Origin of the sequence: Bacillus sp. FSL H8-0516 (assembly GCF_038635285.1) — a bacterium.
GTDB classification, from domain to species: Bacteria; Bacillota; Bacilli; order Bacillales; family Bacillaceae; genus Bacillus; species Bacillus safensis.
Map to the genome: position 1 here is coordinate 3565205 of NZ_CP152051.1, position 57671 is coordinate 3622875.

Annotated in this window: 50 protein-coding genes, 1 pseudogene and 1 riboswitch (2 of these 52 running past the window's edge); of the genes and pseudogenes, 24 read left to right on the forward strand and 27 right to left on the reverse strand. The window is 40.9% G+C overall.

The window, feature by feature from the left end; translation table 11 throughout:
- From gntK to MHB67_RS18135, 4 genes are all read right to left on the reverse strand, one after another.
- A protein-coding gene (gntK, locus tag MHB67_RS18120) for a gluconokinase (protein WP_133744366.1) crosses the window boundary here: on the reverse strand, window positions 1-873 show its 5' portion. The gene continues 672 nt to the left of window position 1, outside the view; the window shows 873 of its 1545 coding nt (coding positions 1-873); it begins with the start codon at window positions 871-873; the stop codon falls past the left edge of the window.
- A 185-nt stretch (window positions 874-1058) separates the two neighbouring features.
- Window positions 1059-1916: a MurR/RpiR family transcriptional regulator gene (locus tag MHB67_RS18125; protein WP_024423955.1), complete on the reverse strand. Its 858-nt coding sequence runs from the start codon at window positions 1914-1916 to the stop codon at window positions 1059-1061.
- A 94-nt stretch (window positions 1917-2010) separates the two neighbouring features.
- Window positions 2011-2946, reverse strand: coding sequence for a nucleoside hydrolase (locus MHB67_RS18130; RefSeq protein ID WP_342492693.1), 936 nt, complete (start codon window positions 2944-2946; stop codon window positions 2011-2013).
- Window positions 2947-3042: 96 nt separating this feature from the next.
- Complete coding sequence (locus MHB67_RS18135) at window positions 3043-3549, reverse strand: hypothetical protein (protein WP_025093750.1); 507 nt, start codon at window positions 3547-3549, stop codon at window positions 3043-3045.
- A 134-nt stretch (window positions 3550-3683) separates the two neighbouring features.
- Between MHB67_RS18135 and MHB67_RS18140 the strand changes: the two genes are divergently transcribed.
- The 3 genes from MHB67_RS18140 to MHB67_RS18150 all read left to right on the forward strand — a co-directional run bounded on the left by MHB67_RS18140 (window position 3684) and on the right by MHB67_RS18150 (window position 7350).
- On the forward strand, window positions 3684-5168 hold the full coding sequence (locus MHB67_RS18140) for a lipase (RefSeq protein ID WP_308280959.1): 1485 nt from the start codon (window positions 3684-3686) through the stop codon (window positions 5166-5168).
- A gap of 12 nt (window positions 5169-5180) precedes the next feature.
- On the forward strand, window positions 5181-5591 hold the full coding sequence (locus tag MHB67_RS18145; RefSeq protein WP_025093748.1) for a hypothetical protein: 411 nt from the start codon (window positions 5181-5183) through the stop codon (window positions 5589-5591).
- A gap of 82 nt (window positions 5592-5673) precedes the next feature.
- The gene (locus tag MHB67_RS18150) at window positions 5674-7350 is read left to right on the forward strand and encodes a hypothetical protein (protein WP_206534200.1); all 1677 of its coding nucleotides are present in this window, start codon (window positions 5674-5676) and stop codon (window positions 7348-7350) included.
- Window positions 7351-7365: 15 nt separating this feature from the next.
- Here MHB67_RS18150 and MHB67_RS18155 read toward each other — a convergent pair whose 3' ends face one another.
- Window positions 7366-8265: a LysR family transcriptional regulator gene (locus MHB67_RS18155; protein WP_024427566.1), complete on the reverse strand. Its 900-nt coding sequence runs from the start codon at window positions 8263-8265 to the stop codon at window positions 7366-7368.
- A gap of 172 nt (window positions 8266-8437) precedes the next feature.
- Between MHB67_RS18155 and MHB67_RS18160 the strand changes: the two genes are divergently transcribed.
- From MHB67_RS18160 to MHB67_RS18190, 7 genes are all read left to right on the forward strand, one after another.
- Window positions 8438-9433 carry a LacI family DNA-binding transcriptional regulator gene (locus MHB67_RS18160; RefSeq protein WP_024423959.1) on the forward strand — a complete coding sequence of 332 codons (996 nt, stop codon included), beginning with the start codon at window positions 8438-8440 and terminating at the stop codon, window positions 9431-9433.
- 172 nt (window positions 9434-9605) lie between these two features.
- The gene (locus MHB67_RS18165) at window positions 9606-10871 is read left to right on the forward strand and encodes an extracellular solute-binding protein (protein ID WP_103131816.1); all 1266 of its coding nucleotides are present in this window, start codon (window positions 9606-9608) and stop codon (window positions 10869-10871) included.
- Between the two features lie 167 nt (window positions 10872-11038).
- A complete protein-coding gene (locus tag MHB67_RS18170; protein WP_282102253.1) occupies window positions 11039-12256 on the forward strand; it encodes a sugar ABC transporter permease in 1218 nt (405 codons plus the stop codon).
- A gap of 1 nt (window position 12257) precedes the next feature.
- Window positions 12258-13100 (forward strand): sugar ABC transporter permease, encoded by an 843-nt coding sequence (locus tag MHB67_RS18175; protein ID WP_024423962.1) that lies wholly within the window; start codon window positions 12258-12260, stop codon window positions 13098-13100.
- Between the two features lie 11 nt (window positions 13101-13111).
- Window positions 13112-14320 carry a glycosyl hydrolase 53 family protein gene (locus tag MHB67_RS18180; RefSeq protein WP_044334884.1) on the forward strand — a complete coding sequence of 403 codons (1209 nt, stop codon included), beginning with the start codon at window positions 13112-13114 and terminating at the stop codon, window positions 14318-14320.
- A 23-nt stretch (window positions 14321-14343) separates the two neighbouring features.
- Window positions 14344-16413: a beta-galactosidase gene (locus MHB67_RS18185; RefSeq protein ID WP_342492694.1), complete on the forward strand. Its 2070-nt coding sequence runs from the start codon at window positions 14344-14346 to the stop codon at window positions 16411-16413.
- Between the two features lie 279 nt (window positions 16414-16692).
- Window positions 16693-18021 carry a citrate:proton symporter gene (locus tag MHB67_RS18190; RefSeq protein ID WP_044334880.1) on the forward strand — a complete coding sequence of 443 codons (1329 nt, stop codon included), beginning with the start codon at window positions 16693-16695 and terminating at the stop codon, window positions 18019-18021.
- A gap of 40 nt (window positions 18022-18061) precedes the next feature.
- Here the strand turns inward: MHB67_RS18190 and MHB67_RS18195 are convergent, their stop codons facing one another.
- The 8 genes from MHB67_RS18195 to MHB67_RS18230 all read right to left on the reverse strand — a co-directional run bounded on the left by MHB67_RS18195 (window position 18062) and on the right by MHB67_RS18230 (window position 25517).
- Entirely contained in the window at window positions 18062-18490 is a 429-nt protein-coding gene (locus MHB67_RS18195; RefSeq protein ID WP_024423966.1) for a DUF4064 domain-containing protein, read from the reverse strand.
- Window positions 18491-18514: 24 nt separating this feature from the next.
- Complete coding sequence (locus tag MHB67_RS18200; protein ID WP_103131820.1) at window positions 18515-19465, reverse strand: ABC transporter permease; 951 nt, start codon at window positions 19463-19465, stop codon at window positions 18515-18517.
- Window positions 19462-20391 carry an ABC transporter ATP-binding protein gene (locus tag MHB67_RS18205; protein ID WP_151039587.1) on the reverse strand — a complete coding sequence of 310 codons (930 nt, stop codon included), beginning with the start codon at window positions 20389-20391 and terminating at the stop codon, window positions 19462-19464. The genes MHB67_RS18200 and MHB67_RS18205 overlap by 4 nt, the downstream gene beginning before the upstream one ends.
- 238 nt (window positions 20392-20629) lie before the next feature.
- Window positions 20630-21151, reverse strand: coding sequence for a hypothetical protein (locus MHB67_RS18210; protein WP_151039585.1), 522 nt, complete (start codon window positions 21149-21151; stop codon window positions 20630-20632).
- Window positions 21152-21413: 262 nt separating this feature from the next.
- The gene (locus MHB67_RS18215; protein WP_024423969.1) at window positions 21414-21752 is read right to left on the reverse strand and encodes a zinc ribbon domain-containing protein YjdM; all 339 of its coding nucleotides are present in this window, start codon (window positions 21750-21752) and stop codon (window positions 21414-21416) included.
- Window positions 21753-21845: 93 nt separating this feature from the next.
- Entirely contained in the window at window positions 21846-22985 is a 1140-nt protein-coding gene (locus MHB67_RS18220; RefSeq protein WP_133744358.1) for a glycerate kinase, read from the reverse strand.
- 29 nt (window positions 22986-23014) lie between these two features.
- Window positions 23015-24286: a GntP family permease gene (locus tag MHB67_RS18225; protein ID WP_133744357.1), complete on the reverse strand. Its 1272-nt coding sequence runs from the start codon at window positions 24284-24286 to the stop codon at window positions 23015-23017.
- A gap of 118 nt (window positions 24287-24404) precedes the next feature.
- Complete coding sequence (locus tag MHB67_RS18230; protein ID WP_151039583.1) at window positions 24405-25517, reverse strand: sugar diacid recognition domain-containing protein; 1113 nt, start codon at window positions 25515-25517, stop codon at window positions 24405-24407.
- A 161-nt stretch (window positions 25518-25678) separates the two neighbouring features.
- Between MHB67_RS18230 and MHB67_RS18235 the strand changes: the two genes are divergently transcribed.
- The 5 genes from MHB67_RS18235 to MHB67_RS18255 all read left to right on the forward strand — a co-directional run bounded on the left by MHB67_RS18235 (window position 25679) and on the right by MHB67_RS18255 (window position 32585).
- The gene (locus tag MHB67_RS18235; protein ID WP_024423973.1) at window positions 25679-26329 is read left to right on the forward strand and encodes a TetR/AcrR family transcriptional regulator; all 651 of its coding nucleotides are present in this window, start codon (window positions 25679-25681) and stop codon (window positions 26327-26329) included.
- A gap of 69 nt (window positions 26330-26398) precedes the next feature.
- Window positions 26399-27652 (forward strand): MFS transporter, encoded by a 1254-nt coding sequence (locus MHB67_RS18240; protein WP_151039581.1) that lies wholly within the window; start codon window positions 26399-26401, stop codon window positions 27650-27652.
- Entirely contained in the window at window positions 27649-29976 is a 2328-nt protein-coding gene (locus MHB67_RS18245) for an ABC transporter permease (RefSeq protein ID WP_151039579.1), read from the forward strand. The genes MHB67_RS18240 and MHB67_RS18245 overlap by 4 nt, the downstream gene beginning before the upstream one ends.
- A gap of 13 nt (window positions 29977-29989) precedes the next feature.
- Window positions 29990-30751: an ABC transporter ATP-binding protein gene (locus MHB67_RS18250; protein WP_133744354.1), complete on the forward strand. Its 762-nt coding sequence runs from the start codon at window positions 29990-29992 to the stop codon at window positions 30749-30751.
- 655 nt (window positions 30752-31406) lie between these two features.
- Window positions 31407-32585, forward strand: a complete 1179-nt coding sequence (locus MHB67_RS18255) for a Rap family tetratricopeptide repeat protein (protein ID WP_151039575.1) — start codon at window positions 31407-31409, stop codon at window positions 32583-32585.
- Window positions 32586-32682: 97 nt separating this feature from the next.
- Here the strand turns inward: MHB67_RS18255 and MHB67_RS18260 are convergent, their stop codons facing one another.
- From MHB67_RS18260 to MHB67_RS18275, 4 genes are all read right to left on the reverse strand, one after another.
- Entirely contained in the window at window positions 32683-33531 is an 849-nt protein-coding gene (locus MHB67_RS18260) for a PRD domain-containing protein (RefSeq protein ID WP_151039573.1), read from the reverse strand.
- Window positions 33532-33561: 30 nt separating this feature from the next.
- Window positions 33562-35028 (reverse strand): glycoside hydrolase family 1 protein, encoded by a 1467-nt coding sequence (locus MHB67_RS18265; protein ID WP_151039571.1) that lies wholly within the window; start codon window positions 35026-35028, stop codon window positions 33562-33564.
- A 4-nt stretch (window positions 35029-35032) separates the two neighbouring features.
- Window positions 35033-36892: a beta-glucoside-specific PTS transporter subunit IIABC gene (locus MHB67_RS18270; protein ID WP_103131829.1), complete on the reverse strand. Its 1860-nt coding sequence runs from the start codon at window positions 36890-36892 to the stop codon at window positions 35033-35035.
- A gap of 351 nt (window positions 36893-37243) precedes the next feature.
- Entirely contained in the window at window positions 37244-38137 is an 894-nt protein-coding gene (locus MHB67_RS18275) for a hypothetical protein (RefSeq protein WP_151039569.1), read from the reverse strand.
- Window positions 38138-38317: 180 nt separating this feature from the next.
- Between MHB67_RS18275 and MHB67_RS18280 the strand changes: the two genes are divergently transcribed.
- Together MHB67_RS18280 and MHB67_RS18285 are read left to right on the forward strand one after the other, a co-directional pair.
- Window positions 38318-38869 carry a PadR family transcriptional regulator gene (locus MHB67_RS18280; protein WP_212047952.1) on the forward strand — a complete coding sequence of 184 codons (552 nt, stop codon included), beginning with the start codon at window positions 38318-38320 and terminating at the stop codon, window positions 38867-38869.
- A gap of 4 nt (window positions 38870-38873) precedes the next feature.
- Window positions 38874-39357 (forward strand): annotated as a pseudogene (locus MHB67_RS18285) (DUF4188 domain-containing protein).
- A gap of 11 nt (window positions 39358-39368) precedes the next feature.
- Here MHB67_RS18285 and MHB67_RS18290 read toward each other — a convergent pair.
- A complete protein-coding gene (locus tag MHB67_RS18290) occupies window positions 39369-39992 on the reverse strand; it encodes a CoA pyrophosphatase (RefSeq protein ID WP_073208080.1) in 624 nt (207 codons plus the stop codon).
- A 170-nt stretch (window positions 39993-40162) separates the two neighbouring features.
- On the opposite strand from MHB67_RS18290, the gene MHB67_RS18295 reads away from it, so the two are divergent.
- Window positions 40163-40369 carry a helix-turn-helix transcriptional regulator gene (locus tag MHB67_RS18295; protein ID WP_003215336.1) on the forward strand — a complete coding sequence of 69 codons (207 nt, stop codon included), beginning with the start codon at window positions 40163-40165 and terminating at the stop codon, window positions 40367-40369.
- Window positions 40366-41046 (forward strand): DUF3169 family protein, encoded by a 681-nt coding sequence (locus MHB67_RS18300; RefSeq protein WP_044334845.1) that lies wholly within the window; start codon window positions 40366-40368, stop codon window positions 41044-41046. The genes MHB67_RS18295 and MHB67_RS18300 overlap by 4 nt, the downstream gene beginning before the upstream one ends.
- 47 nt (window positions 41047-41093) lie before the next feature.
- Here MHB67_RS18300 and MHB67_RS18305 read toward each other — a convergent pair whose 3' ends face one another.
- A complete protein-coding gene (locus MHB67_RS18305) occupies window positions 41094-42440 on the reverse strand; it encodes an amino acid permease (protein WP_151039563.1) in 1347 nt (448 codons plus the stop codon).
- A 164-nt stretch (window positions 42441-42604) separates the two neighbouring features.
- A riboswitch (glycine riboswitch) is annotated at window positions 42605-42684 on the reverse strand.
- Between the two features lie 264 nt (window positions 42685-42948).
- On the opposite strand from MHB67_RS18305, the gene MHB67_RS18310 reads away from it, so the two are divergent.
- The 3 genes from MHB67_RS18310 to MHB67_RS18320 all read left to right on the forward strand — a co-directional run bounded on the left by MHB67_RS18310 (window position 42949) and on the right by MHB67_RS18320 (window position 46516).
- Window positions 42949-43968, forward strand: a complete 1020-nt coding sequence (locus MHB67_RS18310; protein WP_024423987.1) for a LacI family DNA-binding transcriptional regulator — start codon at window positions 42949-42951, stop codon at window positions 43966-43968.
- Between the two features lie 445 nt (window positions 43969-44413).
- Window positions 44414-45595: an MFS transporter gene (locus MHB67_RS18315; RefSeq protein ID WP_024423989.1), complete on the forward strand. Its 1182-nt coding sequence runs from the start codon at window positions 44414-44416 to the stop codon at window positions 45593-45595.
- A gap of 18 nt (window positions 45596-45613) precedes the next feature.
- Entirely contained in the window at window positions 45614-46516 is a 903-nt protein-coding gene (locus MHB67_RS18320) for a quinate/shikimate dehydrogenase (RefSeq protein WP_151039561.1), read from the forward strand.
- A gap of 150 nt (window positions 46517-46666) precedes the next feature.
- Here MHB67_RS18320 and MHB67_RS18325 read toward each other — a convergent pair whose 3' ends face one another.
- The 6 genes from MHB67_RS18325 to MHB67_RS18350 form a co-directional block, all read right to left on the reverse strand.
- A complete protein-coding gene (locus MHB67_RS18325; protein WP_122632020.1) occupies window positions 46667-47860 on the reverse strand; it encodes an MFS transporter in 1194 nt (397 codons plus the stop codon).
- A gap of 756 nt (window positions 47861-48616) precedes the next feature.
- Window positions 48617-49282, reverse strand: a complete 666-nt coding sequence (locus MHB67_RS18330) for a hypothetical protein (RefSeq protein ID WP_151039559.1) — start codon at window positions 49280-49282, stop codon at window positions 48617-48619.
- A 21-nt stretch (window positions 49283-49303) separates the two neighbouring features.
- Window positions 49304-49843: a DUF2247 family protein gene (locus tag MHB67_RS18335; protein ID WP_342492695.1), complete on the reverse strand. Its 540-nt coding sequence runs from the start codon at window positions 49841-49843 to the stop codon at window positions 49304-49306.
- A gap of 334 nt (window positions 49844-50177) precedes the next feature.
- The gene (locus MHB67_RS18340) at window positions 50178-50507 is read right to left on the reverse strand and encodes a hypothetical protein (protein WP_034624055.1); all 330 of its coding nucleotides are present in this window, start codon (window positions 50505-50507) and stop codon (window positions 50178-50180) included.
- Between the two features lie 10 nt (window positions 50508-50517).
- On the reverse strand, window positions 50518-52236 hold the full coding sequence (locus tag MHB67_RS18345) for a T7SS effector LXG polymorphic toxin (RefSeq protein ID WP_342492936.1): 1719 nt from the start codon (window positions 52234-52236) through the stop codon (window positions 50518-50520).
- Between the two features lie 164 nt (window positions 52237-52400).
- On the reverse strand, window positions 52401-53636 hold the full coding sequence (locus MHB67_RS18350; protein ID WP_024423994.1) for a TerD family protein: 1236 nt from the start codon (window positions 53634-53636) through the stop codon (window positions 52401-52403).
- Window positions 53637-53796: 160 nt separating this feature from the next.
- Here MHB67_RS18350 and MHB67_RS18355 point away from each other — a divergent pair, with 160 nt between their 5' ends.
- The gene (locus MHB67_RS18355) at window positions 53797-53958 is read left to right on the forward strand and encodes a hypothetical protein (protein WP_024423995.1); all 162 of its coding nucleotides are present in this window, start codon (window positions 53797-53799) and stop codon (window positions 53956-53958) included.
- A gap of 51 nt (window positions 53959-54009) precedes the next feature.
- Here the strand turns inward: MHB67_RS18355 and bglA are convergent, their stop codons facing one another.
- Both bglA and MHB67_RS18365 read right to left on the reverse strand, forming a co-directional pair.
- Window positions 54010-55449 (reverse strand): 6-phospho-beta-glucosidase BglA, encoded by a 1440-nt coding sequence (gene bglA / locus MHB67_RS18360; protein ID WP_024423996.1) that lies wholly within the window; start codon window positions 55447-55449, stop codon window positions 54010-54012.
- 9 nt (window positions 55450-55458) lie between these two features.
- Window positions 55459-57357: a beta-glucoside-specific PTS transporter subunit IIABC gene (locus MHB67_RS18365; protein WP_342492696.1), complete on the reverse strand. Its 1899-nt coding sequence runs from the start codon at window positions 57355-57357 to the stop codon at window positions 55459-55461.
- Between the two features lie 155 nt (window positions 57358-57512).
- Here MHB67_RS18365 and MHB67_RS18370 point away from each other — a divergent pair, with 155 nt between their 5' ends.
- Window positions 57513-57671 carry the start of a GntR family transcriptional regulator gene (locus MHB67_RS18370; protein ID WP_024423998.1) on the forward strand. It continues 552 nt past the right edge of the window, so only the first 159 of its 711 coding nucleotides appear in the window; the start codon lies at window positions 57513-57515; its stop codon lies beyond the right edge, outside the window.

Below are 57671 nucleotides of genomic sequence, written 5' to 3' on the forward strand. Positions count from 1 at the left end.
ATCAGTTAACGCATAGCAGAACGTTCTTGACTGTTCATCTGTTATTGGTTTGTCCACGACCGTACGGACTGCACCGCTTGTCCCAATCGTGACAGCCACCTCACCTTTTCCAATCGCTCCCACACCTAAGTTCGCTAGAACCCCATCATTCGCACCAACAACAAATGGTGTATCTTCCGCAATGCCCATTCGCAGGGCGATCTCTGGCTGAAGCCCTCTCAGCTGATACGTCGTGGGAACAAGTTCAGACAATTGATCAGCCTCAATTCCAGCAATACGCAGCGCCTGCTCATCCCATTGAAGCGTTTCCAAACGGAACAGTCCCGTTGCTGAAGCGATTGAATAATCGACGACATACTGACCGAAGAAATGATAAAGAATATATTCTTTGATGGAAATGAATTTCGCTGCCTTCTTGAAGACATCAGGTGCCATTTCCTTGATCCACCGTATTTTTGAAAGCGGTGACATTGGATGGATCGGTGTACCGGTTCTTTTATACACTTGGAAGCCGTCCATGTCTGAAGTGATTCGCTTCGCTTGTTCTGCACTTCTGTTATCTGCCCAAATGATACTGTTCGTTAACGCCTTGCCATGCTTATCCATCACAATCAAGGAATGCATCGCTGTACTAATCCCGACGCCTATGAGATGTTTTGCATCAAATGCTGCTTTCGTCAACGCACCTCTTACACTTGCAATGACGGCTTCTAATATATGTTCAGGGTCCTGTTCAACCCATGCTGGCTGGGGCTGAATGAGATCATAAGGAACTGAATGCTTTGCTATCACTTTCCCCTGTGGTCCAAACAGAACCGCCTTTGTACTTGTTGTTCCAATATCCAAACCAATTACCGCCTGGTTTCCCTTCATCTGTATCACGCCCAATCATTGATTTGAAATCATATTTTATTGTTTTGATATACCTGTTAAATCCCATTATAGGAATAATTTTTTCGACATTCAACGACTAAAAAGAAAATTATTTTCACTTAAAAGCTCAAAATCGTTACCACAACGGCATTTTTCACTAATAGAAAAATTTATTTTTGAAACCATTACACCCTTTTTTGTGAAATGGTTTCTCTCATTTGTTTTAAATTTGTTAAAGTTTCCTGCTGTCTTAAGTGAGCAAGTGCAAAGTATAGTACGTCAATGACAGTGAGCTGAGCAAGTCTTGCAGACATCGCTTCTGTTCGAAAAGCTGTTTCTTGCGTCGATGTATACAACGTGACATCAGCAAGCTGGCTCAATGGAGAGCGCTGATAACTTGTAATACCGATGGTTTTCGCTCCTTTTTCCTTTGCTGTTTTCATTGCATCGAGTAAATCTTTATTACGGCCAGAATGAGATATACCAATCACTGTACTGTGCTGGTCGAGAAGACCGGCAGACATCGCTTGAAAATGGGAATCGGTGTGAACAATACAGTTGATGCCTGTCCTCATAAATTTATGAAAAGCGTCTGTTGCAATAAGTCCGGACCCGCCACTCCCATAAAACTCTAAACGCTTTGCTTCATGAATGATTTGAATGGCTTTTTCTACATCCTCTGGATTCAGTAATTGAAAGCTATCCTTTAATGCAGATATATTCGCCTGAAAAACCTTTTGCATAAAAACGGCCGTATCATCATCAAGACTCATTTCTTCATCTACATAATCAGGCTTTGTTTGATCTATTTCCTGGGCAATTGCAATCTTCAAATCTTGAAAACCCTCAAATCCAAGCCTTTTACAAAGACGAAAAATCGTTGCCTCTGAACTCGCTGTCTTTTTGGCAAGCTCGACAATAGACAAATGAATAATGTCGCCAGGTTCACTCGTAATATGTTCTGCAATTCCTTTCAGCTTTGGCGGCAATCCTCTGCTTGCTGCTCGTATTTTTTCAATACTACTTAAACTGACAGAAGCCAATTGACTTCACTCCTTCCTTATTCATGTGAGCGCATACATTTCCTCATGTTCCCATCTTATAAAAAAGAAGCCTGTTTGCACAGACTTCTTTTTTTTATGAATTCATCGTTTTGATCAATAAATCGAAAAAAGCTTCAGCATCTACATCTGTACACACTTGGACATTGCGCTCTTTCTCCCATTGGTGCTGAAAATCACAGATCATTTGACCGTCACAAAACTCACTCTTCGTCTCCACTTCTACATGAAAAGCCTGTGTGCTTACAAGCTCCTTGTTAATGGCGAGACTTACAGCAAGCGGATCATGCATGGCACACGCCCACACACCATTGCGCTCAAAATAGCGCTGTCGGTAAATGCTTGTACTCTCTCTGATATAAGCTGCCAACGTTTCATTTTGAATGGCATCGATTCTCTCATCCGTTAACAAGACCTGTCTCGTGACATCTAACCCCACTTGAGTCAATGAAGGGAATCCAGCATCCAGCACCAATTTCGCTGCTTCTGGGTCTGCATATGTATTGAATTCCGCAACTGGTGTGACGTTCCCCTGCCCCTTCACGACACCACCCATAAAAATGACCTCTTTCACATGATGAATCAGCTCAGGGCATTTTTTTACCGCAAGGGCTAAATTCGTTAAAGGCCCTGTCAACACAAGCGTGACCTGCTTCGAATACTGCAGCACTTGTTCAATGATAAAATCAGGCGCAAAACCAGCATCTGCTGTTTTCTTTGGCCAGACATCCTTTAAAGCACCGCCAATTCCATCCTCTCCGTGTACCCGATGTTCATAATGAGGCGCTCTTAAAAGAGGGGTTGCTGAACCTTTGATGACAGGAATGTTATCTGCCTCAACCAGCTCAAGCACTTTACACGTATTCAATGTAGCCGCATCGACAGACACATTCCCGCAAACCGTCGTAATCCCCAAAATATCAAACTGCTTACTTTTCACTGCCAGCAAAATCCCAATCGCATCATCGATTCCAGTATCTACATCTAAGATCAATTTCTTTGTATTTGCCATGGGTGAAATCTCTCCCTTTTAATAGTGTTGTTAGGTGAATGATAGCATATGCCTGTTTCAACTATTTGGGGTTAATCGGAAATTACTTGTTTATTATTACTCTTTTTCTCCAATGTCTTTAAGATATTGTTCGCGTTCTTTTTTGGGGAGGCTTTTTAGGAAATTCTCTTTTAATTCCGGTTCATCTTTATATTTTTCCCAATCCCTGAATCGAATTGATAACTCGTATGAATAACTCATTGAACTAATTTCTTTAGTTCTATACTTTAAAGATGCAGAAAAATTGAACTTCTCAGGTTCATCGTTAACGTATCCTTTAACAATAATATAGCCCATAGGACTAATGGTAACTCCCTTTTTAAAAGTTATATCTTTTATAAATTGATGGATGTCCATTTCATGAAGATCTTTTTCTATTTTCGGTTTCATTTTTTCGGCTAATTCTTCTGCCTTTTGTTGATCACTTTTCTCTTTTTCTTGCACAGTATTCTTTCCTCCTGAATCGCTAGTTTTATTTTGCTTATCATGTTGGATTAAAAGCACTGCCAACGATATGATTATTATTACAATTAGAGCAAATAAAACCTTTAATGTATTTTTCATTAGCAACTATATCCACCTTTTAAAAATTTAAAATATATTTTTAAACTTTATACTCTTTCAATCCCAGATCATAATAGATATTTTATAAACTATATAATATAATTATTATGATAAATATTACAGGAGTGACAGTTTTGTCTAAAAAGATATCAATAATTATGCTTAGCGACGAAGACTACAATAAAATTTCGGACGAATCCTATAAAATAGAAAATTATAGTGATTCAAACATGATAAAAATAAGTAATGGTAACAACATGTACGTCATTGATTATAAAGAGACGGAAAAAGGGCTCAATGCCTTAACTCTTGTTTCTGAAGAGGATTTCACTCGATCTAATGGAGGAAAAGACCTCACCAAAATCAAAAACGCCGTCATCGCATACCGTGGTTCTGAACCGATTGGTGCAGGCCAATATAAAGATACCATTAAAAAACATGGAAAAAAAGAGTCAGATGATCTTCTTTCTACCATTTTGACGAAGCTGCCTCCTTTTAGTCGATCGAAGGGTTCACAGGAAGTGACGACTAAGTTGACAACAGGCACAACCGCCTATACAAATGAAATTGTTCAGGATTGGATGGTTTCGGATACAAAGTATCTGATTAAAAATATTCCATTTGAGCATGGTGCAGAGAATCAAATGGTTCAAGCGGATCGATATGCGAAAGAAATACATAAGAAAATGCCGAATGCCAAAATGTATGTGACAGGTCATTCACTCGGCGGGTCAAATGCTTCCTATGTTCTTGTCAAAAACGACTTTATTCAAGGCGGGGTCACATTTGAGAATCCAAATATTTATCCAAATCTATCAGATGGTCTACAAGCTAAAGCATTAAAAGGCGATTACCGCAGCAGATTAACCGAATATATCAATCTCAATGACGGGCTTTCTCTTTTAAATCGCCATACGACAGAAATCGGCCGAGTGAAAGTGATGTATGATGCCGCTCTCCCCGAAGGTGTCGATTACTCCGAGGACTCCTCAAAAGCCGTCCAATTCATGAAAGACCTCCTCAATCGGGCAATGAGTGTGAATCCTTCACTGGATGCGAATTTATTCCTTGAAGCAATCGCTGGCAGCCATGGCTTAGATCGTTATACCTTTTCGCCAGGCGGCTCCGTTCAAACCATTGATGATATGTTGAGAATTAACCCTTCACTTACCACGGCCATGTTACATCAGTTGAGCCAATCAAATGTTGATCCTCATAGTGTGGTGGCGATTTTAATTAAATCCCACGTTCTCATGAACACAGGGCGTAAATTCTCGACATATGCCGATCACCATATGCAGCAAATCATTCGCAAAATCGAGAAACTCGATGACAAAGTCGATCAATCTGTGGAACGGGTACGCTCAAGGTATAAACAAATTGTTGGCTTTGGTTCATATGATCAGCTGACGGCTTCAGATGTGGATACTGTGATTCGCCACTTAAAAACAGAGGGTCTTGAGAATGAGTTCTATTCGGTCAAAAAGTATGATACAGCGATTGATAACGCTATGAATTTAAAAAGATGGCTGGACTCAATATCAGATGATATGAGCGAGCTAGGAAAACAATACCACGATGCAGATACAGCCCTGGCGAAGAACATGGGTATTTCTTAAGGAGAACGACAAATGGAATTTTCAAAGAAACAACCAACAGATGCAGATCGTTTTTTGCAAAGAATGACAGATACGCATACATCAAGCTCCATCTTCTCAAAAGCAAACTTTGACACGGAAGACATGACACCAGCAGAGCTGGCAGCTTTGAAAGCAAAGATCAAAGAAGAACAGAAAACAGCACTTATCAGAGCTATCCGGCATCAGCTTCAAAATGAATTTGCAGAAGATCGCCAAGAAGCGGAAAAAATTTTAGATCTAATTGACGACCTTCTGGTCAAAGTGTATAAACAGCAACAGCGCATCCATACGCACATGTCAGGTGAAGCCATAGACGCCTTAATAGAAAAAATTGAACAAAGACTCAAATTTTACGAACTGAAAGAAGATGTTCAATCTGCCATCAACTCGATTGGCATTTAGATGAACCTTCCATCCGATGAATCTTTTCCCCCTCACACTCGTATATACTAAAAGAGTGATTGATTTGAAAGGAGATCTGTTTGTGGGATATATTTTGTTATTTTCGGTTGTGATCGGTCTTGTCTTGACCCTTTTGCTCACACCACTCAGGTTGATCGTTAGAAAGAAAGGGACAGAACAGCAGGTGCCGCTCATGTGGATTGCTGGCCTTGCTTTGCTGTTCATGATCGGTATTTTTGTTTTCTATTACATTACCAATTTAGACCGTAACCCTTCATCTCTATGGCTGATTGGACTTGTTGTGACAGCAGCAGGCGCCTTTTTGTCAGTGGGATTGGAGCGTAAAATCAAAGGCGTGCTGTTTCTTATTCTATTGCTGCTCGGTGTTTACATGGCGACAGCTTTTCTATTCAATGCGAATGAGAAATTCGATGTCTCCAAAATGGAGCAAAAAGTAGAAATCAAAGCATTTGATGAAAAAGAAACACCTGCGAGTGTGCCGCCTCAATTTGCCCGGAACAAAATGAAGAAATCGTTCGGACAGGTGCCAAACACAAGCTACTATGAGCTTGGCAGCTTGCAAATTCAGAAGGTCAACGGTGAGTATGTATACATCGCTCCAGTGGAGTTCTCGGACTTCTTTAAATGGATTCGTGCAGGCAGCACGCCGGGTTACTTTACATTAAGTGCGACCGACTCCTCTGCTAATCCAAAGTTCGTGAAGACGGAGATGGTCTATACGCCTTCCTCCTATTTCAACAAAGAAATTGAGCGGCATATCCGTCTCCAGTACCCAGATTTGATTTTCTATGGCGGCACACAGCTGGAAATCAATGATGACGGCAAGCCTTATTACATTCAAACGTATGGCGATTTCATCTCTGCCCGAAACGGCTTTAAAGCTTCCGGTGTCGTCGTTGTTGATGCCAAAACAGGTGCGACGAAGAAATATGCTCTAGATCAAGTACCTGCCTTTATCGACGGTGCTGTTTCACCAGAGGCGGTCAGTCTGCAAAACAGCTATTTCGGAAACTATATTCACGGGTTCTGGAACAGTATGTTTGGAAAGTCAGATGTCAAGCTGCCTTCCGATGAAGGAACGGAAGCCAATGTGAGCCCGGTATTTGATTCAAAAGGAGATATGTATTACTTCACAGATTTCACAAGTCCAAAAGAGGGCGTTGATTCCATGCTCGGATATGCCCTGACAAATGCCCGAACAGGAAAAGCGACTTATTATACCGGAAATCTTGAAGAATCCTACATGGATTCTCAGGGCGCTCTGCAAATTATTGAGAAACGATTCATCGAGAAGAAATGGAAAGGCCGCATGCCAATTCTCTATAATTTCTATGGGGAAGCCAGCTGGCTCACACCTGTTCTCGATTCAAATGGATTCCTGCAAAACTACTTTATCGTTTCTGCAGCCAATCCAGAAATCGCCGCGTACGCTTCTACACCAAACGAAGCACTAAGAGCCTATAAGACAGCTCTTCAAAAAGGCGGCGGTACTGTTAACAGTTCCTCTAAGCAAGAAAAGAAAGAAGTGGCAGGGAAGGTCAAACGAGTCTACAAAGAAAAGACCGGTGATTATACAACCGTCACCTTCCTGCTAGACGATGGGAAAAGCTACACTATGTCATCTGAAAAAGAACCTCTCGTCATTTATTTAAAAGAGGGCGATCAGATCACCATGAAATATACAGATACAGGTGAGATTTTCCTTCCAGTCGATGAAATCAAAATTAAAGGGTTATAAAAAAAGACGTTTCTCCTACTGAGGAGAAGCGTCCTTTTTCTCTTTCCTTAACAATTCAACGAGCAATTCCTTATTTTTATTTCCCCCGGTCATCGGTGACTCGACATAGGAGAACTTTCGTTTGAAATCCATGCCTCTGACAGAAATAACAGCCAATTCACCGCCAATGCTGCCTCGCTGGAGGACATATTTAGATAAAACAGAAAGACCCATTCCATGGATCACAGCTTCTTTAATCGCTTGATTGCTGCTAAAGGTTACAAAGGTTCGCGCTTTCAGTCCATTTGATTTCAGGACATGCTGTAAATATTCTCCTGTCCCTGATCCCTCTTCTCTCGTGATCCATGTTTCGTTTTGTAATTGATCAATGGTGACATCTTTTCTCTTGGCAAAAGGATGATCTAATGGCGCCACAATATAAAGCTCGTCCTCTAGAAAAGTTTCTACAGAAAGCTCTTTGTCATTGGTCTGTCCTTCGATCAAACCAATGTCAACATGGAATAAACGGACATGTCTAGCGATCGCCTCTGTATTATCAATGACCACCTCAATATCAACATGCGGATAGAGCTGATGAAACTCCGCCAATATTTGGGGCAGCACATACTCACCAATGGTGAAGCTCGCCCCGATGGTCAGCTTTCCTCTTGCCAGGTGGTGATGCTCATAAATGTCCTGCTTCGCCTGTTCATACAGACGAATGATTTGTTTTGATCGATGGTACAGCATATCCCCAGTTGGTGTAACGGTTAATTGCTTTGGTGAACGATTCAGCAGAACGGTCTGGAATTCCTGCTCCAAGTTCTTAATATGAAGACTGACACTTGGCTGAGAAATTCGCAGCTTTTGGGCTGCTTTTGTAAAGTTTTTCTCCTCCACCACTGTCACAAATGTCTTCAGTGCATCGTAATACATCGGTCCCTCTCCTATCAGAAATCTTAATCCAACACCTTACCTATATATATCTTACTAATTCCTTTCCAGCACGTAAAGAACCGCCTAAACGAAAACAATTTAATAAAAATATTTACTAATTTTTTTAAAGACTCTATACTAAGAGGAGATATTTTCTATAGGAGGTGCTGATTTGGCAGCTAAAATAAAGGACATTGCAGAAAAAGCAGGCTTATCCATTGCAACGGTATCTCGCGTACTGAACCAAGATCCCAACCTATCTGTCACCGATCAAACACGCGAAAAAGTATATGCCGCCGCAGAAGCTTTGTCCTACCAAAAGAAGACATTCAAACATTCATTAAAAAAAATCGCCTTTCTCTATTGGATGACTGAAAAGGAAGAGCTTGAAGATATTTATTTTAAATCCATTCGACTCGGCATTGAGGAACTCACCAATACTCGGAGCTTAAATGTGACCGCTTACAATCCGTCTGATGGGCTACATTCCATTGATTCTGCTACAGAAGGAATCATCGCCATCGGCCGCTTTAAAACGTCAGAACTTGACCAATTATATGCGATCACTCCGCACATTGTCTTTATTGATACGACGCCAGATGAAGACCGTTTTGATTCTGTAAAGCCGAACCTGAAACGAATTGTTGAAAAGATCATCGATTCTTTTATCGAAAAAGAGCACACATCTATTGGATTCATTGGCGGCACAGACCTTGATCTGAATACGAATGTGCACATTCCAGATATTCGTGAAACGACTTTCCGTGAATACATGCTGGCCCGCCATATGCTTGATGAGCGATTGGTCTATATCGGCCACCATTTCTCAGTAGATGAAGGATATTCGCTGATGATGAAGGCGATCGACGAGCTTGGTGATGATCTGCCCACCGCTTTTTGTGTCGCTAGTGACCCTCTTGCCATCGGCTGCTTACAAGCATTAAATGAGCGAGGATTTTCTCTGCCGAACCGCGTCAGCGTCTTTAGTATCAACGATATTCATGTGTCTCAATATGTATCGCCGCCGCTCACCACGTATCACATCCATACGTCATTACTTTGTGAGACGGCGATCGATTTACTTTTAGAAAGACTTGTGGACGGCAGAACATTGCCTAAGACTGTTCTGATTGCCTCAGAGCCTGTCTTTCGGAAAAGCACCATATAATCAACTGGAAGTCCCTCCTAATGTGGAGGGCTTCTTTTCTCTCTATACGAGTAAAAAATTTTACTTAATAAATTTAATAAAATATGTTTACTTTTTTTACTTAAGTTGATATTCTCACATTAAGAAAGCGTTTTCTTATCATCTGTGAAAAAAGAACGAGAGGGGATTACCAATGAAAAAGGGAAAATGGGCGACATTATCAGCAGTTGTTGGTACTGCTGTGCTTCTGCTTTCAGCATGCGGGCCAGGAGATGACAATTCAAGCGGGACACAGCCAGCATCTACAGGTACAAAGACCTTGCTAGTATGGGAGGATGTCAAAAAGTCTGATGGGATTCAAGACGCTGTAAAAGAATTTGAAAAACAAAACGATGTGAAAATCAAAGTGGTCGAAAAAGCGTATGCCGACCAAATCGAAGCTCTCCGCCTTGATGGAGCAGCCGGGACAGGCCCAGACGTCATCACGATGCCTCACGATCAAATTGGATCAGCCGTCACTGAGGGGCTGCTACAGGAAATCAAGCCTGATCAAAAAGTGATCAATTCCTTTACAGACGAATCCATTCAATCACAAACGATAGACGGCAAGCTGTATGGCCTTCCTAAATCCGTTGAAACGACAGTGCTTTTCTATAACAAAGACCTTGTCAAAAAGGCACCAACTACACTTGATGGCTGGTATGACCTTTCGAAAAAGCTGACAAAAGACGGGAAATACGGTTTTGTAGCGAAATGGGATGAAATTTACTATGCACAAAGTGTGTTAGGCGGATCAGGAGGCTATATTTTCAAACAGAAAAGCGATGGCTCCTATGATGTGAACGATATTGGCCTGAACAACGATGGCGCTGTTGAAGGCGGAAAATACATTCAAACATTCTTTAGCGAAGGACTTTTCCCGAAAGGCATCATTGGTGAACAAGGAATCAATGTCCTCAACTCCTTATTCACAGAGAAAAAGGCCGCAGCTGTCATTTCTGGTCCATGGTCATTTGGTCCATATAAAGAAGCTGGTATTGACTATGGCGTAACAGAGCTGCCAACACTCCCGAACGGAAAGCATATGAGCTCATTCTTAGGTGTAAAGAGCTACAACGTCTCCTCTTATTCTAAAAATAAAGACCTAGCTGAGAAATTTGTTGAGTTTATCACGAATGAAAAAAATTCGAAGAAGCGATTCGAAGTAACAGAGGAAATTCCACCAGTGAAAAAGCTGATGAAGGATCCAATCATCACAGGAAACGCCAATGCGGATGCTGTTTCAAAACAAACGAAATATGCCACGCTGACACCGAATACCCCTGAAATGGCAGAGGTGTGGAAGCCGATTGACAGCGCGTTAGGTCTCATTGCAACAGGCCGGACAGATGTGAAAAAGGCATTTGATGATGCGGTCAATCAAATCGACTCTCAAATTAAAGCAAATCACTCTAAGTAATCATCAAACACGGGTAGCCTTTAAGTCTATCAAGCTGCCCGTATTTGATCTAATTTCATATGAAGTAGGTGTTAGACGTGACGGGTAACCTTGAACTAGACCGCACACACATAGTGGAATCAAAGACACACCGGAGACGGGCGCTAATGTTCTCCTTAATACCCGGGATGGGGCAGATGTACAACAAACAGTACGGCAAAGGGGCACTTTTTTTCCTGTTCGGCGTCTCTTTTTTCATCGTATTTTATGATTTATTCAATATTGGCTTTTGGGGGCTGTTCACACTTGGTACGATGCTGCCTCGTGACAACTCTGTTTTTCTTTTAGCAAAAGGGATTATTGCGCTGTTAACAGCTTGTTTTGGTATCGGCTTTTACGTACTCATGATGCGTGATGCTTTTATGAACGGAAAGAAACGTGATCAAGGGATTCCGCTTCATTCCATCCGAGCTCAATATCATCAGCTGATCGACCAAGGCTTTCCTTACTTAATGAGCACTCCTGCTTTCTTTTTACTTCTATTCTCTGTTGTCTTTCCTATTATGTTCAGCTTTGCGCTTGCCTTTACGAACTACGATTTATACCACTCGCCTCCTGCCAATCTGATCGATTGGGTAGGGATCAAGAACTTCCAAAATATCTTTTCAATTGATATTTGGAGAGACACTTTCATTGATGTACTTGGCTGGACCGTCGTATGGACGCTGGCTGCTTCGACCCTTCAATGTGCTGTCGGCATCTTTCTAGCGGTTCTGCTCAATCAGAAGGATTTAAAAGGAAAACGTTTTTTTAGAACCATTTTGATTCTCCCTTGGGCTGTTCCGGGTTTTGTGACCATTTTGGTGTTTGCCGGACTGTTCAACGATACATTTGGAGCCATTAACAACACACTTTTTGCATCGATTGGAATTGATCCAAAACCATGGCTGACAGATCCATTTTGGAGCAAAATTGCCCTCATTGCGATGCAGACTTGGCTTGGATTTCCTTTTGTTTTCATTATGACAACCGGTGTTTTGCAAGCAATTCCAGAGGATCTATACGAAGCTGCGACCATTGATGGGGCAAACTTCTTTCAGAAATTCCGGTCCATCACGTTACCGCTTGTCCTTTATTCCATTGCGCCTATATTAATCACGCAATATACGTTTAACTTTAACAACTTTAATATCATCTACTTATTTAATGGCGGAGGACCGCCTGTCGCTGGCTCAACTGCAGGGGGAACGGACATCTTGGTTTCTTGGATTTACAAACTCACGATGCAGTCTTCTCAATATGCACTCGCTGCCGCTGTCACGATCTTACTTTCAATCTTTGTCATCGCCATTGCACTCTGGCAGTTTAAGAGAACGAATTCATTCAAAGAGGAGGACATGATGTGATATGGGATCAAAACAAAACAAGCTCATTCGCCTGAGCATCACTTATTTTATCCTTTTCATTGCCTCCATTTGTATTCTATATCCACTGCTTTGGACGATCGGTGCTTCCTTTAACCCTGGGAACAGCCTCATGAGTACAAGCATGTTTCCGAAGAATCCAACGTTCAGCCACTTCACCGAGCTGTTCTTCGGTCAGGGGGCACTTTATGCAAAATGGTATTGGAACTCAATGAAGATCAGTATTGCCACAATGGTTTTAACGCTCGTTCTTGTCAGTTTTACAGGCTATGCCTTTTCCAGATTCCGCTTCAAAGGACGGAAAAATGGGCTGATGCTCTTTTTGCTGCTGCAAATGATTCCTCAATTTTCAGCACTGATAGCGATTTTTGTTCTTGCTCAAATGCTTGGACTCATTAACAGCCACCTTGCCCTGATTTTGATTTATGCAGGTGGACAAATTCCGATGAATACGTATTTAATGAAAGGCTATCTTGATGCGATTCCAAAGGATCTCGATGAATCAGCCAGAATGGACGGCGCAGGGCATTTCCGGATTTTCATCCAAATTATTATGCCTCTCGCTAAGCCCATCTTAGCTGTTGTCGCAATCAACTCATTTACAGGTCCGCTGGGTGATTTCATCATTTCCAGTGTCATTGTCCGCTCACCCGAAATGTATACGCTCCCAATCGGTCTGTACAATCTTGTGTCAGACAAAATGGGTGCAAGCTACACGACCTTTGCAGCCGGGGCTTTACTCATTGCGATTCCAGTCGCTTTATTGTTCCTTGTTTTACAAAAACAATTTGTGTCCGGTCTCACACAAGGCGGGACAAAAGGATAAGGGGAGATTTGATGAAGAAATGGTTGCTTGTCACTGTTGTCGTTTTCTTTCTGATGGGATTAGGTATTCTGCCTGAAGCAAGGGCCGATACGATTTCTGTGAAACCGATCAATGGACTGCAAGGTGATTTCATCAAGGGAGCCGATATCTCGATGCTTGCAGAAGTGGAGAAAAGCGGCGGCAAATACTACAACCAGAACGGACAGCAGGTTGATCCGCTCAAGCTATTAAAGGATAAAGGCGTCAACTATGTGCGTATCAGACTGTGGAACCATCCATATGACAATCAAGGCCGTGCCTATAACGGCGGCACAAATGATCTCAATACAGCCATCGCTTTATCGAAACGTGCAAAAGCACAAAACATGAAAGTGCTGCTTGATTTTCACTACAGTGATTTCTGGACTGACCCCGGTAAACAATTCAAACCGAAAGCGTGGGCATCCCTCTCACAAAGCGATTTAGAAAAAGCGGTCGGCACTTACACAGGTGATGTGCTCAAAGCGATGAGAGCGCAAAATGCCTTGCCGAATATGGTTCAGGTCGGGAATGAGTTGAACTCAGGTATGCTGTGGCCAAACGGAAAAAGCTGGGGTGAAGGCGGTGGTGAATTTGACCGGCTCGCTGCTCTGCTAAAAGCTGGCACAAATGCCGTCCGCTCTGTCGATTCAAACATCAAAATCATGCTTCACCTTGCACATGGCGGAGACAATGGTGCATCCCGCTGGTGGTTTGATGAAATCACAAAACGAGGCGTCTCCTTCGATACGATCGGTTTATCTTATTACCCGTATTGGGACGGCGGCTTTAGCGGTCTTACGTCCAATATGAATGATATTAGTGCCCGCTATAACAAAGACGTGATCGTGGTGGAAACCGCTTACGGCTTTACAACAGCGAACGGTGACAACCTAGATAACTCATTTAATCAAGACTCTGTCAATACAGCCGGCTATCCCGCCTCACCTCAGGGCCAGGCATCTTTTATACGAGATCTATCCGAAAAGATTTCACAAGTAAACAACAACCGCGGAAAAGGGTTCTTTTATTGGGAGCCGCTTTGGATTCCAGCGAAAGGTGCTCCGTGGTCTAGTCAATACGGGCTGGCTTATATCCAAACAACCGGTACTGTCGGAAATGCGTGGGAAAATCAAGCGATGTTTGATTTCAACGGAAAAGCACTGCCTTCTCTTGATGTATTTAAACAAATGACACCGTAACTAAAAGGATAGGACGTGACAAAATGGGAAAGCGTTACCCACTCGTTCACCCAAATGTGAAAGGCTTTTTGCATGGTGGCGATTACAATCCAGATCAATGGCTCCATATGCCAGAGATCATTGAAGAAGATTTTCGATTAATGAAGCTTGCACACTGTCAAACATTCTCCATCAACATTTTCGCATGGAGTAAGCTAGAGCCAGCAGAAGGTCAGTATGACTTTGCATGGCTGGATGACATCATGGACCGCTTGGCAGCGCAGGGGGCACACGCCATTCTCGCAACGCCAAGCGGAGCAAGACCTGCTTGGCTGTCACAAACATATCCAGAAGTATTGCGCGTCGAAGCGAATCGTCAGCGTAACTTACATGGACTGCGCCACAATCATTGCTTCACCTCTCCGGTTTATCGAGAAAAAACGAATACACTCAACCGGCTGCTGGCGGAACGCTACAAGGATCATCCAGCACTGATCATGTGGCACATTTCGAATGAGTACGGCGGCGAATGTCATTGCGATCTTTGCCAGGAAGCATTTCGAGACTATTTGAAAGGCAAATACAATCATGACCTTGAGGCTTTGAATCAAGCTTGGTGGACTGGATTTTGGAGCCACACGTATAGTGATTGGTCACAAATCGAGTCACCCGCACCACACGGGGAGCACATGATTCACGGCATGAACCTGGATTGGAAGCGCTTTGTCACAGCACAAACGATCAATTTTTATCAAAATGAAATTAAGCCGCTGCGGGAATTGACGCCTCATATCCCAGTAACCACGAACTTTATGGGCGACTATCCGCATATGCGTCCATTTCTTGGGCTGGATTATCATCAATTTGCAAAAGAGGTCGATGTGATCTCATGGGATAGCTATCCTGCTTGGCACAGCGGCAGAGAAACAACGGCCGAATTAGCATCGAACGTTGCCTTTGTACATGATTTGTATCGTTCCTTAAAGGACGGACAGCCGTTTCTCGTCATGGAGAGTACGCCGAGCCTTGTAAACTGGCATGAAGTGAACAAGGTCAAACATAAAGGCATGGCACACCTTTCTGCCATGCAGGCAATTGCCCACGGATCAGACTCCGTGCTTTATTTCCAGTGGCGGCAAGGCCGAGGCGCCTCTGAGAAATTCCACGGTGCCGTTGTCGATCATTCTGGTCATGAACATACGCGCGTGTTTCAAGAGGTAGCTGATCTAGGGAAACAACTGGAGCAGCTGCACCCAATTGCGGGCACATCCGTTCAGCCAGAGGTCGCCATCATTTATGATTGGGAAAATCACTGGGCCATTGATGATGCGCAAGGCTTAAATAATACAAACAAACGCTATGTAGAGGCTTGTCAAACTCACTATCGAAGCTTTTGGAAAAAAGGGATCTCTGTTGACATAGTCGGGATGGAAAAGGATTTCTCATCCTATCGTGTGCTCATTGGGCCAATGCTCTACATGATCAAACCAGGCGTTGCAGAAAAAATTGAAGCCTTTGTCAAAGCGGGCGGCATTTTTATCGCGACTTACTGGAGCGGCATAGTCGACGAAAATGATCTCTGTTTCCTCGGCGGTTTTCCTGGCCCTCTCCGCCATGTACTTGGCATTTGGGCAGAGGAAATCAACACATTGATGCCTGATGAACATGTGTTAATGACCACAGGGAATGGACGCACCTATCATGTCGGACAATATTGCGAATCTATACATCCTGAAACGGCCTCTGTGTTAGGGCATTTTGAGAATGGCTGCTACGAAGGACAGCCAGCCCTGACTGTCCGTTCATTAGAAAAAGGGAAAGCATACTATATGGCCTCAGAAAATGAGCAGTCTTTTTATGATGAGTTTTACGAAGACCTTATCGCAGGTATTGGCATACAGCCCGTCCTATCCACTGCCATTCCAGAAGGAATCAGTGTACAAAAACGAACAGACGGTACGCAGGACTATGTGTTTTTGATGAATTTTACAGAAGAGCAGCAGAACATGTCACTAGATTCAGAGGCAAGCTATGAGAATATGCTGACTGGACAGCAAGTACCTGAGCAGCTTCAACTTGATCCTTACGAGTACGTCGTCTTAAAAAATAGTTGAAAGAAGCGTCCATTTATTGGACGCTTTTTGATTTAAATAAGCATAAATACCCATATTAATTATGATGAATTTAATCATTATTTTTTATCTAAATTTTTTTACAATATTTGATGCCGCATCATGACTGGTCCCTCCATCCTTTTTTACCATTGTATAGGTATGAAAGCGGTTGCCTAATACTCATATTTTTGATACCCTTTTTTTCAATGCAGATATGGGACTGCATTGTGATAAAAAGAGCAAGAAAATGTAAACGGTTTATTGTAGGGGGAGGGACTTATGTTAACGTTTGTTGGATTGTTGATTATTTTAACGATTGTTGTATTGCTGATTTGGGGGAAAGCAAGTCCAATTGTCGCCATGGTCATGGTGCCTTTAATCGGGGCATTCATCGCAGGATTTGGGATTAATGACATTCAATCATTCTTTGAAGAAGGGATTATCAAAGTACTGCCAGTGGCGACCATGTTCATCTTCGCCATTTTATTTTTTGGCATTTTACAAGATACAGGGTTCTTTGAACCTGTAATAAAAACGCTGATTAAACTGACAAAGGGAAATGTGGTCACAGTGGCAATGGGGACAGCTCTAATAGGAGTCATCGCTCATTTAGACGGAGCAGGAGCGACTACATTTTTATTAACTGTACCTGCACTGCTTCCACTTTATAAAAAATTACATATGAGTCCGTACTTATTGCTGTTATTGATCGGGACAAGTGCTGGCTTAACGAATATGGTGCCGTGGGCAGGCCCCACAGGGCGGGCAGCAAGTGTGTTGAATATGGACCCATCTGAACTATGGGTGCCGCTCATTCCCATTCAGCTCATTGGGGTCGTTCTCGTATTAGGAATGGCATTTATTTTAGGAAAAAGGGAAGAAAAACGCATTCGGGTGAAAATCGCCGCAAATGAAATCGCTGCTGTTCAATTAGAAGGCGCAGATTGGGACCGGGCTATTCAATCCATTAGCGAGACAGGTGATGCCGCTTTAAAACGTTATCACTTGATTTGGGTGAATTTCATTCTGTTTATAGCCGTAGTTGTCCTTCTTGTGCTCAACGTGATTCCGGCTAGTTATATGTTTATGATTGGTCTTTCTCTTGCACTATTAATTAACTATCCGAAAGTGGATGTACAAATGGAGAGAATCAAGGCGCATGCACCTAGTGCACTCATGATGGCCGCTGTTATTTTCTCCGCAGGTTCATTTCTAGGAATTCTCGAAGGAACGGGAATGCTAAAAGCTATTGCTGTGGACAGCATTCAGATTCTACCTGCTTTCCTGCTTCCATTTTTACATATCATTGTCGGGCTGTTTGGGGTACCACTGGATATGCTGACAAGTACAGACGCTTATTATTATGCACTTCTGCCAATTGTCGAATCAATCACATCTGAGGTCGGCGTGACGGGCACTTCTGCAGCGTATGCCATGATGATCGGAAACATCATAGGAACCTTTGTCAGTCCTCTCGCTCCAGCCGTTTGGCTTGCGATCGGTCTTGCAGGAGTCGATATGGGGAAACATATTCGCTACTCTTTCTTCTGGATGTGGGGATTCAGTATTGTTTTATTGATCGCTGCCAAACTAATAGGCATTATTTAAATAAAAAAGACATGCGCACAGCGACGCATGTCTTTTTTCATTATGAAGGATATTCACTTGTGTGAATGTCTGCATTCGGCTTTCTAATAAGAGACATTAATCCAATGATAAACAATAGAACCATTGGAGCGAATGCAAGGCCAACTGTTCCAATTAAAAGAGTCACAGCAGAAACCAAGAAAAGAATACCTGAAAGCACGGCACGACGGTCGGTTTTCAAGAAAATCACACCTACAATCGACAGCACAGCCGCAATGGCGGAAACGACCATGAACTGAGTACCAAATGCATGAACCGAAGCCTGAAGCGTTTCAATCGGCAATGTTTCCCCTTCCTCTTTTAACACTTCATTGATTTCATCATAAAATGATGGACCCACAGAAAGGATTAATGCCCCAAACCCGACACCAATGGCATTGAGGACAATACTAATAATCCCCATAATTTTTTCACCTTTACGTTTAATCATGTGTAAACCTCCTAAAAAGTTAAATTAACCTGTTTTCACTTCTCGCTTTTGGAAGACGATTAAGGCAATAGCTAAGAAAATAGCCCAATAGATGACTAGGACGGTTAGTGAGAATCCTAGAGACATACCTTCGATAAGAGTAACCTGTTCCATAAAGTATTGGGATGGATCGTTTGCAAATAACAGATATTTTGACCAATCAAAGAAGAGCATTAAAATACCTGTGACTGATCCACCCACAATATACGCTAACACACTAATGGCAATGGAGATAGCTTCACTTCTAAACACTGTAGAAATGGCGAACGAAAGGGTTCCCAAAACGACAAACATCGCACAATGAGCAAGATAATAATAGACCATATTTGCAAACTGCGAACGTTCAATCACTTCACCATTTTGATACACCAAATTCACATAATCAGTGTTAAGTCCAAAGAAAATAGCTCCCAATATGAATGACAAGATAAATAGCACCACAACAAGTAAAAGAGCATACAGCTGCACCGTAATATATTTAGATATTAGGATCTTTAGCCTTGATGGTGGACGAATCAATAATAATTTAATTGTACCATGCTTGTATTCAGCCGACACAATGGTGGAAGCAATAATGATCACAAACACACCGACTAGTTGAAGTAAATTGGCGTTTGTTTTCACATAATCCCATACACTGTGGCTAAACTGATCAGCCGGCGGCAAGTTATGCTTGATTCGATAATCATTAATAGCGATCTCTTTTTCAAGCTCTCTTTTAAAGAAACCATTCTCTGTCTCTTTGAGCTCCTTCTTGTTTTCCTTATTCATCATTTCTAGCTGGGTTTTCCAATCACCTGAAGCTTGATCTTTGTCATTTGTTTTCACTACAAAGATCAGCGTGGCAACCATACCTAACACAAGAAGCCCAACCATAATCCAAGTTCCAACACGATAACTGATCTTCATCCACTCGTTTTGAATGAGGCGAATCATACGTCTGCCTCCTTTTTACCTGTTAAGCTTAAGAACTTATCTTCTAAGGTTTGTTTTTCAATTTTGATCTCGTACAAATGAATAGACGCGCTGCTCAAATGACGGATTAATTCTGGCATTTTTTGTTCTGGCATAGAGAAAAATAAGTACTGCTCCTCTTCTCTTACAGTGACGCCTTCCTCAAATGCACCAATGAGCTTCTGTGCTTCTTCAAGCTCCCCGGCTGCTACCTTCATTCGATAATTAACCAAATCATCCTGCTTCGTCTCAGCACGCTGATCCTCAATCGCAATTAGCTTTCCGGTTTGGATAATTGCAAAGCGATCACACATCAATTCCATCTCTGACATGAGGTGACTTGAAACAATCACAGCCAGCCCTTCTTCCTTCGCAAGCCTTCTCAAGTAATCTCGTATCATTCGAATCCCCTCAGGATCAAGTCCATTGGTCGGCTCATCTAAGATTAGCAGTTTCGGTCTATGTATGAGTGCCTGCGCAATGCCCAATCGCTGTTTCATTCCTAATGAAAATGTACGCACACGCTTATGTTTCACATGCTGTAAGCTGACTAGTTCTAACAGCTCATCAATTCGCGCTTCATCCACTTTCCCATTCATTCTGGCAAAGTGAACAAGATTTTGTCTTGCCGTTAAATGATTATACATTTCTGGGTTTTCAATAATGGCACCGACATCTTGGATGGCATGCTGATAGGAGGTTTGAATACTATGACCATTAATCAGAATGTCACCAGATGTAATGGGAGAAAGACCGACCATCATACGAATGGTTGTGGTTTTCCCTGCACCATTTGGTCCTAAGAAGCCAAAGACTTCGCCCGCTTGGACAGAAAAGCTCAAGTCTTGAACAATCTTTTTCCCGCGAATATGTCTAGATACATTATGCAGTTCTAAAACGTTCGTCACGTTACCTCTCCTTCTTTGTCTAAGTATCATCTATCATTCTATTTCCTGATAAACACCATGATCCGTCAAAAATAGAAGAACACTTCCATATGGTACAGCAATGCCCAAAAGTTGTGAAGGGGATTAGCCAAAATTTAGCGAATCATCCGCCTTTTTTAAGGTAGGGTTAAGGTAATGGTTTAAAAAACTCTAATTCTATATTACTTAAAGACTGTGGGATTCAAAATGTGATCCCGTCTTACTCTCGTAACATAAATATATAATAGAGGCATGCAATAAGATGTAAAGATAAGTCCCCCTGTTTTTTTTCAATACTCACTGTTGCAGGAGGTATTATTTTATCGTATGTAATTTCAGCTATCGTCTGCTCAGAGCTTTCTAATCTTACACGATTATTGGCAAAACCCTTCTTTAGATAATATGTAGTATCATTTATTACTAATTTCATCATTGGATTTATTTTGATTTTAGTTCTATCTTCTAATATTAACTTTCCTTTATCTTTACATTCTATCACCCAGTTTGAACGTAACATTGATTGGAGAGATTTATTTTCAATAGCCTTTACAATCATATTAGAATTCGAATCCATTACCTCAACATTCACATAAAACTCATCAAATATGTGATCAATCAACTTTTCAACTTTGTTTGTATAAAATCTTTTTATAAATCCAATGGTGACATCTTCTTTATTACTAATTGGTATACATTTGGTCGTTTTTTTGATTACAGGCTTCTTAAAATATCCAAACTCCATTTTTATCTCCCATTTATTTTTTGGACTCAATTAATTTATGAAATGATAAGCTTAAATTATTCTAATAATGTATACGGATATTCCTTTGAATAGTTCCTCATCATTTTAAAAACTGTATAAAAATATAAAACACCTAATTTATTAAGGGATATGTTTCCTTTAACAATTTAGGTGTTTTTTGTACAACTACAACATTCTTATACTTATTTCTTGCTCAGATTTAGCCTTCATCGGCAAGTTCTAATAGTATAACTTTTTTTATTTATATCTTTTTCACAAACTCTGATTTTAATTTCATTGCGCCGAAGCTAGGAATTTTACAATCAATATTATGATCGCCTTCAACTAAACGAATGCCTTTGACCTTCGTTCCTATTTTCAAAACGGATGAAGAACCTTTTACTTTTAGGTCTTTAATGACAGAGACCGTGTCCCCATCACTTAACAAATTCCCATTCGCATCTTTGACCACAAGCTGTTCCTCTGCCGCTTGTTCTTGTTCAAGTGACCATTCATGCGCACATTCAGGACAAACCAGCAGACTGCCGTCCTCGTAAGTATAAGGTGAGCTGCACGAAGGACAATTCGGTAGATTAGACATTTTTGTTTCCTCCAACTTTCTACATCATTTATAACAATTTTACCACATTTCGATAGAAAGGAATGTGATAGAAAAGGAAACATTTTTCATCGTTTACTTTTTTATTCCAATTTCTAACACAGCCGCGATATTCCGGGCTGTTCTTTCTACATGAAGAGCCGCATCTCGTATCGCCTCAGACAGAGAGGTAATACCTGGAACGATACTAAACAGTGCATCAATTCCATGTTCGTGTACGACTCCACTGTCTTTTGCAAGAGAGCCTGCGATGCCAATCACAGGCAGATTATACTGCTTTGCTGCTTTGGCTACGCCGATTGGGGTTTTTCCATAAATGGTCTGCCGGTCAATTCGGCCTTCTCCCGTAATGACAAGGTCTGCCTCCTTGATGACGTCATCAAAATGAACAGCCTTCAGCACGATATCGATTCCTCTTTGCAAATCGGCTTGTAAAAAGCCTAATAAACTCGCACCAAGTCCTCCTGCCGCTCCTGCCCCTGCTGCATCTCCAAAGGAGACATTGAACTGCTTTTCAGCTACTTGTGCAAAATGAGCCAGATTCTTGTCTAACACTTGAACCATTTCTTCATCTGCTCCCTTTTGAGGACCGAAAACAGCAGACGCTCCTCTCTCACCCGTTAAAGGATTATCCACATCACAAGCCGCCTCCAGACGGACGGATTGCAGTCTTGGATCGAGTCCAGATAAATCAATTGAAGCTAATTGATGAAGTGCCCCGCCGCCTGACGTCAGGGAATGTCCTGTTTTATCAAGGAAATCTGCACCTAATCCTTGCATCATTCCAACGCCGCCATCATTTGTTGCACTTCCGCCAAGCCCAATGATCACGTGCTTCGCTCCTTTATCCAGAGCTGCAAGTATTAATTCACCAGTTCCTCTTGATGTCGTCCATAATGGATTACGTTTTTCTCGGGGTACAAGATGTAAACCAGAGGCTGCAGCCATCTCTATGACAGCAGTCTGACCGTCTCCTAACATGCCAAAAAAGGCATTCACTGGCTCACCAAGCGGGCCCGTGACCACTTGATGAACAATGTGTCCGCCAGTCGCATCAACCAACGATTGAACGGTCCCCTCTCCTCCATCTGCCATCGGCAGTTTGATATACTCTGCGTTTGGCAAAATAGAACGAAATCCTCGTTCAATGGCACATGCTGTCTCATAAGCAGATAAACTTTCTTTAAATGAATCTGGTGCGATCACAATTTTCATCCTAAAGCCCCTCTTTTCTTATCATGTCCTCAGCCAAACAGCTGGAAAACGCCAAAAATAATGGTCGATACAACGGTTAACGTCAAACCGATTAACGATTCAAAAGGCATGAGCTTCAAACGCTCTTTAATATCCATTTGAACACTTCCTGCTGTTGCATGGAAAAAGCTCCCGTGCGGCATATGGTCAAGCACTGTTGCGCCAGCATGAATCATGGCTGCCCCTGAAAGAGCAGATACACCAAGCCCAATCAGTGTTCCGCTAAACACACCACTCGCTACCGCCGTTCCTGCTGTTGTCGAAGCGGTCGCGGCTGACATAAATATCCCTGAAGTAGGCGCAAGTAAATATGGAGGTAAACCCGATGCATCCAGTGCCTGAATAAACACATCTTTTAAGGAAGAATTCGATACGATTCCTGCTAATGTACCTGTCCCTAATAACATGATCGCTACACCTGACATTTTATGAAGCCCCGACATCGCATAGTCATTGAGAAATTTCCCTTTTTTCATGAAAAGAGCACCTACAATCCCTCCAATCGGTAAAGCGATCATTGGGTCTATATTGATTTGAAAAAGCGGTCTTAAAGCCAACAATAAAATGGTAACCAGCGGACCAGCCAGTGCTTGAAAAAAAGCAGGTATTTGAACTTTACTTTGCCCAGTTTCCTCTTCAAGAACGGGCGTCCCTTTGTTTGCAAGCTTTTTAGCTAATACATATGTAACAGCCAACCCGAACACAGCCGGAATGACACCAGCAGCCATCATTGAAGTCAGAGGTACACCAAAAGCGTCTGAAGCGGCAATAGCATTCGGATTCGGTGACATGATATTTCCTGCCTTCCCCCCTCCAATCATAGCAAGGAGAATTCCCGTTTTTGAGAGCTTTGCGCGTTTGGCAATGGCTAGTGCGATGGGCGCTACTGTGATAACCGCAACATCTACAAAAACGCCCACTGTTGTTAAAATCATCGTTGCAAGAGCGAGTGCTAATAGTGCCCTCGCCTCACCAAGCCTTCTCACGATGGCCTCAGCGATAGATAACGCTGCACCTGATTCAATGAGGACACCAGCCAGTACACCTGCGGCCATAATTCTAAGGACAGCCGGAATCATGTCCTTAGCACCTTCCATCATCATGTTGACGGTCTGGACAATGTCTACACCGCCAACCAATCCGCCTATGAATGCACCTGCCAGCATGCCATAAGCAGGTGATACTTTTTTTAGAATGAGAACAATCGCGATCACAAGCGCCGCCATGGCTCCCAGAGTACTTACCGTCACATCTCCACCCATTCTCAATCCCCCTAAAAATATCTTTCTCCAATTGTAAGCGTTTACCCTAAGGGATTGTGTTGTGAATCTGGATGAACTTTTTTAACTGACCACTCTAACGAATTGTGCATTTGCACAATCAAGATAGTTGAGTCATTAGCTGCGCCATATAAAGCTCGATTAACTGTTTTACATGACGAGGGTCTTTTCCGGTCAATCCTTGAATTTTGTCTAAACGATAACGCAATGTATTCCGATGAATAAATAAACGATCAACAATTCTTTGCAAATCACCGCCCTCTTCAATGTAAACCCTTAATGTATGGGCGAGCTCTGCTTCTTGTGTCAGCGGCTTGTAAAAGTCAGTCCATAGACTTTTCTTTTCAGCAATACCCGCCATCATGAATACGCTTTCCAGCTGATAAGACTCAAAGAAATACATACTTTCTTCCGGATCAAGAGCTTTCCCTAATCTCAGGGCTTCTCTCGCATGCTGAAAAGAAATTGGCAGCTGGCTGATGTCGTCAGCGACAGTCCCTATCCCCACTAGCACTTGGCCTCCTATTGCTCTTTGCATTGTTTTTTGCAGATGACCTGCAGCCTGCTTTACTCGATGTTCAGGTATGGGCTGACTTAAAAGAATCAATTCATGACAAAAGGTCATGCCAAGTAAATCATCCGCATTCTTATCATATTGAATCGCATGCATCAATTTATGAACAGCATCCTCTGAGGATGGAACTGGCTGAAAAACAATAGCCATTCGGCGCTTGTCTAAATCCATCCCCAGCCAAGCAGCTCGATTTTTTAGCTGATGATCCCCAACGTCAGAATATGAAACCAACTGATTGACAATTTCACTTTCTAGTCGATGACGCCATTGAACCCGCTCAAGCAGAAAAGATTGCTCTAACACCAGTTCAGCTGCCATCTTCACCAGCTCGGCATGATGCCGAATGTCCTCTGGTTCACCAGTAATCCCAATCACACCAACTACTTGTTCATGGAAGCAGATAGGCAAGTTAATCCCAGGTTTCACCCCTTCTAAGCGCAAAGAGGTCTCCTGATCAATTTCCACACTGTTCCCGCTTGTCAGCACAAGCCGTGCACCATCATGTTTCTGGCCAATCCTGTTTCGTTCACCAGAACCAATAATCACACCATCTGCATTCATCACATTGATGTTTTTATGTAAAATATGCATTGTACGTTCAACCATTTCTTGAGCCAATTCACTGGTCAAAAATTGCATTTGCCATCTCCCCTGAAGGTTTTTTTCATTCAATGTATCATAGTGTCTTTGAACAATAAATGCAAAGTGTTTAAAAAACAGCCATTGACAAAGACACCCTGAAAAGTGTTTAATCAAATCAAGAATCGACCGACAGTCTAGTTAAGAGAAAGGATGGCTTTATGAGAACCGTTAAACATCCTGAGGAACGTAAAAATGACATATTAAACGCAGCCGAAGCGCTTTTTTCAACCAAAGGCTATCAGAAAACAACGATTATTGACATATTAAAAGCCGTTGGCATTGCAAAAGGCACCTTTTATTACTACTTTGCATCCAAAGAAGAAGTAATGGATGCCATTATTGACAGGATCATCAAAGAAGATATCATCGTAGCAAAGCGTATTGCAGCTGAGCCAGACCTTCCAGTCGTTGACAAACTATTTCGTATCATCATGGCGCAATCACCTCAGCAAGGAAGCCATAAACAGGGCATGATCGATCAGTTCCATCAGCCTTCTAATGCAGAAATGCATCAAAAAAGCTTAATCAAAGCCATTAAAGAACTTTCACCAGTGTTGGCAGGTGTCATTCAGCAAGGTGTAGAGGAAGGGACATTCAAAACGAAGTATCCGCAAGAGACGGTTGAATTTCTTCTTGCTTCTGCACAGGTCATATTTGATGAAGGCCTTTTTCAATGGACAGCCGAAGAAAGTATACAACGCGCTTTAGCTTTTATTGATATACTCGAATCCTCATTGCATGCAGAAAAGGGGAGCTTTTCATTCCTGCTGAAGCGATTATCTGGAGAGCTGGATGAAAATAATCAGTGATTGGTCACTTCAATACCAATCCTGCATACATTATAGACTGACGGTCGGTCTAAAAGGAGAGTGATATTCATGTCTTTGTTATCCAAAAGAGGGTCATCCCACTTTATCTACCTCGTTCTCGGGCAGATTATTTCCGTTTTCGGATCTTCTCTCATTCGGTTTGTTCTATCTTTACACGTATTGGATATGACGCATCGAGTTGATTTATATGCCTTACTTTTCGCTTTATCCAATATCCCGCTCCTTTTCTCCCCGTTAGCTGGTGCAATCGCTGACCGGTTTAACAGAAGGAACTTAATGATTTTATTTGATGTCCTCACCGGCATGATGATTCTTGCCTTTTATTTTTGGTTATTTTCGGGAAATGATTCACTCTATATGATCGGAGCTGTCATGATACTGCTTGGCGTGATGAGTACGTTCTATGCTCCCGCTGTCATGTCCAGCATTCCACAGCTAGTGAAACAAGAGCAATTAGAACAAGCAAACGGCATTGTCAATGGCGTTCAGGCACTTTCAGGTGTTCTCGCACCTATTATCGGAGGAGTTTTATACGGAATGATTGGAAGCCAATCCATCATCGGTGCAAGTGCCATCGTATTTTTTCTATCAGCTTGCATGCTTTTAAGGTTAAACATTTCCTTCTCCCCTAGTCCGCTGACAGAGTCTATGGGCAAAGTGCTCATAAAAGATATGAAACAAGGATTTTCTTATATTGGCAGCCAGCCATTTTTAAAAAGAGCCATGCTGCTTGCTGCAATGTTAAATTTCATCCTTACACCATTTTTTATTGTTGGGGGTCCAATCATTTTAAGGGTCACAATGAAGAGCAGTGACATCATGTATGGAATAGGCATGGGCTTGATTGAGTTCGCTGTCATCGCAGGGGCTCTGCTAGTTGGACTTGTAGCGAAGCATTGGCGCATTCCTACTTTATATCGCTGGCTTCTTGTCATCGCAGTCATCTTGCTGCCTGTGGCGTTCTCAACATCCAAAATAGCTCTTCAATTTGGTACTTATCCAGCTTATTTTCTCTTTTTAGCAGGATGTCTTCCAATTGCTATGCTGCTAACTATGATCTCAATCGTTGTGATTTCACATGTTCAAAAGAAAACACCAAATCATCAATTAGGAAAAGTGATGGCCAATCTGACAATGGTTTCTCAATGTGCTGCTCCGCTTGGCCAAATGATGTATGGATTTTTGTTCAATACGTTTTCAGCCACCATGTATGTGACGGTGCTCATCGTCAGTACTTTCATGTTTGCACTAGCCTGCTTAACAAAAAATATGCTTCAGCATGAAGGAGAAGCAGCCTCATGAGATTAGCGTTTATAAAGAAAGACTTAACCCGACACCGTCTCATTTCAATCGGCTTAACCATTTGCATCATGATGACTTCATTTCTCGCAGCAAGTGCAGCTCAAATGATCGTACAGCTGAATGGTTCCATTTCTAACCTGCTCCATTCTGCCAAAGCGCCAGACTTTGTCCAAATGCATGAAGGCGACCTAAATGAAAAAGACATTGAAGCATTTTCGAGCAAGCAATCCATAGTAAAAGCCCATCAAATCGTCCCAATGATACCAATTGAACATGCAAACATCAGGTTCGGACATGAGCCTGCCAAAGCAGGTGTGATGGATCATTTATTTGTGAAGCAAAATCGCAACTTTGATTTTCTTCTAAATGAACAAAACGAAAAGCTCACTGTCAATAAAGGTGAAGTGGCTGTCCCAATTTATTTTCAACAAAAGTATCGGCTTAACATAGGTGAAACATTACTGATTGAGAAAGGAGCTAATCAATTCATCTTTCGCATCAAAGCGTTCTTGCGAGATGCACAAATGAACCCCAGTCTTGTCAGTTCAAAAAGATTTCTTCTTCATAACGAGGATTGGGATGCAATAAATCAAGTGTTTCAACAAAAAGAGTACTTAATCGAATTTTTACTACATGATGCCTCGCAGACAGATGCTTTTCAAGCAATCTATCAATCATCACAGCTGCCACAACAAGGTCCATCTGTCACACTACCTTTACTGCGTATGCTGAATGCATTGACAGATGGAATGGTCATTGCCATTCTCCTGCTTGTTTGCCTGCTGCTCATCAGTATAGCCCTTCTCTCACTCCATCTTGCTATGACGGCTTCAATAGAAGAGGATGAACGTGAAATTGGCATACTGAAGGTGCTTGGGATCCCTTTAACAAGAATCAAGCAATTATACGTTGGTAAGTATGCCGCGCTTGCTTGTGCAGGGTGTATAGCGGGATATGTGTTAACGCTTATATTTGGTGATATGTTTACAACCAATATTCACCGTTACATGGGGAATCAGCCTTCTTTTGCTCATTGGTTAATCCCGCTTTTTGTTTCTATTGCGACGGCAATAATCGTCATCTCTTGCAGCTATGCTGTCCTAAGAAAGTTTGGTCAAATATCAGCTGCTCAAGCACTTCAAGGCGTTATCAATTCACCGAGTCAAAAGAAAAGAATACCTATGCATCTTAAGAAAAACAGGTTCATACCGATCAATATTTGGCTTGGTTTAAAAGACCTGATATCACGAAAGAAGTTGTACACAACGATTTCTTGTATTATTGCACTCTGTACATTTTTAATGCTCATGCCTATTCAGCTATGGCATACCTTACAATCACCGGATTTCATCACATACCTTGGCTCTGGTAAAAGTGACCTTCGAATGGATATACGCCAAGGAAATCATCTAGCGAAAAATACAAACGAACTAGAATCAATGATTCGTCAAGATCAGAGCATACAAACAGCAGCCATCTATAAAACTACTTCTCTTCAGGTGAAATCAAAGGAGAACACATTAGAAACGCTCTACTTAGAAACAGGTGAGCTCTCAGCATTTCCTCTCACCTATTTAAAAGGGCGGCAGCCTTTAAAGAATGAAGAAATTGCCTTATCCGTATTAAATGCAGATTCACTTCAGAAAAAGATAGGAGAAAGAATCACTCTCGTGAATAATGGGCATGAAATCCAAAGAACGGTAACAGGTATTTATCAGGACGTAACCAATGGGGGCAAAACAGCAAAAGCAATATCACAGCCATTTCCTCAAACAGCTCTTTGGCAAACCATTCAAATCCAACTAAAGCTAGGAGTAAATATTGCAGAGAAAAAGACAATATTTGAAAAAAAGGTATCTCCTGCAAAAGTGACAGATATGAAAGAATACGTTCATCAAACGATCGGCAGCACAGCAGCTATTGTAAAAGTCATTGCATTTTTTGCTGCATTAGCTGCCTTTGGAACCGCCAGCTTAATGCTATTCATGTTTCTGCACATGTTAAAGGCAAAAGATTCGAGCCGAAACCACATGCTAAGAACAATTGGATTTTCTATAACAGATATAACAGCACAATATATAACGAGTTTTCTCGTTGTTCTCTCTTTTGGCGCCCTTATTGGAACAATTGCAGTCAATACCATTGGTCCTGCTTTGATGAGTGTCGGTGGAGCATCATTAGGGGCGTCGAGCCTTCAGTGGCTGTCACCACAATGGGTGTCAGTTGTGTACCCCGTTACACTAGTTATTGTCAATTTAGCTTTGACCACCTGGTTATTGAAGACGTTTTTTTCCAGTCCAACGACAAGGCAAACACTTTTATAAGGAGATGTTTCACATGGAACACTTGATTGAAACGAAGCGATTGTCATTGCATATCGATTCATTAAAAGGACAGAAACAAACGATTCTTAAGAATATTCATTTATCGATAAAGCGTGGAGAATTCGTGACCATTATGGGACCTTCTGGATGCGGGAAAACATCCTTACTTTATCAGCTTAGCGGCATAGAAACAGCTTCAACAGGAGAGATCAAATATAAAGGCCGATCACTATCAGAAATGACAGACAAACAGTTAACTGCTCTGCGCTTAACAGAGATGGGGTTTGTCTTTCAGCACAGCCATTTATTAAAAAATCTTAATCTATTTGACAACATCATTGCTGCAGCTTATTTAGCAAAGAAAAAGCCAAGACAAAAATTGAATGAACGAGCTCAATATTTAATGGAAAAACTTGATATTGACCATTTGGCAAATAGATATTTGACAGAAGTATCAGGAGGACAACTTCAAAGAGCCGCTATCTGCCGAGCGCTCATGAATGAACCAGACATACTTTTTGCTGATGAACCAACAGGTGCTCTTAATTCCAGTACAACGAAGGAAGTGATGAATATTTTTTCAAGAGTACACGCTGAAGGAGCAACACTGCTGCTTGTCACACATGACCCCAAGGTGGCTCTTCGTTCTGAAAAAATCATGTTTATGAATGACGGAGAAATTGCAGACAGTTTACAATTAGGAAGATATGACCTTTCAACTGCCGAGAACCGAGAAATGAGATTAAATCAATGGCTGCAAGATTTAGGTTTTTAATCTGAGTTCAAACAGGCAGAAAACTGCCTGTTCTACTTTTTTTGGCACTCAAAGGAGTAATCCATAGACAAACTATTTGTTTCTAAGATGATTTTGCCGCCAGCTTGTTGACATGATTCTGTCAACAGCTCAATTTCTTTGCCATAAAAGTATCTCTTTGACATATAAAGAGTCACTAAAGCAAGTAACAGAGTCGCGATAATGACTGTGATTTGTCTATTTAAACTTTGAAATCTTTTTTTCATTTCAACATCCTTTCTAAAGGGCTGAGTTTGTGTTTAATACTTACATTTGGCTGCATCTATCAGTTTCTTATCTCATGATCTAGCAACATCATACATGATTTTCTTTCCTAGATCGACCTTCCATTTTCCCTCTGAAATAGCTAAAACTTCTTTATTCCAAATATACGAGTGATATTTTCGTTCATTATCACAAAATCCATTGTATATATCCCTTTTTTAGATTTCCAAAAAGAGATTTTATTCATTTGTGCTAACAAGCAATCACCCTTACAATATCGTACATCACATGACCTTAGGTCCTTTTTATTACCTCTTGTCAATCTCTTCACAGAAACGATTATATTTTACCAAAAATTGTGATATCGTTTTTTATGAAACAGGTGAAAGGATCTTAAAGAGGTGAAATTTCCATGGCTATCATTTCTGCTGAACAGGTGGGGAATCGTTTAAATGATTGGAGAATTGCAATTCGCAAGCATGATGTACACAGTGCAAAAGCAATGTATACAGAATTAAAAGAATTACTTCAAAAAATGGAAGAAAATCAGGAAGTCTTGACCTATTACTCATTGCTAGAAGGCAAGTATAAACTCATGTTATATGAACGGAGAGGTACAAAACTGAAGGAACAACCAGAGCCAGATTGCCCCTCTAAAACAAACGACTTAATTGAATACTATTTTTACCTGTACAAAGCCCTTTACGCTTCATATAAAAGAGACTATGCATCAGCCATTGGACTGTTTAAAATTGCCGAGAAAAAACTACAACACATTCCTGATGAAATAGAAGTAGCAGAATTTCATACGAAAATCGCTAACTTATATATGCTACTTCGTCAAAGCCTGATTTCTCTACACTATATTCAGAATGCTATTGATATTTTCAAAAGTCATGAAGGATATGAGAGAAGACTAGCTGCAGCCTTTGTGATCGCCGCTGCTAATTATATGGACATTGGTGACTTTATAAGAGCAGAAGACTACTACAAAAAAGCATTACACATCGCAGACAGTCTCAATGATCATTTTCTAACATCACAGCTTTATCATAATATCAGCATTTTGTACGCCGAAGCTGGCGAATCAAAAAAATGTATTGATGCCCTAGAAAAGGCTCTTAGTGATGAAGACTATCTCTCTTCGTGTTACTTTCATCACTCCATGTACATGTTAATGAAAGAGCTGCTTTCTATCGATGAAAGGACACAAGCTCTCTATTACTTCGAATTGGTGAACCAAAAACATGAATCAGAGAAATGCCCCATCTATACAGCAAAAATGAATTTGCTTTACCATCTATATTTCACTGAAGATATGGCTCAAAAAACTCAAGCCTGTTTCGATGAAATCAGCATTCTTAAAAAATTAAAAGATGCTGAAGGAGTCTGTGAATTAAGTGCATTAGCTGCAAAACACTTTGAAGAGCTGGGAGCCATTCATCAAGCCTATCTCTTTTTAAAGGAAGCTGATCGCATGAAACATCCTATCATTGACTGGGGGAATTCTAATGAAAAAAATGAGTTTATTGATTATCACTTTGACCATCGTTGTTTTAGGACAAACAGGGGCTTTCAATTCATTAAATGATGGCAATCCTGGTACAACAGAACGACCTATCGGAACTTAATATAAACATTGGTCATACAAAGAACCACTCGCCTCATCAAGGCAAGTGGTTCCACATTTATTTTAGTTGCTGATAAGATATGAGGCGGTGTATATGTACCGCAAGATAAGTAAGCTCATCATTAGGAATGACGATACTATGCACCTGTTTAATATAGTCTTTGATTTTAAAAGCAACATCCATCGCTTGAGGATATAAGTGTGCAATTTGTTCAAATAACTCATTTTCTTGATCTGATAATAATTTATCAGCATAAAATCTTTCTACGAAGAATTTCACATGTGTAATGAACCGGCTGTAATGAATATTCTCTTGATCCATTTCCATATTCAACGTATAGCGCACAAGATTGACAATACTTCCGATCATCTTGGCGTATTTCATACCATCTTTCGACTCGGACTCTTCACCTAATGCATTAATTAAGTGAAAGGCGATATTGGCAGCTTCTTCTTTTGGTAATTGTATGCCCAATGTGTCATTGACTAACTCAAGTGCGTAATTTCCTACTTCAAATTCTTCTGTATAGTAATTTTTGATTTCCCAATACACGCGATTCGTAATATTAATATTCTTTTTATGACGTTCCACTGCAAAATTCAAATGATCCATTAAGGTAAAATAAACACCTGAATTTAAATTTGAGTTTAAACGTTTTTCTGCATATTTGACGATGTGCTGAGTTAAATCGATTAATTCCTGCGGCATTGAATCTAACAGTTGAAGAAATTCTTTTGCTCTCATGTTATCGACTGACATAAAGACTTGGTCCGCTTTTTTCTCTTCTATCATTTGACCTGGTTTCTGTCCATAGCCAATTCCTCGGCCGAACAAAACCATCTCCTGTTGGTTCTGATCTTCAGCCAGGACCACACTCGAGTTTAAAACTTTTTTGATTTTAAACATCGTCATCACCTGTTTTCATGATTGTGGTGTTCAATCAAGCGATTCTCCGTTCGTCTCAATGACTTTTTGGTACCAATAAAATGAGTCTTTTCGAGATCGTTTTAATGTCCCGTTCCCGTCATCATCTTGATCTACGTGAATGAAGCCATAACGTTTTGACATTTGTGATGTACCTGCACTAATAATATCAATCGAGCCCCAGCTCGTATATCCAAAGAGATCGACGCCTTCTTCAATGGCTTCTCTCATTTGACGGAAATGCTCTTTAAAATAGTTAATTCGATAGTCGTCATGGATTGAGCCATCATTTTCAACTACATCCTTTGCACCCATGCCGTTCTCGACTATGATAAGAGGTTTTTGATAGCGATCATACAATTCGATCAAAGAAATTTTTAGACCAACCGGATCAATTTGCCAGCCCCAGTCAGTTGAAGGAAGATAAGGGTTTTTGACTCCACGAATGGTATTCCCTTCTGTCTCTTCTAATCCTTCTTGGGCTGATTCCGTTAAAGACATATAGTAGCTAAATGAGATAAAATCTACTGTATTTTCTTTTAAAATGGTTAGATCATCTGCTTCCATTTGAATATGAATATCTTTTCTCTCAAGCATGCGCTTGATCATTGGTGGATACTCGCCAAATACTTGAACATCTGCATAGAAATAGTTTTCTAAGTTTTGTTTCAAAGCTTGTTCCACATCATTCGGGTGGCACGTATGCGGATACGTTGTCAATTTTGTCAGCATACATCCTACCTGGCTGCCTGGGATGATACGATGGCAATCTGCTGTTACAAGAGCAGATGCGACAAATTGATGATGAAGTGCTTGGTACACCGTCTCTTCTACTTTTCCTTCTGGGCAGCGATCAGGAATAATTCCCGCTGTAATGAAAGAGTGGCGGTGAATACTATCAATTTCATTAAAGGTGAGCCAATATTTCACATCATCTTTATAACGTTCGAAACAAACATTGGCGAACTTCACAAAGAGGTCGATTACTTTTCTTTCAACCCAGCCATTATATTTCACACTAAGGGCTAAAGGCATTTCATAATGAGAGAGAGTCACGATCGGTTCTATGTTGTGTTTTTTCATTTCTGCAAAGACACGTTCGTAAAATTGCAGCCCTTTTTCATTCGGTTCCGCTTCTTCTCCAGTAGGGAAGATACGACTCCACGCAATAGAAATCCGAAGTGTTTGAAATCCCATTTCAGCAAAGAGAGCCAAATCCTCTTTATAGTGATGATAGAAATCAACACCTCTGCGCTTTGGGTATTTTTTATCGTCTGGATCTTTCATCGCACGATCTATATTTTCAGTGGTAACAGCAAGATGACCTTCATAATCTTCTACACTCAAGTTGGAACGGTACATTGCAATATCTGCAACAGACGGTCCCTTTCCATCTATATTCCAGGCGCCTTCTGCCTGGTTAGCAGCAATGGCGCCGCCCCATAAAAATCCTTTTGGAAAACCTTTGATTTTTTTCATATGATTAGCCTCCTAATTGTGTAACAACCATCAATGTATCTTGACGATTGACCTCTTGTAATGGCTGTACCTTAATATCATATTGATCTGTATTTGTGACTACAGCAAGAGTTACTGGATCATACCCTGCTTCCATGATTTTTTCTAGGTCAAATTCAATCAATAAATCACCCGCTTGAACACGATCTCCAGCCTGCACCTTTGGATGGAAATACTGTCCTTCCAACTGAACGGTGTCAATGCCGATGTGGAATAATACTTCAACTCCATGGTCCGTCTTCATACCAAGTGCATGGTTTGTTTCGAACAGTAAGGTTACCTCTCCATCTACTGGTGCATAAAGTGCTCCCTTTGAAGGTACAATGGCAATTCCTTCTCCCATGACCTTTGAAGAGAAAATATCATCTTTCACTTCAGATAGAGAGATCATTTGACCAATCACAGGGCTTTTGAATGTTTCTCCTGCTCCAATTTTTTCAGCAAACCCAGCTTGGTCCTTTGTCTTTTCTTCTACAGTTCGATCTTTACCTAATACAAAAGCAGCGATAAAGGCGACAATAAACGAAATGACCGCTCCAATGATAGCAAACATCAAATTTCGCGGGAGCTCATCTGATATAAACATCGACATGCTTGCTAACCCAGGGCCAACAAGCACAAAGGCTTGTATACCAACTAAACCAATGAAAATCCCGCCAACAAACGAACCCATCATAACACTTCCAAGGACTCGCTTATTTTGCAGTGTCACACCATACAGCGCCGGCTCTGTGATGCCAAAAAAGGCTGATATTCCTGCCGAAATGGCTGTTGATCTGAGTACCTTGTCTTTTGTTCGAAGTGCCACAGCAAAACACGCTCCACTTTCCGCGATATTATGCGCAAGTGATGCCGGTAAATAAAGTGCTTCTTTCCCAAGGGTTCCCATCGTTGTGACTGCATAAGGGACCATTGCTTTGTGCATGCCTGAAGCAACCATGAATGGGAGGACCGCTGCTAAAATTGCGACAGCTACCCAGCCTACCGTATTAAACATCGCAAGAATAATAGATGAAAAGCCTTGCCCCGCTGTAAAACCAATCGGTCCTAACAGAAGTAGCGTAACTGGTACAGTAATGACCAATGACATCATCGGAACGAAGAAAATCCGAATTGGTTTTGGTGAAAACCGTGTAAAGAATTTTTCCATTTTCGCGTAAAGCAATACAGAAAGGATTGCCGGAAACACTTGATATGCATAAGCTATATTTTTTACATCGAATGAAAGTAATTGCGCACCTTCTGTAAGCATCGCCGTCATGTTCGGCAGAAGGAGCGCACCGACTGCTGATAGAGCGACCAGTGGATTTACTTTTAGTTTATTCGCCGTCGTTACAGCAACTAGTAAAGGCAGAAAGTAAAGTGGTGCATCACCTACCATGTTCAGTATTTGATAGGTTTGTCCCTTTGCATCCATCCAGCCTAATAAAGAGAAAAGGAGAAGAAATGATTTTAAAATTCCTCCGCCTGCGATAGCTGGTACAAGCGGCTGGAAGACACCGACAATGAAATCTAACAGAACTGTGCCTGCTTTTCTTTTTTCTTTTGGCTGGTTGGATGGCACGTCTTGGCTTGATGAGGTGCTGCCTATTAAACTAGTTACCTTTTGATACACTTCAATGACATCATTCCCAATGACTACTTGGCATTGTCCTGACATTCTGACAGCTATAACACCTGGTGTTTTTTCTAGTGCTGGTACATCTGCTTTTTTCTGATCGATTAGTGTGAAGCGAAGCCTTGTTGAACAGTGTTCAAGGTGCGCAATGTTTTCTTTGCCGCCTACATGCTGTAAAACGTCTTTGGCAACTTGTGTGTAATTCATTTTTTCTTCTCCCCCTTTTCTCATACACGAGACCTATATTTTGGCAATAAAAAAAGGATCTAAAACGACAAATAAAAGAAATTCATCGTTTTTAGATCCTGCCTGCATGACCAGTCACATGTCTAATTTATTCATATTGGATTTGTTTTTAGTATATATTGATTATATGAAAGCGTCAACATTTATTTTTCTAAAAATTATTAAGGTCTATATACCCAAATTACTCTTCTTTCATTGTTGAAATAACCTTCCTGTTTTTTTATACAATAAATATCCTTTTATCACTCACCAAAAACTACTTCCATCTAAAAACCAGATAAGTTTAAAATGACCCATCTGGTTTATCATCATCTATTTTTTCTTTTCTTCAGCCTGCTTTTTGAATGCTTCCGTTTGTTCTTGATATTCCTCTTTCGTGACAGCTTTAAATTCTATTGTACCGCCTGCCATTTTAAAAGGAAATTTAATTGATGTTGCATCTCGATCAGTTTCCCCTAAAATAAACCCCTTTTCAATTGCAGGATAAGTACTCAAATCAAACATTATCCCATCTGAAACACCACCGGCTGTATGTTTCGTTTCTTTATATGGTTCACCACCATCTCCTGGGACCGTTCTCATCAAAAAAGAACCTGCCCATTCAGACTGCATATACATCCGTTTTACTTTTAGAAATAGCTGGTATGAACCATCCTCCGCTGTATATAGATAACCATAAGCGCCTGTTACTTTCTTAATAAAGTTTCTTACATAATCATGGAATCTATTCTCAGAGTCCTCCATCAATTCATCATATCGGTCATGAATGTCCTTTTGAACAGCACGTAGTTTTGTTTGATCAACTGCTTTATAGATGATGCTTTGCTTTTCACCTTGTTTTTTCACAGAAAGATCTTTTTCATCAAGGTGAACTTTATATGTGATCGTCTCTTTCTCTTGCTTCACTTGAAATTCGTAACCGTTTTCAACAGTTTTACCAGTTAATTTATATTTGTTGATAAATAGGTTAGGATCAAAATGTCTTTTTGGGTTTTCCTCCAAAATGGTTTCATTCAGATAACCAGTGACTTTCCCTTTTCTCTCCGTTAACTTGAACCAGTTCACTTGATCCTTTGTCTTATATACAAAGGCGTAATAGTTGTTCAATACACTATTTTTTGCATTTGCTTGGTATGCTATCCAGCTGACAGCAACGATGACTAGTACCGCTAAAATTGCTACGATCCAGATTTTTGATCTATTCATACATACCTCCTCTGATCATTGATCTGACGGATTTTTATTTTTTCTATCAATATATTGTGATGCATCTCCTAGCGATCTCTTCACCTCCTTCATTGGATTTTTTCTAAAACCTCTTGTATCACCAATGGATATCGCATATTATATATCTAAATGATATATCTTTTAGATAGGTGTGCTGACATGAAAAAATACAATGATACGACGTATGCGATTTTAGGTATTTTAACGACTGATTGTAAGTCAGGGTACGAAGTGAAGCAATTAATTGATAGAAGCCTGCATCATTTTTGGAAAATCAGTTATGGACAAATTTATCCAGCTTTAAAGTTAATAGTCGAGGAAGGCCTTGCGGAAGTTTCACCTGCTGCTACTTCTGGCCGCTCAGACAAGCGGGAATATCATTTGACTGAAAAAGGACTGGATACGTTAAGAGAGTGGCTGGCGCAGCCGCTCGATCAGTTACCAACAGAGCGTAATGAGGTGTTATTAAAGTTATTCTTCGGTCAATATCTTTCGTTTGAGAAGAAACTAGCGCTTTTACAGGATTATGAGCGGCAGCTCCGTATTCGTTATGAAACTTATGTGTCAATTGAACAAAACATTCAAGAGCTTTATCCAGATGAAGCGGATGCGAAGTATTGGCTGTTTACTTTAGATTATGGGAAAAGAGTGGCTCAAGCAGGCATTGATTGGTGCGTGGACACATTCCATTCGATGAAGAAGGAAGGGTAAATGAATGAAAAAAGTCATACGTGCTGGCAGATTTACAACGGACAATTCTGATTCGATTGTTGTATTCATTATCGGAATGAGGATCAACAAACGCTGGGCCATTCATCAATGGCTGCCTGTGTTCATGGCAATGCCTGGCATGATCAAGGAGCTGTATACCCATCAAGATGAGCTTGGGTTTCTTGGAACAGAGAATTACTTCGGATTACGCACGACAGCGATGATTCAATATTGGAAATCAACCGATGACCTCCTTGCCTATGCCAAGATGAAAGAAGCATTTGGCTGCTTGGAAAGAATTTAACCAAAGAGCACGAAATAATGACGCGGTCGGAATTTATCATGAAACGTACCAAATTCAAGCCGGCTCGTATGAATCCATCTACGTGAACATGCCTTCCTACGGACTGGGCCAAGCAAAATCCCCTATTTCAATCAGTAAAGGACAACAAACAGCGAAGGAACGCCTGAATACAACAAATTCCTAGAGAGCGATTCTCTAGGAATTTCTTTTTGCAACGGTCACAAAATGCTTTAATATGCGGGCTGTTAATCCCCATATGGTGTAGTTTTTGTAATCATAAAACCATTCCTCAATCGAACGGCTTCCCCAGCTGTATTTTTCACCATTCATGATTTTTTCATAAGGGAAGTCCTCGCCTGGTGTTGGCTGAACGGATACATGATGCAAGTACGGCTCATATTGGCTGAGCCATGATAGAGGCACGGTAAAAGTCTCCTCTACTTCTTCTTGATTAAAGGAGTGTTTCACTTTTTGCTCATCAATGATACCAACATATGGGTATACCACGAAGGATGGAGAAGCGATATAAGGACTAAGCTGTCCAAGGATCTCGACCGATTCTGGCGGAATGCCCAGCTCTTCATGTGTTTCTCGCAGTGCAGCTTCCTGTGCAGTTTCGCTGCCGTCAAGCTTGCCCCCAGGAAAGCTAATATCCCCCGGCTGTTTTCTCATGGTGAGCGATCGTACCTCAAATAATATATGCCATTCTCCATTTACTTGCACCAAAGGGATAAGGACTGCTGCTTTGAACGCTGTCTCTTCTCCAATGAACAACGGCTGTGATTGATGTAAGTCATTTTTTAATTGATCAATGAACACGGACATCACCTGTTTTCTGTTTCTCTTTCCTTTAGCGTATCATGGTTCTCCTTTTGAATAAAGATGATCCTTCTGACAATTATTTTTATCATTTTGACAACTTTACTTGTCAAAATGAATATAATGCTTTACAATCAAGGAAAGATTTCAAGCAAAATTGAGGTGACAGAATGAAAAATCGGTTAAAAGAGCTTCGTGCGCGTGATGGTTTAAACCAAACTGAGCTGGCAAAGCGTGCAAAGGTCTCTCGTCAGACCATCAGCTTAATGGAACGAGATGAGTTAATGCCGTCTCTCTTGCTCGCGGTTAAGCTTTCACGAATTTTTCAGGAACCCATTGAACGTATTTTTCTATTCGAGGAGGATGAACTCTCATGAAAACTGTATACAAAATGCTCTTAGGTGCTCTCCTTGGCTTTCTCGGCGCTTACTGTCTGCTGGCAGCTGAATTTGAGATGACACTTCTTGATGTTGCATTTGAAGCGACTCTTGTCATCAGTGGATTGACGATTTTATTGATTATTTATTGTTTTTCAGGGATTTCACGTATGAAAAAAAGAGTATCTCTTTCGGTCTCTGGTGATGAGGAGGATGAACTGGAGGTAAAACAATATCGGACCTTTACTGATTTGACTTTAGCCAATACGGTAAGTACCATTTTTTCCATTGTTGCCATCGGTATCGCGATCGTCACCGAGCAGCCACTCTGGCTGATTCTCGTCAATGCTGCTTTATTTATCGTCACCGTTATCAGTTCATATATATCGATATCTGTTCTAAAGCTTGTCTACCCTAATCGGAACCTGCCAAGTCTATCTGACAAAGACTACAGTAAAAAGCTGCTCGCCATTTCGGACGAAGGCGAAAAGCATGTGATGCTTGGCGGACTGTTTCATACGTATCAAATGATGAATATCCTATTGACCAGCGCCATGTTTATTTTGATTGTGTATTCCCTTGGAGCCAATCACTCTCAGCTGTTCTCAATCATGGTCATTGGGGTTGTTTTGATCATTTTGAATGCAAATTATGTGCTAAAGATTAGAAATCGTTAAATGAACAAAAGCACAGCCTCATGCAAAGGCTGTGCTTTTTCCGTTCATTATGACGCGCGGCGTTTCTTTCGTGCATAGATCAATAGTAAGAAACCAAACCAGACCGGCGTTAATAAGAGCGCGGGGCGTGTTGCATCTGCAAACAGCATGATCACTAGAATCGCAGCGAAGAGAACCAAAACACATATATTCACAAAAGGGGTGAACGGTGCTTTAAAGGTCGATGCTGCATGCAGTTCAGGCTTTGTTTTTTTATATTTCAAATGACAAATTAAAATAATACTCCATACCCAAATGAAACAAATGGCACTGATCGTTGTCACAATACCAAAGGCTTGCTCGGGAATCAGCTTGCTTAAAAGTGCACCGACCGATACCACAATCGTCGAAACGAATAGCGCATTACTTGGGACAGCATGCTTGTTCAACCGTCCAAAGGAAGCTGGACCCTGCTTTTGATGACTGAGATTATACAGAATGCGGCTCGTCGAGAACATGCCGCTATTACAAGCTGATGCCGCAGATGTCAGGACGACAAAGTTGATGAGCCCTGCTGCTACTGGTATCCCAATGAGTCCAAAGGTTTTCACAAAAGGACTTTCTGATGCACTGAGCTCAGTCCATGGGTTAATACATAGTAAGACAAAGATCGCACCCACATAGAAAAATAGAATTCTTAATGGAATCTTATTAATTGCAGAAGGGATGTTTTTTTGCGGATTGGCTGTTTCTGCTGCGGACACACCGACCAGTTCAACTCCCACATACGCAAAAATCACCATCTGGAATGACAGCAAGAAGCCTGTGACACCATTCGGGAATAACCCGCCATGAGACCATAAATTCGTTATCGTCACCGGTCCGGCATCTGTTTGAAAACCAATGATTAAAAGAACAATTCCAACCCCGATCAATAATAGAATCGTAATCACTTTAATGAGTGCAAACCAAAATTCCATTTCTCCGAAAAGCTTTACCGTTAATAGATTCAATCCTAGTAAAATCAACAAACAAATGATGGCAGGAATCCACTGCGGGATGTCAAACCAATACTGCACGTACACACCGACCGCGATAACATCCGCCATCGCTGTCATAATCCAGCAAAACCAATATGTCCACCCTGTCACAAAGGAAGCCCACGGGCCGAGATAGTCCTCCGCAATATCGGTTAATGATTGATAGCCTGCCTTCGATAAAAGCAATTCCCCGAGTGCCCTCATGACAAAAAAGATGGCCATCCCGACAATTAAATAAGCAAAAATGATTGAAGGACCTGCCAATTGAATCGCTTTTCCAGATCCTAAAAACAACCCTGTTCCAATGGTTCCGCCAATGGCAATCAATTGCACATGACGGTTTGATAAATCTCGTTTTAATTCTTGTTGTGCCAATGCTAACACCCTCCTACGACACGATCTTATACTGAAATAATGAACCCTTTAAAAAAGTCCATAAAAAAAGAGATTGGATGCGCTCCAATCTCACGGTCATAAAAGAATAGCAAAATAGAGAAAAGTCATACACGGCATCATCCATGCACCACAAATACAATATTTCGTACTCTTCTGTCCTTTTGCCTGAGATTGTGAACCCTTCGGCGCCGCACACACATGCGGTCTCTCCAGAAGCTGCTCCTGCTATAGTGTGACCCACAGCATTCATAGCCTTCGTTATTTAATTAAAATGTTGCTATTTCTGAATAATTTTATATTTTACGCCTCATTCAGAAAGCTGTCAATGGTAATCTTTTATGATTTACGGCGGTACGCATATGTCTTCACTTCATCAATCCCACCTGATTCATGTATAATAAATCAAAAGATGTTCGGCTCGTTTGATGGAGAAATCCCTCTTGATCATGAACAAAGTTAAGCAATCCATGGAAGTTGGTGAAGATAAATGAAAAAAATGAACAAACAGCGTGTTACATTACAGGAAGTCGCCAAGCATGCCGGTGTCTCGACTTCAACGGCATCACTCGTTGTTCGAAATAATCCTAGAATCTCTGAAGCCACTCGAAACAAAGTACTGCAATCCATGGAGGACTTAGGATACGTATACGACCGCGTTGCTGCTAACATGCGGTCAAAAAGCTCAAATATCGTTGGTGTGATTGTGACGGATATTTCTAACACCTTTATTTCGGAGTTTTTAATTGGCGTACAGACCACACTTGAATCGCTGGGCTATACTGTTTTACTTGGTACAACCTTTGACAGTGTCGATAAACAGGAGCGGCTCATTTCCACCATGGTAGAGCACCGAGTGGGCGGGATTATTTTAAACCCAGCTTCGAAAAGCTCTGCTCGAACGGTCAAACAATTAAATCAAATTCGCACCCCAAAAGTATTGGCAAATCGTGAATTATCAGACGTGCAATGTGACTATGTCGGTGTTGATTATGAACAAGGTACTTGGATGGCGGTTCATCATCTTCTTCAAAAGGGGCATCGCCGCATCGCTTTTTTAGGCGGCATTAAGACCTCTTCGACTTGGATTGAGCGGATGAAAGGTTTCAAAAGAGCTCATGACGAAGAAAATGTGACGATTGATGAGTCGCTTATTATTGATATAGTACCTACTCGCGAAGGCGGGAAAGAAGCACTCGCCCAAGTGATGGATCAGCCCGAGCCCCCTACTGCTATTTTTTGTTTCAGTGACTTAGTCGCTTTTGGAGTCATTCAAGCACTGTCAGCACGGGGCATCCAGCCTGGTGAAGATATTGATGTCGTTGGATTCGATAATGTTCCTGAAGCGGAAATGTACCATCCGCCGCTCACCACTGTATCCTCCTTCCCCCGATCCATCGGGGTAAAAGCAGCGAACCTTTTATATCATAAAATGAACGAACAGGATGAAGAGCTGCAGCGATTGATTTTAAAGCCTCAACTTCATATTAGAGAAACCTCTCCATCATGATGAAAAAGAGAATTGTGTGCAGCAATTCTCTTTTTTTATTGATCAAGTCAACTATTTCTTTGTTTCATTTTTCTTTTTTTAAATCACAAAGTCATAAACTTGACACATTTAAAATGCAGGAGTATATTTATCTCGTTGCTTCTTTTAGTATATCGTTATACCTATTTCATCATATTATTATTTCTATCAAAAAACAGTTAAAAGTGATTTTTTATGATTCTGATCAAATCATGAAGTTTCACTTCCTAACCAAGGCTGTTATTATTTTTTACATTTTAGTAGAACGATATACTTGATTGAAGAACAGATGAATATTCATTATTTTTTCATCAATCACATAAGGGGTGTTGTGATGGGCTTCATATTATTCATTTTGAAGGAAACAATAACAAAGGGTATACAAAGAATTTGACCTTAAAGGGGTTTCAAATATAGGAGTGGGAACATGAAAAATCCTTATATAAAATCGTCACTTGGCATGTATTTAAATTACTTCATGCTTGGCATGATCAACATTATTGTAGCTTCCAACATGGACAGCTTATCTGAACGCTACCATGTAGATATTCCGAAAATCAGCTTGCTTGTATCTGCGATCGGAATTGGTAAACTCATTGCGCTCTTTTTCTCAGGCCGGTTAGCCGACAGCTGGGGACGTAAGCCTGTCATTATTACAGGAAATTTTCTTTACTTATTATTCTTAATCGGTATTCCAACGACAACAAGTTATACACTGGCATTTATCTTTGCGATTTCAGCAGGTATTGCCAACTCACTGCTTGATTCAGGAACCTATCCTGCTTTGTCAGAGTCATTTCCTAAAAAAGCAAGTTCGGCTTCTGTTTTAGTAAAAGCATCTGTATCCATTGGGGCGACTGTTCTTCCATTTATCTTGGCATTCCTAGTGGCACATGACATCTTCTGGGGCTGGGCGTTCTTTGGACTAGGGCTTCTTTATTTACTCGTAGGGATTTACTTAATCTTTATGCCATTCCCGAACCATAAGCAAGTTTCTTCACAAGACGCTCTTCCAGTACAGGATCAGCTGAAGAAAGAACCAAAAATGCTTGGCGAAGGCTTAGCTGTTGTACTGATGGGATTCACATCGACTGCATTGTTTGTCGTATGGCAGACATGGCTTCCGCAGCTCGGGTTGAAATTAATCGGACTTGGCACAGAACAAGCCACACAGCTTCTATCTTATTTTAGTATTGGTGCACTGGTATCTGTTCTATTGCTTTCGATCGTCTTAGATAAATTCATTTCACCGATTATGGTCGCGATCATTTATCCAATTGGGGCGTTCCTTGCAATGCTTTCACTTTTCCAAATCGAAACGTACAGCATTGTCATTGTCAGCACCTTCTTCTTAGGACTATTTACAGCGGGAATCTTCCAGCTGGCGATGAGTATTATGATGAAATTGTTCCCGACAAACAAAGCAACGGCTTCATCCTACGTCAACATTGCGGCAAGCTCAGCGTTTATTCTCGTGCCGCTCATTACAAGTGGATTGGTCAGCTCGTACGATATTAAAATGACGTTATTTTTCGATATGATCATTGCGGTTATTAGCGTATTACTAGCGGTCTTTGTTCTTGGACGCATGAAAAAATTATTTAGATAATTAAAGGAGATGTCAATCATGACAAACATACATGAACGAAATATTGATGGAAAAACAAAATTAGTCGGTCTTCTTGCTACACCGATCGGACACAGCCTTTCACCACGTATGCATAACCTTGGCTATACACTAACAGGTATCAACTATGCTTACCTTGCATTTGAAGTAGGGAATGATGAACTAGAAGCAGCCGTAAACGGTATGAAAGCAATTGGTGCAGCTGGATTTAACGTCTCTATGCCGAACAAAATGAAAGTACTGGATTACTTAGACGAACTAGATGATTCTGCAAGATATACACGTGCAAGTAACACTGTAGTAAACAAAGATGGTAAGCTCATCGGCTACAACACAGATGGTCTTGGATATGTGAGAAACTTGATTGAACACGGCGTTGAATTAGCCGGCAAGAAAGTCACACTTGTTGGTTCTGGCGGCGCTGCAACTCCGATTGCGATTCAGCTTGCACAGTCCGGCATTCGTGAAATTAGCATTTTCGCTCGTAATGATCAATACTTTGTACAAGCAGAAGAAAATGTAAATTACATCAACAACGAAATGAAATCCTTCGGTGTCAAAGCAAACATTTTCCCACTTGAAGACAAAGACGCATTCCGCCGTGAAGTAGCAGAAAGTGCGATCCTGGCAAATGGGACAAGCCTTGGCATGAAACCACTAGATCAACTCAGCATTATCGATGATACACTTGATGTACTTCGTGAAGATTTGATCGTGACAGATGTTGTATACAATCCGCAAAAAACAAAGCTTCTTGCGCAAGCACAGGAAGCTGGCGCCAAAACCATTAACGGTCTTGGAATGATGCTATGGCAAGGTGCACTTGCTTACAAACTCTTTACTGGTGAAGATATGCCAGTTGATCAAGTAAAACAAATTCTGTTTGAAAATGACCGTTTCTAAAACAAAAAAGACAAAGGGCTAAAATGATGATCATTTTAGCCCTTTTTTTATGTTTAGCGTGATAGGAACGAAACGAATTTAACATTCGTGAGTACCGGCGCAGAGACCTGTCTACACGCTGAGACGACTTCCTGCGGAGGTCGTCTTTTTTTAATCATGTACCATGATTTGACGGTATCGATACAGGATATACAGTGCGCCGATAATGGCCGCAACAGCCACAACTGCATCGAACATAAAGATTTGTAAAATGGACGCGTGACTCTGAATTAAACCTGTTACGACCGGGATAACGATAGCCGACACGCCGCCCGCTGTGGAGATAATCCCAGTCATCGTTCCTTTGTTTTTCCAGAAGAATTCAGCCATCACAGTTAACGTCAGCTGAAAAACTCCTGCTGTTGAAAATCCCAATACAAAAGCATTGACGGTTCCTATAACTGGTGATTTCACGACCAAGAGCACACAAATGGAAACAAGTGTAATGATTGGATAGATCAGCAGTACAGTGACCGGACGGACAAAGCGGCGCAGCAGAAACGCAAGCATCACGACAGACAGCAGCCCGCCCATGCTATAGTAACTGAGCAATTTCACAGCACTGCCAGATGTCATCCCCAAGATGGCCTCACCGTACGTAGGAAGCCAAATTTGCGGCAGCGCATACAGTCCATTTGACGTAAAGCTGATCACAATGAGCGCGATCCCTTCTCTCCAAAATGTAGGCTCTGTCGAGAAGCGCGGAAGTCCGTCATGCTCCGTTACCTGGACTTGCTCCACCTTGCGATGATTCGGAAATGGCAAGGTCCACAGCATCAAGACATTCACAAGATAGATCAGAGCAGGAACAAAAAATGCCATTCCATAAAACAAATCATGCTCTGCTAAAAAGAAAATCGCCAGTGGCAAAATGGTTGCCCCAATGGAGATAAAGGCCTTCACCATCACATTCGCAGATCCCGAGTTTTGCGGAAACGCCTCCATTAACGCAGGATACGTTCCTGCATCCATTGCCGAATTCGCGACCCCTGCCAAAATCGCAAACGCAAACGCGATTTGATAATTCGGAGACAATGGGATTCCGATGAGGAACACCGCCATCAGCACACCAGAAACCAAAATGACCGGCTTCCGCCCAAAACGATCTGACAGTACGCCTGATAACCCATACGTGAGTACCCTGCCAATGCCAAGCGCCGAAATCATATAACTAATTCCCGCACTATTGGTATCTAATTGTTTGATTAAAAATGGCATATTTGAAGCCAAAATAATATTGACCATACCTAATAAAAAATAATTAATATACAGACTAGAAGCCGTTCTCACATACGGATTCCTCATCCTGACACACCCCTTAACACCATCGCAATGAAGTGACAAATAATGGTTACGCTTACAAGATCTCATATGTGAGGAAGAACAGCTTTGCAGCCTTCACGTTCATACATCTCATCATGTCATGCAGCTCACAGCTTACACGCCCTTCATGTATCAAGCATTTCTTCAATTTTTCACTGCTCTTATTTTATACGAATGCGAAAGGTAAAGATAGTGAATTGCTTAAATTTGAAGGGAATTCATTGATCAAGCGTATGACACCATCGATAGAAAAAAGGAGTGGTTAACTGCCACTCCTTAAATGATGTCTCAATTCTGTTCATCGCAGCCCCCAAATACTTAGCTCATAAAAATATTCCGTTCTCTCGATGCATAATCCAAAACGGAAATATTCTGCCAAAAATAAAATCCCCATACCCACTTAAAAATTTTGTTTGCTCAAGAAGGCGATTTAAATGAATTAAGATTTCATTCACATTCACTTTAAGTTTCATGCTCTCGATAGTGTTCTCCATGTATTTGGATTTTATGTTCTCTCGATTGAAGGAAAGCAAATACCTTCTGACAAACACTACTCAGCGATTTTATAAAATCCATATACCACTATTCGAATTCTATAGAAATTAAACAACCAGTCCCTCGAAAGAGTTTCGACAACTGGCTGTTTCATACGGTGTTTTGATCCCAGTCTCTCAAAAATGGGGGATCAAGTCCCGATGTGGGGATTGTTTAAAATATTACGGGATCATTTTGAAGATACTATGAATGGCTTTGTATTCGCTCCCGTATTTTCCGGGTATGATCTTGATTTAAAATCATTGCCAATTCGGCCTCATTTAGAACAGATCCCCATCTAAAGATAATTTCACTATTCAAACCATACTTCAAAAAAAGCGCTTGATAATCTATTTCATGACTATTCTTATCCAATCCTGAGTAAAACAAATCTTTTATAGATTCCTCTGAGAGCATAGAATCCCTTCTACTGGCAATCATGAAACTAGATTGATACTGATCCATTATTCGCAATGCTTTATCTAAATCATGTTGAGGAACCTTGGCTATACTGACATAAAACTGATTTTCATGTTCATCTAAAAGTAATTCTGGCCCCTTTTCAAAACCTGAAGTATTTATGTCTGAATCAATAGATTTCCATACTTTTCGGAATCTCTCTATTCGCGAATGCACATCACTTACTTTCTTACTCAGAAAGATATAAAAATGGTAATTAGTCAATTGATCGCTAAAAATTTCGATTAGTTCATTTTGACAATAACTTTGAAAAGTTTTAATTCCACCATTATCTAAAAAGTAATATCCATTAATACTATATATACTTAATTGTTTAAGTTCATTTATTTTTTGATCTAACCACTTATAGTAGTTTGTCACTTCTTGTTCGAATTCAAGTTCTATTTTCATTAGGCACCTTTTAATCAGTAATTAAAATTGCTCGAATTGAACAACTGCTTTTTCTTTTTGTAAAAACTCCTCAAAAAGAGAGACTAATCTATTTATATTCTCTTCTTTTGAATACAGTAACGGATTATAGCCATCTGAAGAAGGCATATAATGAATAAACGGTTCCATATCCTCAGGATAGTCAAAATCTGCGTATACTTCAGAAAGCTCACCCAACAACTCTTCAGGTGAATTCTTATTTTTTTCTTTTAAGTGAGACGTTATACCATATCTCCATTTCCTTTTTTCAACGTCCCATTGACTAGATTCTTCTTCTACCAAATCATTATATAATTCTACCAAAACCATTTGAAGTTTTCTATAATCCTCATCTGGGTCGCCATCTCCCCAAGCTAATTCTAGGATTAAAGAATTTTCACATTCAGTATGATTAGATAAATATTCCACAGCATACTTGCTTATTTCTTTGTATGAAATCAAATCTAGCCTAATTCCTACATATATAGTTTTCCAATTAACTTTTATTTTGTGATGTTTTAAATGCTCTAATGAAAAATTCATAATTTAATACACCTTTTGTGATTTGACAAACTCTATTGTCTCCTCCAAGCTTTACCCAATTAACATTACACATTATGATTTTATTAATTGATTTTAAAGGTTTTCATCTCTCCCCCTCAACTTCCTGTGTTTCTGGTAAATGTCAAAGGTTTCATATACTTTATCTTATATACTCATCTACTTCTTCTATTGATGAAATATCTTGTATAAAAAATACTTATTTCTTCTGGTAGTATTATTGCTAAATCATCAATTGGATCTTCCTTAAATTCAATGAATACCTCATATAAGTAATCACCTTCGTATTAAAGGTTTACTCAGTTAGGTTTAATTTTCACAAATTTAAAGTAGTCTTTACCTTGTCCAAAAGTAAATAAACTTGTGCCTTCTGTTCTGGAGTTTCAGCAACATACTCCATACAAATTTCTTCCAAGCAACTATAGAAATCTAGATTATCCATCACAATTTCATGATAAGATGCTGTGTCCATAAATATCATTACTCCATTATTAAATTCAACATTCTCTGAATGCTCTGGAAGTTCATATCCCATCATATGATCTTGCCAAGGTTCTCTGTGAGACAAACACTCTAACACCTCAACTAAATCATTCTTCAAAAAAGAAAAAAAGTCTTGAACAATCGGCTGCATTTTTTTTAACATCAAGATCCTCCTAATTACTATATTTCTTCCATTCTAATACTGGGTACAAGCTTTCAATTTCCCCTGTTTTTGGATTTTTCCACCCCTCAAATTTTATACCATTTGATGTACCTTGTATTACATGTTGACCGCCTCTAGTTACATACTCAGTACCATTTTCCATTGCCTCTTGGCCATATTTATAAATTTGTTCATCAGTAAATACATTATCATCATAAACAGTCTTCTTATGAGTAGATGCTTTAAATTCTTTTGTATATATACCACGTTCTTGTTTTGCTATTTTATAGTACACATCATTTATTCCATGTACCGAAGGATGGCTTTCTTTTCTCTCCAATTTATAGGGAATTTCCTTTTCATTTAAATAATTAAAAAATTCCTTTTCATTATGACCACCACTTACACCTGTTTTACTAACACCTTCTGGCCGTATTAGATGATTTTTGCTATTGTCAGAATACTTATGTTTAAATCCACCTTTACCAGCACTATCCTTCACCCCCATCTTCCCATGAAACCCTTTCGCCCCAAACGGCAAAAGCATACCAAGCGCCGCGTTCATACTCGCTTCCTGCTGTTCTTTCGAGATCTTGTTTCCAAACATGTCTCGGCCTGTGATCGCTTCGCTGAAGCCGTTGGTGGCGGTGAGGCCATATAAACCTTTTTGAGATGTTTTCAGGGCGTCAAAGGATTTTTGGGATGTCTTGTAGATATCGACTGCCCTGACTGCGGCTGATGTGGCTTGGGTCGTTTTATAGACAGCCTTTCCTCCTTTGAAAATGCGGCCTGCCCAGCCGACGATAGGAATGTAACCGGCTGCTGCCATGCCGCCTGCCGCGACTCGTTGTCCTGCGGTGAGTTCCTCGCCTGTGATTGGATCAACGCCCGTTGCGGCACGTTTTGCATCGTTCACGCCAGTCAGTTCATTCACGATGTTTCCACCATAATCGAGGGCTTTTTCATACCAAGGGCGGTTGGCGAGCGCTTCTTGTTCCTTCGCAATCTTGCGGGCTTCTTCTTGTTCTTTTTTTATTTTCAGATATTCAGAAGTTTGCTTCTCAATATCGCTCTTTGCCTTGTAGATTTCGCTATTTTGATACGCTTTCTTATCAAAATTCATAGGCGAAATCGCTTTTCCGTCATTTGTCGCATTCATCATTTCAGCGTACAATGCCATTGTAGCTTGCTGCTCTGTCTCTGACAAAGCATATTCATCTGTTAAATTTTGATCAAGTTCTCTTAGTTCTTTGACCGTCTTTTTTCGTTCATCTTCCGCATCTTCTATTTTTTCATCAAAGGTTTGGCTATCAAATACCTCTAGGGAAATGAGGTCATCAATGTCTTGAAAAATCGTTTTGAGTGCCTTTTTTTGATCCTTTACAATGCTTTTGGCGTTTTTGATGCCCATATGTACTGCGTTGTCTAAAAAGTGTTCTTCTATAAAGGTATCGCCACCAAAACTCGTATCATCCAGTGTCCCAGAAACACCTTCATGAAAGGCTTTTTGCTTATCGATTAAGCTGATAAACATGTCTACATTTCCGGCGAGCTCTTTATAAAAGCTTTTAATGTTATCGGCTCCTTTCCCAGTGAAATCATCACCGAGGTTGGCCACACCTTGTAATGCCTTTTTTAAATCTACCATTTGTTCGCGGAGTTCCTGATAGTGTTTTGCCCTTGTGTCCATGGCACTGGTTAGTGCTTTTGCATCAAGTATCTTGCCCAGAAGAAGTCACTCCCTCCATTATTGATCATAAAGTCTATTTTACCGTGACCATTAAAACGGAAAAATAGGCTAAATGACATAAAAAATGGAATAGACTCTCTATTCAACGATCAAATAAAATAAGCTAGACAATGCACTTTGTTTTGTCCAGCCATACATTCATTTTATTTATAATCATTGATCGGTCCTTTATCCATCAAAACATCAATTTCATTAGATGACTTCATTTTTAATTTAGGTCTGCGCTCGGAATTTGGTTTGCTGTAAAGCTCTAGCGGACGGATGATCACACCATCATTTGTATTTTGAAGCATACCCGGCACACAAGAATAAATCCGATCATTATCATTCGCATGTTTGGAATGAATCGTCACAGAAGTTCCTTGATGATTGTCGATGCTCATAGATACTCTATATCTATAAAAAGAACCTGTCCCGTTTGATTGAGCAGAATAAACAACTGGAACGACAGCAAGGATATCGTCATTTAACCGTAATTTAATGACTTCTGTTTTCATAGATTCACAGTCTCTTCCGACATCTCCCATATGCTCTACAGCTCCGTTTCCGAAACTTTTAAGAGCAGGAACACCTTTTGCACCAAACATGGCCACATCTATTTGTTTTCCTGACTTCGTATAGACCAATGCATAAATATCATAATCGGTTCCAGACTCCCAGGATACTGTAGCTGTTATCTCAGGCGTTTTTTCAATGATGATCGGTTTATGACCTTTGTCTAGACTAATTTTACCTTGAACTTTCTCTAAGCTGATAGGTGCAGCCACTTTCTCTTTAGCGGCTGTCTTTATTGGAGCAGGCTCATCAATTTGTTTTTCAGAAGCCATTTGAGGAGGTGAAGAAACATCTTGTTCATCAGGTTCAACCTCCACCCCATAAAGCTTGCATAGCCCTTCCAATCCAGAATTGAAGCCACGCCAGATGGATCGTGCTTTCGTTTCACTATTTCTGATATATAGCTCTACTACGACAATCCCTTTTTCATTTGTAAAGTTTACTGGTGTTAGGTATAGCACCTCATCACCTGTTCGAATTTCTGCTTGCAGATTCTTCACTTGAGAAAAGCCAATTCCTTGATCCTCTGTTAGTGTAATCGCCACCTTTGTGATTCCTGCAGGCACTTTGCTCATATCAAAATTCAATTGATGCCTTTTCAACTGACCTGATATCTCTGCTGGTAAAAGTGTCGCGACACCCGTGGCACTCTCCGGCTGATTGTAAAAAATAATGCCATTATCTCCTTGAACTAGATCTGAATCTGTTAAGAGAAACGCTGTTAAAGAAATATCAATTGCATATGATACTTCATAACTGATGGATACTTGTCCCTTTGGAGAGTTTAGTACGGTATTGGCACCCATTTGCAGAGTTTGATTCATTTCAACACTCCTATTCTTCATCTACCATTTATCGCTTTTATAGATCAATTATACCAAATTATATAATAGAACCTATGAATATCTTTATCTCATTTCAATCTCTGCAATGATATGAGACAATGCCAATTAAAAACAAACTACTCTCGAAAGGAGAATTATTATGTATAAAAAAATCATTCCTGCTGTTATGGTGATATTCGGCTTTTGGATTCTTCTTCAAATATCCTTGAACATTAAGATATTCCACAATCCAATGAACTATTTTGTCGCTATTACTCTCTTTTTTCTTTGTATTCAGGCATTAATAAAACTTAAACAATGAAAAACCCGAACAAGCATATACCACGCTCGTCCGGGCTTCTATTTTCCTTTATTACACTTCTTCACCATTCGTTGCGATGACGTTTTGATACCAAGTAAACGAATCTTTTTTAAGGCGCTTCATTGAGCCGTTTCCTTCGTTGTCGCGGTCAACGTAGATCATGCCGTAGCGTTTTTTCATTTCGCCTGTTGTGAATGACACGATATCAATGATGCCCCAAGGTGTGTAGCCAATAAGGTCCACACCGTCGTATTCAATCGCTTTTTTCAGTGCTTCGATATGAGAAGCGAGATATTGAATTCTTTCTGGATCGTGAATAGTACCGTCTTCTTCCACTTGATCTATTGCACCAAATCCATTCTCTACGATGAATAACGGGATTTGATATCGATCGTAAAAACGATTCAATGTATATCTTAAGCCTGTCGGGTCAATGGACCAGCCCCAGTCACTTGATTTGATATAAGGGTTATCTACACCATGCGGCAGGGCTCCGTTGACAATGTCTCCGTTGTGATCAGACACCGTATCACTTTTAACCGTTGTCGACATGTAGTAGCTAAAGCCTAGATAATCCACTTTCCCTTTTCTTAAGCTTTCTTCATCGCCTTCTTCAAATGGAATATGATAGCCTTCGCGTTCAAATTCTTTTAATGCATAGCTCGGATAGTAGCCGCGTACCTGTACATCTGGGAAGAAATAGCGCTGTCTCATATATTCCTCTGCGAGCATGACATCCTCTGGATTTGAGGAATATGGATAGATTGGCACGTGAGACACCATCGCTCCAATTTGGAAATCAGGATTGATCTCTTTTCCTTTGGCTACTGCCCATGCACTTGCAAGTAATTCATGGTGTCCTGCTTGATACATGACTTCTTTGGCATTTTCGCCTTCTTTGACTGATACCCCTGAATTTGTCCAAAGGAATAGTGGGTTGTTGACATCCATTTTGTTATTGATTTCATTAAATGTCATCCAGTATGTGACCTTGTCTTTGTATCGATTGAAACACACTTCTGCGAATTTCGCGAAATACTCAGCGACTTTTCGGCTGCGGAACCCGCCGTACTCTCTTGCTAAATGGAGCGGCATCTCAAAGTGAGACAGCGTAATCACAGGCTCGATGCCATGCTTGAGCAGTTCATCAAAAACATCATCATAGAACTGTAAACCTGCTTCATTCGGTTCCGCTTCATCTCCCTTAGGGAAAATCCGGCTCCAGCCGATCGATGTACGTAAGCATTTCAAACCCATTTCGGCAAACATCGCGATATCTTCCTTATAACGATGGTAGAAATCGATCGCTTCATGGTTCGGATAAAATTTATCTTCTTCTATCGTCTCAGTTATTTGTCTCGGTACTCCGTGAGCACCTGCTGTCATCACATCTACAACACTTGGGCCTTTTCCTGCTTCATTCCATCCACCTTCAAATTGATGTGCAGCTAATGCTCCGCCCCATAGAAAATCTTTTGGTAATGTCATTATTCATTCCTCCTATTTCACAATTGTGATCATGACGTCTGTTGGCTGACATGTCGATTGTTCTTCTACAATCACATCTTCATACGCTTGTGTATTGGTGATGATGACGGGTGTGATTGTTTTTAATCCCTTGCTTTCAATGGCTTCTTGATCAAATGTCATTAACAAGTCACCCTTCTTCACCTTGCTGCCTTCTTTGATATGAAGAGTAAATGCTGAGCCATCTAGGGAAACCGTATCAATTCCTACATGAACTAGTAACTCCACTCCGAATTCTGAACGCAGTCCAATTGCATGCTTTGTTGGCGCAAGCATGACGACACTGCCGTCAAACGGTGCATACAGTTTGTTGTCTGTCGGTTCAATCGCAAACCCTTTACCCATCGCCCCCGAGCTAAATACGGCATCAGGCACTTCAGATAACGGGATCACTTTCCCTGCAAGCGGTGCAGGGATTGTTTCTTCATTATTCATCGAAGCATTCATTTTTTCTCCAACTTGATCTTTATCAGACGTTGCACCGGCTGTCTGTTCCACTGTATCTTCCCCATAACCAAACATTTGAATGAGCACAACTGGTAAGATCAGCGCAATTGCGACACCAATCAATATGCCGATGATCGATGTTGGATAATCTGAACTAATTCCGTTTACAATCGTCAGTGGACCAGGCAACCCCGCATACGCAAAGTAATAAGGCGTAAAGAAGCTGGCAGCAATGGCCCCGATCGCTCCAGATATACATCCGAAAATAAATGGTTTCTTGAAACGGAGGGTGACCCCATAAATCGCAGGCTCAGTAATTCCAAAGAGACCTGTAATTCCCGCTGAAACCCCGACTTTTCGTGTTTCGCGGTTTCTTGCTTTTAAAATAACCCCTAACACTGCGCCGACCTGAGCGATAACAGCGATGGTTTGATATGCCTGGAAGGAGTCACGTCCATATTGTTCAAAGTTGGCGAGCACTATTGGCGTGATGCCCCAGTGAACACCGAAAATGACAAGCACTTGCCAGAAACCTCCGATAATGGCACCTGCTAAAGCTGGGACATGTTCTGCTAAGAAATTGTATCCGTTTGCAATCCCATTTGCACCGGCTGTCGAAAGTGGACCAATTAATAGAATGGTTAACGGAACCATGACGACCATACAAATAAATGGGACAAATAACGGTTTGACCACCTCGTGAATACGTTTGTTTAAAAATCTCTCTACATATGAAAGGATCCATACCAAGAATAGCGGCGGCAAAACAGATGACGTATAAACCGTTTCAGATAACGCTATGCCTAAAAAAGTAACGCCTTCCCCTGATGCTACGCGTCCAGCAATCTCCGTCCAAGATGGACTGACAAGCGCTGCTGTACACGCTACGGCGATATACATATTCGTTTTAAAATGCTTGGCTGCTGTGATGGCGATAAAGATAGGCAAGAACGTAAACGGCGCCCATGAAATAAAGCTAAAGACTTCATACGTTCCGGTTTTCGAGAAGCTTGGAAATAATAAATTAATAAGGATAAGTGCACCTTGTAAAATACCAGCGGCGGCCAAAATATACACAAATGGTGCAAACACAGCAGACATGGTCGCGATGACACGATTCAGTACCGTTCCCTTGTTTTCATTTACCTGATCATCATCAGACGGCTGCAGCTGAACAAGGCTGGAAAAATGCTCGTATACCTCACCAACATGCTGACCGATGACGACCTGAAATTGACCGCCGTTTTCCACCACGGTAATGACGCCAGGCATTGCATTAACTGCTTCCTTTGCCTTTGGATTCGAACGTTTCAGAACCAAACGCAGCCGCGTGGCGCATCTTGCAGCACTCACCACATTTTCTTCTCCGCCAACTGCCTCTAAGATGTCTTCTGCAAGCTTTTGATAATCCCTCACTTTTGACATATAAACCCCCCCTTTATCACTGCTAGTATATGTACATTATAATTATACCGGTACAATTTATCAATACATATATAATTTCAAATAGCATATCAAAGGAAATTTGGTATGTGCTATAATACAAGAACAATAAATCGTGAAAACAAAGAGGAATGGCCATGTTAAAGTATCAACAAATTGCGAGCGATATTGAAAAATATATTGTCACCCATGAGCTGCAGCAAGGGGATAAGCTCCCTGTACTCGAAACACTCATGAGCCAATTTGCTGTGAGCAAAAGTACCATTATCAAATCGTTAGAATTACTCGAAAAAAAA

Coding starts and splice junctions, on each gene's coding strand:
- MHB67_RS18175 (WP_024423962.1), top strand. CDS start 12,258: ATGGGATCAAAACAAAACAAGCTCATTCGCCTGAGCATCACTTATTTT.
- MHB67_RS18260 (WP_151039573.1), bottom strand. CDS start 33,531: ATGTTTAAAATCAAAAAAGTTTTAAACTCGAGTGTGGTCCTGGCTGAA.
- MHB67_RS18195 (WP_024423966.1), bottom strand. CDS start 18,490: ATGATTAAACGTAAAGGTGAAAAAATTATGGGGATTATTAGTATTGTC.
- MHB67_RS18365 (WP_342492696.1), bottom strand. CDS start 57,357: ATGTCAAAAGTGAGGGATTATCAAAAGCTTGCAGAAGACATCTTAGAG.
- MHB67_RS18280 (WP_212047952.1), top strand. CDS start 38,318: ATGAAAAAATACAATGATACGACGTATGCGATTTTAGGTATTTTAACG.
- MHB67_RS18170 (WP_282102253.1), top strand. CDS start 11,039: ATGGGGCAGATGTACAACAAACAGTACGGCAAAGGGGCACTTTTTTTC.
- MHB67_RS18350 (WP_024423994.1), bottom strand. CDS start 53,636: ATGAATCAAACTCTGCAAATGGGTGCCAATACCGTACTAAACTCTCCA.
- MHB67_RS18130 (WP_342492693.1), bottom strand. CDS start 2,946: ATGGCAAATACAAAGAAATTGATCTTAGATGTAGATACTGGAATCGAT.
- MHB67_RS18185 (WP_342492694.1), top strand. CDS start 14,344: ATGGGAAAGCGTTACCCACTCGTTCACCCAAATGTGAAAGGCTTTTTG.
- MHB67_RS18320 (WP_151039561.1), top strand. CDS start 45,614: ATGACAAACATACATGAACGAAATATTGATGGAAAAACAAAATTAGTC.
- MHB67_RS18295 (WP_003215336.1), top strand. CDS start 40,163: ATGAAAAATCGGTTAAAAGAGCTTCGTGCGCGTGATGGTTTAAACCAA.
- MHB67_RS18200 (WP_103131820.1), bottom strand. CDS start 19,465: ATGATTCGCCTCATTCAAAACGAGTGGATGAAGATCAGTTATCGTGTT.
- MHB67_RS18245 (WP_151039579.1), top strand. CDS start 27,649: ATGAGATTAGCGTTTATAAAGAAAGACTTAACCCGACACCGTCTCATT.
- MHB67_RS18155 (WP_024427566.1), bottom strand. CDS start 8,265: ATGTATTACGATGCACTGAAGACATTTGTGACAGTGGTGGAGGAGAAA.
- MHB67_RS18235 (WP_024423973.1), top strand. CDS start 25,679: ATGAGAACCGTTAAACATCCTGAGGAACGTAAAAATGACATATTAAAC.
- MHB67_RS18240 (WP_151039581.1), top strand. CDS start 26,399: ATGTCTTTGTTATCCAAAAGAGGGTCATCCCACTTTATCTACCTCGTT.
- MHB67_RS18230 (WP_151039583.1), bottom strand. CDS start 25,517: ATGCAATTTTTGACCAGTGAATTGGCTCAAGAAATGGTTGAACGTACA.
- MHB67_RS18190 (WP_044334880.1), top strand. CDS start 16,693: ATGTTAACGTTTGTTGGATTGTTGATTATTTTAACGATTGTTGTATTG.
- MHB67_RS18135 (WP_025093750.1), bottom strand. CDS start 3,549: ATGAAAAATACATTAAAGGTTTTATTTGCTCTAATTGTAATAATAATC.
- MHB67_RS18255 (WP_151039575.1), top strand. CDS start 31,407: ATGGCTATCATTTCTGCTGAACAGGTGGGGAATCGTTTAAATGATTGG.
- MHB67_RS18250 (WP_133744354.1), top strand. CDS start 29,990: ATGGAACACTTGATTGAAACGAAGCGATTGTCATTGCATATCGATTCA.
- MHB67_RS18220 (WP_133744358.1), bottom strand. CDS start 22,985: ATGAAAATTGTGATCGCACCAGATTCATTTAAAGAAAGTTTATCTGCT.
- MHB67_RS18340 (WP_034624055.1), bottom strand. CDS start 50,507: ATGTTAAAAAAAATGCAGCCGATTGTTCAAGACTTTTTTTCTTTTTTG.
- MHB67_RS18275 (WP_151039569.1), bottom strand. CDS start 38,137: ATGAATAGATCAAAAATCTGGATCGTAGCAATTTTAGCGGTACTAGTC.
- MHB67_RS18315 (WP_024423989.1), top strand. CDS start 44,414: ATGAAAAATCCTTATATAAAATCGTCACTTGGCATGTATTTAAATTAC.
- MHB67_RS18335 (WP_342492695.1), bottom strand. CDS start 49,843: ATGAATTTTTCATTAGAGCATTTAAAACATCACAAAATAAAAGTTAAT.
- MHB67_RS18215 (WP_024423969.1), bottom strand. CDS start 21,752: ATGTCTAATCTACCGAATTGTCCTTCGTGCAGCTCACCTTATACTTAC.
- MHB67_RS18330 (WP_151039559.1), bottom strand. CDS start 49,282: ATGAAAATAGAACTTGAATTCGAACAAGAAGTGACAAACTACTATAAG.
- MHB67_RS18165 (WP_103131816.1), top strand. CDS start 9,606: ATGAAAAAGGGAAAATGGGCGACATTATCAGCAGTTGTTGGTACTGCT.
- MHB67_RS18265 (WP_151039571.1), bottom strand. CDS start 35,028: ATGAAAAAAATCAAAGGTTTTCCAAAAGGATTTTTATGGGGCGGCGCC.
- MHB67_RS18325 (WP_122632020.1), bottom strand. CDS start 47,860: ATGAGGAATCCGTATGTGAGAACGGCTTCTAGTCTGTATATTAATTAT.
- MHB67_RS18270 (WP_103131829.1), bottom strand. CDS start 36,892: ATGAATTACACACAAGTTGCCAAAGACGTTTTACAGCATGTAGGCGGC.
- MHB67_RS18210 (WP_151039585.1), bottom strand. CDS start 21,151: ATGGAGTTTGGATATTTTAAGAAGCCTGTAATCAAAAAAACGACCAAA.
- MHB67_RS18145 (WP_025093748.1), top strand. CDS start 5,181: ATGGAATTTTCAAAGAAACAACCAACAGATGCAGATCGTTTTTTGCAA.
- MHB67_RS18180 (WP_044334884.1), top strand. CDS start 13,112: ATGAAGAAATGGTTGCTTGTCACTGTTGTCGTTTTCTTTCTGATGGGA.
- MHB67_RS18225 (WP_133744357.1), bottom strand. CDS start 24,286: ATGGGTGGAGATGTGACGGTAAGTACTCTGGGAGCCATGGCGGCGCTT.
- MHB67_RS18310 (WP_024423987.1), top strand. CDS start 42,949: ATGAAAAAAATGAACAAACAGCGTGTTACATTACAGGAAGTCGCCAAG.
- MHB67_RS18355 (WP_024423995.1), top strand. CDS start 53,797: ATGTATAAAAAAATCATTCCTGCTGTTATGGTGATATTCGGCTTTTGG.
- MHB67_RS18300 (WP_044334845.1), top strand. CDS start 40,366: ATGAAAACTGTATACAAAATGCTCTTAGGTGCTCTCCTTGGCTTTCTC.